Annotated in this window: 49 protein-coding genes and 1 pseudogene (2 of these 50 running past the window's edge); 33 read left to right on the forward strand and 17 right to left on the reverse strand. The window is 60.1% G+C overall.

Annotated features, from left to right (window positions below; genetic code table 11):
• Positions 1 to 1,606: the 3' portion of a primary-amine oxidase gene (gene tynA / locus AC07OP_RS16510; RefSeq protein WP_495101869.1), read on the forward strand. 683 nt of this gene lie to the left of the window's left edge; only the last 1,606 of its 2,289 coding nucleotides appear in the window; its start codon lies off the left edge, out of view; it ends in the stop codon at positions 1,604 to 1,606.
• 106 nt (positions 1,607 to 1,712) lie between these two features.
• Here tynA and feaR read toward each other — a convergent pair whose 3' ends face one another.
• The 3 genes from feaR to paaY form a co-directional block, all read right to left on the reverse strand.
• Positions 1,713 to 2,627 (reverse strand): transcriptional regulator FeaR, encoded by a 915-nt coding sequence (feaR, locus tag AC07OP_RS16515; RefSeq protein WP_493172280.1) that lies wholly within the window; start codon positions 2,625 to 2,627, stop codon positions 1,713 to 1,715.
• Between the two features lie 103 nt (positions 2,628 to 2,730).
• Positions 2,731 to 3,654, reverse strand: coding sequence for a phenylacetic acid degradation operon negative regulatory protein PaaX (paaX, locus tag AC07OP_RS16520; protein WP_495101868.1), 924 nt, complete (start codon positions 3,652 to 3,654; stop codon positions 2,731 to 2,733).
• Between the two features lie 86 nt (positions 3,655 to 3,740).
• Positions 3,741 to 4,337 (reverse strand): phenylacetic acid degradation protein PaaY, encoded by a 597-nt coding sequence (paaY, locus tag AC07OP_RS16525; protein ID WP_495101867.1) that lies wholly within the window; start codon positions 4,335 to 4,337, stop codon positions 3,741 to 3,743.
• A gap of 371 nt (positions 4,338 to 4,708) precedes the next feature.
• Here paaY and paaF point away from each other — a divergent pair, with 371 nt between their 5' ends.
• From paaF to paaZ, 15 genes and pseudogenes are all read left to right on the forward strand, one after another.
• A complete protein-coding gene (paaF, locus tag AC07OP_RS16530; protein WP_495101866.1) occupies positions 4,709 to 5,482 on the forward strand; it encodes a 2,3-dehydroadipyl-CoA hydratase PaaF in 774 nt (257 codons plus the stop codon).
• Between the two features lie 56 nt (positions 5,483 to 5,538).
• A complete protein-coding gene (gene paaG / locus AC07OP_RS16535; protein ID WP_495101948.1) occupies positions 5,539 to 6,330 on the forward strand; it encodes a 2-(1,2-epoxy-1,2-dihydrophenyl)acetyl-CoA isomerase PaaG in 792 nt (263 codons plus the stop codon).
• A 3-nt stretch (positions 6,331 to 6,333) separates the two neighbouring features.
• Complete coding sequence (gene paaH, locus AC07OP_RS16540; protein ID WP_495101865.1) at positions 6,334 to 7,857, forward strand: 3-hydroxyacyl-CoA dehydrogenase PaaH; 1,524 nt, start codon at positions 6,334 to 6,336, stop codon at positions 7,855 to 7,857.
• Positions 7,844 to 8,223: pseudogene (locus AC07OP_RS16545) on the forward strand (hotdog fold thioesterase). Before paaH ends, AC07OP_RS16545 begins: the two are co-directional and overlap by 14 nt.
• Positions 8,216 to 9,427, forward strand: coding sequence for a 3-oxoadipyl-CoA thiolase (pcaF, locus tag AC07OP_RS16550; RefSeq protein ID WP_495101864.1), 1,212 nt, complete (start codon positions 8,216 to 8,218; stop codon positions 9,425 to 9,427). The pseudogene AC07OP_RS16545 and the gene pcaF overlap by 8 nt, the downstream one beginning before the upstream one ends.
• 99 nt (positions 9,428 to 9,526) lie before the next feature.
• A complete protein-coding gene (paaK, locus tag AC07OP_RS16555) occupies positions 9,527 to 10,852 on the forward strand; it encodes a phenylacetate--CoA ligase PaaK (protein WP_495101863.1) in 1,326 nt (441 codons plus the stop codon).
• Between the two features lie 349 nt (positions 10,853 to 11,201).
• On the forward strand, positions 11,202 to 12,191 hold the full coding sequence (gene paaA, locus AC07OP_RS16560; RefSeq protein ID WP_047527409.1) for a 1,2-phenylacetyl-CoA epoxidase subunit PaaA: 990 nt from the start codon (positions 11,202 to 11,204) through the stop codon (positions 12,189 to 12,191).
• Between the two features lie 153 nt (positions 12,192 to 12,344).
• Complete coding sequence (paaB, locus tag AC07OP_RS16565) at positions 12,345 to 12,626, forward strand: 1,2-phenylacetyl-CoA epoxidase subunit PaaB (RefSeq protein ID WP_495101862.1); 282 nt, start codon at positions 12,345 to 12,347, stop codon at positions 12,624 to 12,626.
• Between the two features lie 8 nt (positions 12,627 to 12,634).
• Entirely contained in the window at positions 12,635 to 13,396 is a 762-nt protein-coding gene (gene paaC, locus AC07OP_RS16570) for a 1,2-phenylacetyl-CoA epoxidase subunit PaaC (RefSeq protein ID WP_495101861.1), read from the forward strand.
• A complete protein-coding gene (gene paaD, locus AC07OP_RS16575; protein WP_495101860.1) occupies positions 13,383 to 13,916 on the forward strand; it encodes a 1,2-phenylacetyl-CoA epoxidase subunit PaaD in 534 nt (177 codons plus the stop codon). Before paaC ends, paaD begins: the two co-directional genes overlap by 14 nt.
• A 33-nt stretch (positions 13,917 to 13,949) precedes the next feature.
• The gene (gene paaE / locus AC07OP_RS16580; RefSeq protein WP_495101859.1) at positions 13,950 to 15,026 is read left to right on the forward strand and encodes a 1,2-phenylacetyl-CoA epoxidase subunit PaaE; all 1,077 of its coding nucleotides are present in this window, start codon (positions 13,950 to 13,952) and stop codon (positions 15,024 to 15,026) included.
• 155 nt (positions 15,027 to 15,181) lie between these two features.
• Positions 15,182 to 15,490, forward strand: a complete 309-nt coding sequence (locus AC07OP_RS16585) for a DUF485 domain-containing protein (protein ID WP_495101858.1) — start codon at positions 15,182 to 15,184, stop codon at positions 15,488 to 15,490.
• Complete coding sequence (locus tag AC07OP_RS16590) at positions 15,487 to 17,133, forward strand: cation acetate symporter (RefSeq protein ID WP_495101857.1); 1,647 nt, start codon at positions 15,487 to 15,489, stop codon at positions 17,131 to 17,133. The genes AC07OP_RS16585 and AC07OP_RS16590 overlap by 4 nt, the downstream gene beginning before the upstream one ends.
• A gap of 34 nt (positions 17,134 to 17,167) precedes the next feature.
• Positions 17,168 to 18,421 carry an OprD family porin gene (locus tag AC07OP_RS16595; protein ID WP_495101856.1) on the forward strand — a complete coding sequence of 418 codons (1,254 nt, stop codon included), beginning with the start codon at positions 17,168 to 17,170 and terminating at the stop codon, positions 18,419 to 18,421.
• A gap of 59 nt (positions 18,422 to 18,480) precedes the next feature.
• On the forward strand, positions 18,481 to 20,535 hold the full coding sequence (paaZ, locus tag AC07OP_RS16600; protein ID WP_495101855.1) for a phenylacetic acid degradation bifunctional protein PaaZ: 2,055 nt from the start codon (positions 18,481 to 18,483) through the stop codon (positions 20,533 to 20,535).
• 130 nt (positions 20,536 to 20,665) lie between these two features.
• On the opposite strand, the gene AC07OP_RS16605 is transcribed toward paaZ, so the two are convergent.
• Positions 20,666 to 21,580, reverse strand: a complete 915-nt coding sequence (locus tag AC07OP_RS16605; RefSeq protein WP_495101854.1) for a LysR substrate-binding domain-containing protein — start codon at positions 21,578 to 21,580, stop codon at positions 20,666 to 20,668.
• Between the two features lie 198 nt (positions 21,581 to 21,778).
• Here AC07OP_RS16605 and AC07OP_RS16610 point away from each other — a divergent pair, with 198 nt between their 5' ends.
• The 4 genes from AC07OP_RS16610 (at position 21,779) to AC07OP_RS16625 (ending at position 25,811) form a co-directional block, all read left to right on the forward strand.
• Entirely contained in the window at positions 21,779 to 22,528 is a 750-nt protein-coding gene (locus AC07OP_RS16610; protein WP_495101853.1) for an SDR family NAD(P)-dependent oxidoreductase, read from the forward strand.
• Between the two features lie 98 nt (positions 22,529 to 22,626).
• Complete coding sequence (locus tag AC07OP_RS16615; protein WP_495101852.1) at positions 22,627 to 23,925, forward strand: MFS transporter; 1,299 nt, start codon at positions 22,627 to 22,629, stop codon at positions 23,923 to 23,925.
• A gap of 18 nt (positions 23,926 to 23,943) precedes the next feature.
• On the forward strand, positions 23,944 to 24,792 hold the full coding sequence (locus AC07OP_RS16620; protein ID WP_495101851.1) for a transketolase: 849 nt from the start codon (positions 23,944 to 23,946) through the stop codon (positions 24,790 to 24,792).
• A complete protein-coding gene (locus AC07OP_RS16625) occupies positions 24,789 to 25,811 on the forward strand; it encodes a transketolase family protein (protein WP_495101850.1) in 1,023 nt (340 codons plus the stop codon). Before AC07OP_RS16620 ends, AC07OP_RS16625 begins: the two co-directional genes overlap by 4 nt.
• Before the next feature lie 168 nt (positions 25,812 to 25,979).
• Here the strand turns inward: AC07OP_RS16625 and AC07OP_RS16630 are convergent, their stop codons facing one another.
• A complete protein-coding gene (locus AC07OP_RS16630; RefSeq protein ID WP_495101849.1) occupies positions 25,980 to 26,534 on the reverse strand; it encodes a TetR/AcrR family transcriptional regulator in 555 nt (184 codons plus the stop codon).
• A gap of 178 nt (positions 26,535 to 26,712) precedes the next feature.
• On the opposite strand from AC07OP_RS16630, the gene AC07OP_RS16635 reads away from it, so the two are divergent.
• From AC07OP_RS16635 to AC07OP_RS16650, 4 genes are read left to right on the forward strand one after another with little or no spacing between them, the layout of a single operon-like run.
• Positions 26,713 to 27,867: an efflux RND transporter periplasmic adaptor subunit gene (locus tag AC07OP_RS16635; RefSeq protein WP_495101848.1), complete on the forward strand. Its 1,155-nt coding sequence runs from the start codon at positions 26,713 to 26,715 to the stop codon at positions 27,865 to 27,867.
• A gap of 24 nt (positions 27,868 to 27,891) precedes the next feature.
• Positions 27,892 to 31,038 carry a multidrug efflux RND transporter permease subunit gene (locus AC07OP_RS16640; RefSeq protein ID WP_495101847.1) on the forward strand — a complete coding sequence of 1,049 codons (3,147 nt, stop codon included), beginning with the start codon at positions 27,892 to 27,894 and terminating at the stop codon, positions 31,036 to 31,038.
• A 4-nt stretch (positions 31,039 to 31,042) separates the two neighbouring features.
• Positions 31,043 to 32,482, forward strand: coding sequence for an efflux transporter outer membrane subunit (locus AC07OP_RS16645; protein WP_495101846.1), 1,440 nt, complete (start codon positions 31,043 to 31,045; stop codon positions 32,480 to 32,482).
• A 32-nt stretch (positions 32,483 to 32,514) separates the two neighbouring features.
• Complete coding sequence (locus AC07OP_RS16650; protein WP_495101845.1) at positions 32,515 to 33,213, forward strand: pentapeptide repeat-containing protein; 699 nt, start codon at positions 32,515 to 32,517, stop codon at positions 33,211 to 33,213.
• A gap of 154 nt (positions 33,214 to 33,367) precedes the next feature.
• Here AC07OP_RS16650 and AC07OP_RS16655 read toward each other — a convergent pair whose 3' ends face one another.
• The 3 genes from AC07OP_RS16655 to AC07OP_RS16665 form a co-directional block, all read right to left on the reverse strand.
• Positions 33,368 to 34,294 carry a sugar ABC transporter substrate-binding protein gene (locus AC07OP_RS16655; RefSeq protein WP_495101844.1) on the reverse strand — a complete coding sequence of 309 codons (927 nt, stop codon included), beginning with the start codon at positions 34,292 to 34,294 and terminating at the stop codon, positions 33,368 to 33,370.
• 650 nt (positions 34,295 to 34,944) lie between these two features.
• Complete coding sequence (gene ctpM / locus AC07OP_RS16660) at positions 34,945 to 36,624, reverse strand: methyl-accepting chemotaxis protein CtpM (RefSeq protein WP_495101843.1); 1,680 nt, start codon at positions 36,622 to 36,624, stop codon at positions 34,945 to 34,947.
• 428 nt (positions 36,625 to 37,052) lie between these two features.
• Positions 37,053 to 37,988, reverse strand: coding sequence for a LysR family transcriptional regulator (locus AC07OP_RS16665; protein WP_495101842.1), 936 nt, complete (start codon positions 37,986 to 37,988; stop codon positions 37,053 to 37,055).
• Between the two features lie 165 nt (positions 37,989 to 38,153).
• Between AC07OP_RS16665 and AC07OP_RS16670 the strand changes: the two genes are divergently transcribed.
• From AC07OP_RS16670 to AC07OP_RS16700, 7 genes are read left to right on the forward strand one after another with little or no spacing between them, the layout of a single operon-like run.
• Positions 38,154 to 39,494, forward strand: a complete 1,341-nt coding sequence (locus AC07OP_RS16670) for a cation:dicarboxylate symporter family transporter (RefSeq protein WP_495101841.1) — start codon at positions 38,154 to 38,156, stop codon at positions 39,492 to 39,494.
• A gap of 12 nt (positions 39,495 to 39,506) precedes the next feature.
• A complete protein-coding gene (locus AC07OP_RS16675; protein ID WP_495101840.1) occupies positions 39,507 to 40,067 on the forward strand; it encodes a carboxymuconolactone decarboxylase family protein in 561 nt (186 codons plus the stop codon).
• A gap of 10 nt (positions 40,068 to 40,077) precedes the next feature.
• Positions 40,078 to 40,896, forward strand: a complete 819-nt coding sequence (locus AC07OP_RS16680; protein WP_495101839.1) for an SDR family NAD(P)-dependent oxidoreductase — start codon at positions 40,078 to 40,080, stop codon at positions 40,894 to 40,896.
• Between the two features lie 20 nt (positions 40,897 to 40,916).
• Entirely contained in the window at positions 40,917 to 41,744 is an 828-nt protein-coding gene (locus tag AC07OP_RS16685) for an amidohydrolase family protein (RefSeq protein WP_495101838.1), read from the forward strand.
• Between the two features lie 27 nt (positions 41,745 to 41,771).
• Positions 41,772 to 42,707: an SMP-30/gluconolactonase/LRE family protein gene (locus AC07OP_RS16690; RefSeq protein WP_495101837.1), complete on the forward strand. Its 936-nt coding sequence runs from the start codon at positions 41,772 to 41,774 to the stop codon at positions 42,705 to 42,707.
• A 53-nt stretch (positions 42,708 to 42,760) separates the two neighbouring features.
• On the forward strand, positions 42,761 to 43,546 hold the full coding sequence (locus AC07OP_RS16695) for a molybdate ABC transporter substrate-binding protein (protein WP_495101836.1): 786 nt from the start codon (positions 42,761 to 42,763) through the stop codon (positions 43,544 to 43,546).
• Positions 43,546 to 44,427 carry an alpha/beta fold hydrolase gene (locus tag AC07OP_RS16700; protein WP_495101835.1) on the forward strand — a complete coding sequence of 294 codons (882 nt, stop codon included), beginning with the start codon at positions 43,546 to 43,548 and terminating at the stop codon, positions 44,425 to 44,427. The genes AC07OP_RS16695 and AC07OP_RS16700 overlap by 1 nt, the downstream gene beginning before the upstream one ends.
• Before the next feature lie 83 nt (positions 44,428 to 44,510).
• Here the strand turns inward: AC07OP_RS16700 and AC07OP_RS16705 are convergent, their stop codons facing one another.
• Complete coding sequence (locus AC07OP_RS16705; RefSeq protein WP_495101834.1) at positions 44,511 to 45,389, reverse strand: alpha/beta fold hydrolase; 879 nt, start codon at positions 45,387 to 45,389, stop codon at positions 44,511 to 44,513.
• 345 nt (positions 45,390 to 45,734) lie between these two features.
• On the opposite strand from AC07OP_RS16705, the gene AC07OP_RS16710 reads away from it, so the two are divergent.
• Complete coding sequence (locus tag AC07OP_RS16710) at positions 45,735 to 46,943, forward strand: MFS transporter (protein WP_495101833.1); 1,209 nt, start codon at positions 45,735 to 45,737, stop codon at positions 46,941 to 46,943.
• Between the two features lie 45 nt (positions 46,944 to 46,988).
• On the opposite strand, the gene AC07OP_RS16715 is transcribed toward AC07OP_RS16710, so the two are convergent.
• From AC07OP_RS16715 to AC07OP_RS16745, 7 genes are all read right to left on the reverse strand, one after another.
• Complete coding sequence (locus tag AC07OP_RS16715) at positions 46,989 to 49,055, reverse strand: 3-hydroxyacyl-CoA dehydrogenase NAD-binding domain-containing protein (protein ID WP_495101832.1); 2,067 nt, start codon at positions 49,053 to 49,055, stop codon at positions 46,989 to 46,991.
• A gap of 12 nt (positions 49,056 to 49,067) precedes the next feature.
• Positions 49,068 to 50,315: an OprD family porin gene (locus AC07OP_RS16720; RefSeq protein WP_495101831.1), complete on the reverse strand. Its 1,248-nt coding sequence runs from the start codon at positions 50,313 to 50,315 to the stop codon at positions 49,068 to 49,070.
• An 83-nt stretch (positions 50,316 to 50,398) separates the two neighbouring features.
• Positions 50,399 to 51,394, reverse strand: coding sequence for an ABC transporter substrate-binding protein (locus AC07OP_RS16725; RefSeq protein ID WP_495101830.1), 996 nt, complete (start codon positions 51,392 to 51,394; stop codon positions 50,399 to 50,401).
• 36 nt (positions 51,395 to 51,430) lie between these two features.
• Positions 51,431 to 52,198, reverse strand: a complete 768-nt coding sequence (locus tag AC07OP_RS16730) for an ABC transporter permease (RefSeq protein WP_223014560.1) — start codon at positions 52,196 to 52,198, stop codon at positions 51,431 to 51,433.
• Positions 52,195 to 53,043 (reverse strand): ABC transporter ATP-binding protein, encoded by an 849-nt coding sequence (locus AC07OP_RS16735; protein WP_495101829.1) that lies wholly within the window; start codon positions 53,041 to 53,043, stop codon positions 52,195 to 52,197. Before AC07OP_RS16735 ends, AC07OP_RS16730 begins: the two co-directional genes overlap by 4 nt.
• A gap of 179 nt (positions 53,044 to 53,222) precedes the next feature.
• Positions 53,223 to 55,310: an acetate--CoA ligase family protein gene (locus AC07OP_RS16740; RefSeq protein ID WP_495101828.1), complete on the reverse strand. Its 2,088-nt coding sequence runs from the start codon at positions 55,308 to 55,310 to the stop codon at positions 53,223 to 53,225.
• Between the two features lie 2 nt (positions 55,311 to 55,312).
• The gene (locus AC07OP_RS16745; protein WP_495101827.1) at positions 55,313 to 56,122 is read right to left on the reverse strand and encodes an enoyl-CoA hydratase/isomerase family protein; all 810 of its coding nucleotides are present in this window, start codon (positions 56,120 to 56,122) and stop codon (positions 55,313 to 55,315) included.
• A 120-nt stretch (positions 56,123 to 56,242) separates the two neighbouring features.
• Here AC07OP_RS16745 and AC07OP_RS16750 point away from each other — a divergent pair, with 120 nt between their 5' ends.
• Positions 56,243 to 57,040, forward strand: coding sequence for an IclR family transcriptional regulator (locus AC07OP_RS16750; RefSeq protein ID WP_495101826.1), 798 nt, complete (start codon positions 56,243 to 56,245; stop codon positions 57,038 to 57,040).
• 200 nt (positions 57,041 to 57,240) lie between these two features.
• Here AC07OP_RS16750 and AC07OP_RS16755 read toward each other — a convergent pair whose 3' ends face one another.
• A protein-coding gene (locus AC07OP_RS16755) for a cupin domain-containing protein (RefSeq protein ID WP_495101825.1) crosses the window boundary here: on the reverse strand, positions 57,241 to 57,671 show its 3' portion. Its footprint extends 10 nt past the window's final position; the window shows 431 of its 441 coding nt (coding positions 11-441); the start codon falls outside the window, past its right edge; the stop codon is at positions 57,241 to 57,243.

Here is a 57,671-nt window from a genome sequence, read left to right on the forward strand (position 1 = left end):
CGCCACTGTGCAGTCGGCCATTGAATCGAGCCCGGAATACGCGCAAGCACTGGCCAAGCGCGGCATCACCGACGTCAAAAAAGTCGTGGCCACCCCATTGACCGTCGGTTACTTCGACGGCAAAGACGGCCTGGCACAGGACAAAAGACTGCTGAAAATCGTCAGCTACCTCAATACCGATGACGGCAACTACTGGGCGCACCCGATCGAGGGCCTGGTCGCGATTGTCGACCTGGAGCAAAAAAAACTGATCAAGATCGAAGACGAGGCGATCATACCGGTCCCGATGAAGCCAACACCCTATGACGGGCGTGGCCGCAAAGGCACACAGGTCAAGCCGCTGGAGATCATTGAGCCCGAGGGGAAAAACTACACCATTACCGGCAACAGTATTCATTGGCAGAACTGGGACTTTCACGTTCGCCTCGATTCGCGGGTCGGCCCGATCCTGTCCACGGTCACCTATGACGACAAGGGCAAGAAACGCAAAATCATGTACGAGGGCTCGCTGGGCGGAATGATCGTGCCTTACGGCGATCCCGACGTCGGCTGGTACTTCAAGGCCTACCTGGATTCGGGCGACTACGGCATGGGCACCTTGACCTCACCGATCGCGCGCGGCAAAGACGCCCCGGAAAACGCCGTGCTGCTGGACGCCACCATTGCCGACTATACCGGCGCACCGACCTCGATTCCGCGCGCCATGGCCGTGTTTGAGCGCTACGCCGGCCCGGAATACAAACACCAGGAGATGGGCCAGCCCAACCTCAGCACCGAGCGCCGCGAACTGGTGGTGCGCTGGATCAGCACCGTCGGCAACTATGACTACATCTTCGACTGGGTCTTCCAGCAGAACGGGACCATCGGCATCGATGCCGGCGCCACCGGTATCGAAGCGGTCAAGGGTGTGAAATCGAAAAACATGCATGAGGCTACCGCGAAAGAAGACACACGCTACGGCACCCTTCTGGACCACAACATCGTAGGCACCACCCACCAACACATCTACAACTTCCGTCTGGACATGGATGTGGACGGTGAGAACAACTCACTGGTTGAAGTGAACCCGGTGATTGCTCCGAACGACCGTGGCGGGCCGCGGACCAGTACGATGCAGACCGTGCAGCAAGTGGTCAGCACCGAACAGCAGGCCGCACAGAAATTCGACCCCTCGACCGTTCGCTTGATGACCAACTCCAGCAAGGAAAACAAAGTCGGCAACCCGGTTTCCTACCAGCTGATTCCTTATGCCGGCGGTACTCACCCGGTAGCCAAAGGCGCCAACTTCGGCAAAGACGAATGGCTCTATCACCGCCTGAGCTTCATGGACAAGCAGCTCTGGGTGACTCGTTACAATTCGGATGAAAAGTACCCGGAAGGCAAGTACCCTAATCGCTCGGACAAGGACGCAGGGTTGGGGCAGTTCACGAAGGACAACCAGTCCATCGAAAATGCCGATGATGTTGTCTGGCTGACCACCGGCACCACTCACATCGCCCGGGCCGAAGAGTGGCCAATCATGCCGACTGAGTGGGTTCATGTGCTGTTGAAGCCCTGGAACTTCTTCGATGAAACACCCACGTTGCACTTGAACGCACCGAAATAAACAAAGCACTAAAAAGGAGGCTCCAGCGGAGCCTCCTTTTTTGTACTACGTATTTAAAGCCCATCCCCCGAATGCCACAACAATCGTTCAGCGACCATCACTGCATTCAAGCGTGTTGCTTGCGGTATTCCCCAGGAGAGATCCCGAAGCGGGATTTGAACGCCGTTGAGAAGTAGCTCGAGTCGGAAAAACCCCACGAATAACCCAGTGCCGACAGTTTCTGCTCCGTGCCCGATTGGCGCAGGGATTCAGCGCACAAATCCAGACGGCGATTCTTGATGTATCGCGCGACCACCAGCCCCTTCTTGGCAAACATCCGATAAAGGCCACGCATCGATACGCCGACTTCCCGCGCCAGCAATTCAGGGCAGAGGTCTTCCGAACGGATATGATCGTCAATGTAGTCGAGGGTTTTGCGGAAGATTCGCTCATGCAAATCACTGCAGTCATCGGTATGGCTGATAGCCGGGCGCAGCAGGCTGACAACAGCCTCCAGGGTCGCTTCGCTTTCCTGCTGGCTCAGGTTTTTCTGGCGAGTGGCATCCAGTATCAGGTGGCGAGAAAGCACCGCGATAGGTGAAGTCGCTGCAATCCGATGACCGCACTTGACTTGATTGAAGCGCAGGGTCTGCTCAACCAACGGGTACGGCAGAATCAGCGACAACTGCCGCGAGTTCTCGCTGTAGGTGAAGTCGCTGGGGCGTGAAGCGTCAATCAGCGTGATATCACCGGCTGACAGTGAAACCCGATTGTCGCCCTGGGCCATACCGGCAGTGCCATCGAGCTGGAATACCGCAAAGTATTTCCCCCCTTCACCAGCGGCGACTTCCAGAGGTGTGCGGTACAGCCGAGCCTGGCAGGCATCGACAAAACTGAGCTTCAACGCGCCGCTTTGGTATTCCCGGATCTGGCCGGAAAACTCAGAACCCAAGGTTTGCGCATTGAAGGCGCCGCATATCTGATTAATCTGATGGATCCACTGATCAAACCCATCACGGCGATGTGCAGTTGTAGAAATCATGTCAGGTCTCACGCAGGCTTATTTTTATTATCTACGCCAATCCACGATAAATCGGGACGCTTCGGATCTCCTGAACAGCGATTACTCCCTGAACGATGGCAGGCTATTTAAGCCCGCCAAAACGCCGATAGAAACTTTCACCGACGTCCGGCAGCGGGCCGTCGGCCGTTTCCAGTGCACTGTTCAGCCACTCTTCGGCCTTGGTGTAGATCAACCGGTAAATATTGCGGCACAGCTGCCGTGCCGCACGCCCTTCCCAGTCCCCGGGCAATAGCTCATCGGGTAACTGCGGGTCGCGCAGCAGCAACTTTCGATATTCATGAATAAGCAGGATTCGCGCCAGGAAGCACTCCGAAGGCTGCAGATTCTCTTGCTCGCGAAGCGCTTGCCAGAGCGGGCGAAACAGCTGAATGAACTCACTGTAGTGGGCTGCCAGCTCCTCAATGCTCCAACTCTCGCGCACCTGCATGCGCAGCGCCTTGGTCGCCAACACATCCTGGGCGGTGGTTTCAAAAACGATGGTCTCTTCCTGGGCCCCCAAGTCGAGCAAGGTCGCGTTGACGTCAGCACGGTCGCTGCGTGGGCAAGCCAGTACCACCGGCGAAATTGCACCAAAACCTTGCCACTCCAGTTCTTCACGCACTTGTTTGCGCTTTTCCTGCGTCAACTGAGAGAGCATCACCAGGCACCAGGAACCGTCCCACGCCGGCACTGTGGAGCTGTACACACGCTTGAAGGCCTTGTCGAAGCGGCGCCGACCGGCGCCGGTGAGGCTGTAGTAGCTACGGCGACCGACTTTCTCGGCGGTCAGCCAGCCTTCCTTGGTCAGACGAAAGATCGAGGTACGGATCAGCCGTTCGTTGATACCGATTGGCTCGAGCAACTGGATCAGACTGCCGAGCCAGACTGTCCCGCCGTGGGGTTCGATGGCATCGCCGTACAAGGTGATGATCAGGGAGCTGGCGCGGATCGGTGTCTGTTCCTGGAAGCGGGTGATCAGATGGTTTAACGGTGTCAGGGACGACATGGGCGTACCGAGCTGAAAAAAAAGAAAAGGAATATACCGAAATCCTTGTGGGAGCGGGCTTGCTCGCTCCCACATTAGTTCAGCATTTACAGGGCGTTGACTTTTGGCCGCAAACCGCTGTCGCTGATACGCGGGCGGTCCGGTTCCGGTTCGCTCAGGGGTTCGCAGATTTGCATCTGCTCAAGGCAACGCTTGGCCAGTTGCTGGTACTCGCGGGTGCCCGCCTGCTTCCACGCCACTTCTTCATCGCTGAGAGTGCGTTTGACGCTGGCCGGGGCGCCCATGACCAACGACTGTTTCGCGCATTCGAATCCGGCCTTGACGAAGGCTGCCGCCGAGACGAATGAGCGCGGGCCAATGCGCGCGTTATCCATCACCACGGCATTCATGCCCACCAGCGCATCGGCGCCGATCCGGCAGCCGTGCAGCACGGCGCCATGACCGATATGGCCGTTGCGTTCGACCACGGTGTCGCTGTCCGGGAAACCGTGCATCACGCAGGTGTCCTGCAGATTGGCGCCCTCCTCCAGCACGATCCGGCCAAAGTCCCCGCGCAAACTCGCCAGCGGCCCGACGTAGCAATGGGGGCCGATGATCACGTCGCCGATCAGCACGGCAGACGGATGAACGTAAGCAGTGGGATCGACCACCGGGGTCAAACCATCGAGGCTGTAGCAGGTCATGGGACGTTCCTTTATGCGCAGTGCCGGGCGTTTTCGCAAAGCGATGCCGATATGAGTACATTTTGTATCACATCACTTTTACCAGCACAAAGACAAAAAACCGTATCACTTAATCCTGCATGGTCGAGCGCGCCTGTCGACGCCCCTTAACTCGTCATAAAAACCAATAAAATCGGGACAAAACCGCTAAGCGGCGCCTCCATGAAACCAGACACTCAAAACACACTGCCGATCAATAAGACACATTAAATCAGTTTTACTATTGTTTTTTCGTATCACGTTGCAGGTATACTCAGGCAAAACCGGTCCACCTGGCCGATCCAATAATCAGCTGGCATCACAGCCGAGCGTGCACCGTGAGGGCATCCGCCATGCCTCTAACACTTGCTGTCGAGTTCCTCGAGCCGGGCGTCCGCCTGATTACCCTGCAACGCCCGCAAGCACTGAATGCCCTGACCACCGAATTGCTCGGTGAACTGGCGGATGAATTGAGTGCAGCGCAAACCGATCCCGACACCCGCGCCGTGGTCCTGACTGGCAGCCGCAAAGCCTTCGCGGCCGGCGCCGATATCAAGGAAATGGCCGAGCGCAATCTGGTCGGCATCCTCAACGACCCACGCCAGGCGTCATGGCAGACCATCACCCGCTTCAACAAACCGCTGATCGCTGCGGTCAATGGCTTCGCCCTCGGCGGTGGCTGCGAACTGGCGATGCACGCCGACATCATTATTGCTGGCGAAGACGCCCGTTTCGGCCAGCCGGAAATCAATCTCGGGATCATGCCCGGCGCCGGTGGCACCCAACGCCTGCTGCGCGCCGTCGGTAAATCCATGGCCATGCAGATGGTCCTGACCGGCGAGGCGATCGACGCCCGCCAGGCCCAACGTGCCGGCCTGGTCAGTGAAGTGACCCAACCGGAATTCACCGTCGAACGCGCCCTGCAAATCGCCCGCAGCATTACCGGCAAAGCACCGCTGGCCGTGCGTCTGGCCAAGGAATCATTGCTCAAGGCCATGGACACCGACCTGGCTAGCGGCCTGCGCTTCGAACGCCATGCCTTCACCGTGCTGGCCGGCACCCGCGACCGCGATGAAGGCATCCGGGCCTTTCAGGAAAAGCGCACGCCGACCTTCATCGGGCAATAACCCAGTCAGCCCCTAATAAAAAAGCAGCGAACGACCTCTCAGAGAGCGCCATGACCATGAACTTCGAACACATCCTGTTTTCCATCGAGGCCGGCGTCGCCCTGCTCAGCCTCAATCGGCCGGACCAACTGAACAGCTTCAACGCGCAGATGCACGGCGAAGTGAAGGAAGCGCTGAAACAGGTCCGCCAGAATCCGGACGTGCGCGTCTTGCTGCTGACCGGTGAGGGTCGCGGCTTCTGCGCCGGGCAAGACCTCAGCGACCGCAATGTTGCACCGGGCAGCGCCGTGCCGGATCTGGGTGAGTCCATCGAGAAGTTCTACAACCCGCTGATCCGCCAACTGCGCGACCTGCCGCTGCCGGTAATCTGCGCGGTCAATGGCGTAGCGGCCGGGGCCGGGGCCAATATCCCGCTGGCCTGCGACCTCGTACTGGCGGCGCGTTCGTCGAGTTTCATCCAAGCCTTCTGCAAAATCGGCCTGATCCCCGATTCCGGCGGCACCTGGACCTTGCCGCGCCTGGTCGGCATGGCCCGCGCCAAGGCGCTGGCCTTGCTCGGCAATCGCTTGAGTGCCGAGCAAGCCGAGCAATGGGGGCTGATTTACCGCTGCGTGGATGACTCGGAACTGCGCAGTGAAGCCCTGACGCTTGCCCGTCATTTGGCCACGCAACCGACTTATGGTCTGGCACTGATCAAGCGCAGCCTGAACGCCAGCCTGAGCAACACGTTCGACGAGCAGCTGGAGCTGGAAAAGGACCTGCAACGCCTGGCCGGGCGCAGCGAGGATTACCGTGAGGGCGTCAGCGCTTTCATGGAAAAACGCAGCCCAAGTTTCAAGGGGCTCTGAGCCATGACTGCACTGAACACCAATGCACGCATCGCGGTGATCGGCGCCGGCGCCATGGGCGCCGGCATTGCGCAGGTCGCCGCACAGGCTGGCCATCCGGTGCTGTTGCTGGACAATCGCCCGGGCGCCGCTGCGCAGGCCATCGATGGCATTGACCGGCAACTGGGCAAACGCGTCGAAAACGGCAAGCTCTCGACCGAAGCACGCACTGCAACCATCGCCCGCCTTCAGGCTGTGGAAGCCATCGAAGCGCTGGCCGATTGCGAGCTGATCATCGAAGCCATCGTCGAGAACCTCGAGGTCAAACGCGCCCTCTTCCGTCAGTTGGAAAGCATCTGCGGCGAGCGCTGCATTCTCGCCAGCAACACCTCTTCGCTGTCAATTACCAGCATTGCCGCGCAACTGAATCACCCGCAACGCCTGCTCGGCCTGCACTTCTTCAACCCGGCGCCGGTCATGGCGCTAGTGGAAATCGTCTCGGGACTGGCCAGCGATTCTGCATTGGCCGAGTGTCTGTATGACACCGCCAAGGCCTGGGGCAAAAAACCGGTGCACACCCGCTCCACGCCGGGTTTCATCGTCAACCGCGTGGCCCGGCCGTTTTACGCCGAGAGCCTGCGCCTGCTTCAGGAAGGTGCCGCCGATTGCTCGACCCTCGATGCGTTGATGCGCGATGCCGGTGGTTTTGCCATGGGTGCGTTCGAGTTGACTGATTTGATTGGCCATGACGTTAACTACGCCGTGACCTGTTCAGTGTTCGACGCCTATTACGGTGACACGCGATTCCTGCCGTCACTGATCCAGAAAGAGCTGGTAGACGCCGGGCGGCTGGGACGAAAAAGCGGTCAGGGCTTCTATAGCTATGCCGACGGTGCCGAGCGTGCGCAGCCGACATTCATCAGAAGTGAACAATCCATTGAAACCTGCGTCGTGGAAGGCGATCTGGGCATCGCCCAAAACCTGATTCCCCGCTTGCGCGAACATGGCGTCGAAATAATCCGGCGCGATGGCCAAGGCTTGCTGCGGGTCGGCGACGCCGTGCTGGCGTTGAGCGACGGGCGTATAGCCAGTCAACGGGCCAATGAGGATGGTCTGCGCAATCTGATCCTGCTGGACCTGGCGCTCGACTATGGCAAGGCCAGTCGGATCGCCATCAGCTGCTCGGCAGGCATCGATCCATCCGCGTTCGAACAAGGCGTAGCGTTGCTGCAACGGGCCGGATTCAAAGTCAGCCTGCTCAGCGACAGCCCGGCCCTCGCCGTTTTACGCACCGTCGCCATGCTCGCCAACGAAGCCGCCGACGCCCTGCTGCAAGGCGTTGCCTCGGCCGCCGACATCGATCTGGCGATGCGCGCCGGGGTCAATTACCCCCAAGGCCCACTGGCCTGGGCCGATGTCATCTGCCTTTCGCAGATCCTCACCGTGCTGGAAAACCTGCAAGCCAGTTACGGCGAAGAACGCTATCGACCGTCGCTGCTATTGCGTCGTCGGGTCGCTGAAGGAAGGACATTCCATGACAAACCATGAAGCAATGAATCTGGCCAGCACCTGCGCGCAAGCGATGTTCAAGCGCGACGCCGCCAGCCAGGCAATGGGCATGCGCCTGCTCTCGGCGGCGCCCGGCTGTGCCCGCGTGGGCATGAACGTGCGCGCCGAGATGATTCAGGGTCACGGCACTTGCCACGGCGGCTACCTGTTCGCCCTCGCTGACTCGGCGTTTGCCTGCAACAGCTACAACGAGGCCACGGTGGCCATCGGTTGCAGCATCGACTACATCGCCCCGGCGCGCCTGGGCGACACCTTGACGGCCGATTGCACCTGATCGCCCTGTTCCATGGCAAATCCTACAAAGTGCGCGGCGCTGTGCTGACGCAGGAGAACCCGAATGAATGACGCCTTGATTATCGATGCGGTGCGGACCCCGATCGGCCGTTACGCCGGAGCCTTGAGCAGCGTGCGCGCCGACGACCTCGGCGCGGTGCCGCTGCGCGAACTGCTGCGCCGTCACCCGCAGGTCGACTGGAATGCCGTGGACGACGTGATCTACGGCTGCGCCAACCAGGCCGGCGAAGACAACCGCAACGTCGCGCGCATGTCGGCGCTGCTGGCCGGGTTGCCGGTCAGCGTGCCCGGCACCACGCTCAACCGCTTGTGCGGTTCCGGGCTGGATGCGATCGGCACGGCAGCGCGGGCGATTCGCTGTGGCGAGGCCGGGCTGATGCTGGTCGGCGGCGTCGAATCGATGTCCCGCGCACCGCTAGTGATGGGCAAGGCCGAGCAAGCGTTTTCCCGCGACGCGCAGCTCTACGACACCACGATTGGCTGGCGTTTCGTCAATCCGCTGATGAAAAAAACCTACGGCATCGACTCGATGCCGGAGACTGCCGAGAACGTCGCCGAGCAGTTCAACATCTCCCGCGCCGACCAGGATGCCTTTGCTTTGCGCAGCCAGCGGCGAGCCGCCGCAGCCCAGGACAGTGGACGTTTTGCCAAAGAAATCGTTGCAGTCGAAATCCCCCGGCGCGAAGGCCCGGCCAAAGTCGTCGAGCACGACGAGCACCCACGCGGCGAAACCACGCTGGAACAATTGCAGAAGCTCGGCACACCATTCCGCGAAGGCGGCAGCATCACCGCCGGCAATGCGTCCGGGGTCAATGACGGCGCTTGCGCACTGTTGCTGGCCAGCCCGGAAGTCGCCAAACGCCACGGCCTGAAAGCGCGCGGCCGGGTCGTCGCCATGGCCACCGCCGGGGTTGAACCACGCATCATGGGCATCGGCCCGGTCTCGGCGACGCGCAAGGTGCTGGAACTGGCCAACCTGAGTCTCGCGGACATGGACGTGATCGAACTCAACGAAGCCTTTGCCGCGCAAGGTCTGGCGGTACTGCGCGAACTCGGCCTGAGCGACACCGATGCGCGGGTCAACCCCAACGGTGGCGCAATTGCCCTCGGCCATCCGCTGGGGATGAGTGGCGCACGGCTGGTGACCACCGCCCTGCATGAACTGGAAGAACGTCAGGGTCGCTACGCCTTGTGCACCATGTGCATCGGCGTCGGCCAGGGCATCGCGCTGATCATCGAGCGCCTCTGCGACTAAAGAACCGCGATTCCCGAGGAGCCGAGAGGTATCCTTGGGGCATGCACTCAAAGCCCTTGTGCAAAAGGGCTGAAACACAAAAATAATTCGAGTGAAGTTATGAACATGCCAATTGCCAAAGCCGTGCTTGATCCCGTGCTGGACCCGATGGAAACCGCCAGCATCGACGAACTCCGTCAACACCAGCTGGAACGCCTGCGCTGGAGCCTGAACCACGCCTACAACAACGTGCCGCTGTACCGTCAACGCTTCGATGCGCTGGGCGTGCACCCGGATGACATCAAGTGCCTGGAGGATCTGGCGAAGTTTCCCTTCACCACCAAATCCGACCTGCGCGACAACTACCCCTACGGCATGTTTGCCGTGCCGATGCACGACGTGGTGCGCCTGCACGCGTCCAGCGGCACCACCGGCAAACCGACCGTCGTCGGCTACACCCAGAACGACATCGACACCTGGGCCAACGTGGTCACGCGTTCGATCCGCGCCGCTGGCGGGCGGCGTGGCGACAAAGTGCATATTTCCTATGGCTACGGCCTGTTCACCGGCGGCCTGGGTGCGCACTACGGTGCCGAACGCCTGGGCTGCACGGTGATTCCGATGTCTGGCGGCCAGACTGAAAAACAAGTGCAGCTGATCCGGGATTTCCAGCCGGACATCATCATGGTCACGCCGTCGTACATGCTCAACATCGCCGATGAAATCGAGCGTCAGGGCATTGATCCGCACAAGCTGGCTCTGCGTTTGGGCATCTTTGGCGCCGAGCCGTGGACCGCCGAACTGCGCAGCGCCATCGAGAACCGTTTGGGCATTACTGCGCTGGACATTTATGGTCTCTCGGAAATCATGGGGCCGGGTGTGGCCATGGAATGCGCGGAAACCAAGGACGGGCCGACGATTTGGGAAGATCACTTCTATCCGGAAATCATTGACCCGGTCACCGGTAAAGTGCTGCCGGACGGGCAGATGGGTGAACTGGTGTTCACCTCTCTGAGTAAAGAAGCCTTGCCGATGATCCGCTATCGCACCCGTGACCTGACACGTTTGCTGCCGGGGACTGCGCGGCCGATGCGGCGGATCGACAAGATCACCGGGCGCAGCGATGACATGCTGATCATTCGCGGGGTCAATGTGTTTCCGACGCAGATTGAGGAGCAGGTGCTGAAAATCAAACAGCTTTCAGAGTGTTATGAGATCCATCTGTATCGCAATGGGAATCTGGACAGTGTGGATGTGCATGTGGAGCTCAAGGCTGAGCATCAGCACCTGGGGGATGACCAGCAGAAGGCGGTTTGTGCGGAGTTGAGTCGGCATATCAAGACGTATATCGGGATCAGTTCGCGGATCGTTTTGCAGCCTGTGCATTCGATCAAGCGGTCTGAGGGGAAGGCTTGTCATGTGATGGATAAGCGCCCGAAAGCATGACTGCTGCACCCTTTATGGCCCCGCTTTTGCGGGGCTTTTTTTTGGGGTTTTTTTTAAGTTATCCCGGTTCCGCCATACGACACCGAATTGTAGGAGCTGGCTTGCCAGCGAAAGCGGTGGGACAGTCGACATATTTATCGCCTGAACGGGCCTTTTCGCTGGCAAGCCAGCTCCTACAGGGAAATGCGTCAGCGGCCGTTACCGCAGCAACGGATAAACCCCCAATTCAACCACTCATCCCAAAGCGATACAAAACACATACGACACGATATTTTCTGTTTGATATTAAATTCCGTATCGCTTATAAAGTTCTCCATGCCCTCGATAAGATTCAAGGCGGGAGACCCCCATGTACGCACAGCTTGTAGAAACCGGCGTAAAGCGCATCAAAGACCTGTCGGAGATGTCCGACCAGGAACGCGCCTTCCAGGAAAAAATCGATTCAGAAATCAAGATCGAAGCCAAAAACTGGATGCCTGATGCCTATCGTCAAACCCTGATCCGCCAGATCTCCCAGCACGCCCACTCGGAAATCGTCGGCATGCTGCCCGAAGGCAACTGGGTCACCCGCGCGCCAACGCTCAAACGCAAACTGCAATTGATGGCCAAGATTCAGGACGAAGCCGGCCATGGCCTGTACCTGTACAGCGCCATGGAAACCCTCGGCGCCGACCGCGATGAAGAAATCGCCAAGCTGCACAGCGGCAAGGCCAAGTACTCGAGCATCTTCAATTACCCGACGCTGAACTGGGCCGACATGGGCGCAGTGGGCTGGTTGGTGGATGGTGCGGCGATCGTCAATCAGGTGGTGTTGCAGCGCACCTCTTACGGCCCCTACTCCCGGGCCATGGTGCGGATCTGCAAGGAAGAAAGTTTCCACCAGCGCCAAGGCTACGAAATCCTCCTGACCATGATGCGCCACGGTAATCAGGCGCAAAAAGACATGGTCCAGGACGCGATCAACCGCCTGTGGTGGCCGTCGCTGATGATGTTCGGCCCGAGCGACGAACACTCGCCGAACAGCGCCCAATCCATGGCCTGGAAGATCAAGCGCCAGAGCAACGACGAACTGCGCCAGCGCTTCATCGACCAAACCATCCCGCAGCTTGAATTGCTGGGCTGCACCTGCCCCGATCCGGACCTGAAGTGGAACGCCGAGCGCGGCCATTACGACTTCGGCGAAATCCAGTGGAGCGAATTCTACGAAGTGCTCAAGGGCAACGGTCCGTGCAACCAGGAACGAGTGGCCACCCGCCGCAAAGCCATTGAAGACGGTGCCTGGGTCCGCGAAGCCGCGGTCGCCCACGCTCGCAAAAAACAGAACAAGAACGCCGCCTGATCGGCCCAACAAAACCGTGTAGGAGCTGCCGAAGACTGCGATCTTTTGATCCTGATCTTCAGCGATTCCAGAGCCGCCAAAAGATCGCAGGCTACGCCAGCTCATACAGGAGCCGCCCGCCAGCACTCAACGAACAGATGTGGAGTGAACGTCATGTCCCAATGGACCCTTTTTGAAGTCTTCGTGCGCAGCAAGCACGGCCTCAACCACAAGCATGTCGGCAGCGTGCATGCCGCCGACACCACCATGGCCATCGAAAACGCCCGCGAGCTCTACACCCGCCGCAGCGAAGGCGTGAGCCTGTGGGTGGTGCCTTCGGCGCTGATCACCGCCTCCTCCCCGGATGAAAAAGACCAGCTGTTCGACCCGGCGGACGACAAGGTCTATCGCCACGCCAGCTTCTACGAGCTGCCAGCCGAAGTCGGGCACATGTGAGGTCGACCATGAACAACAAGACTGATCTGATCGAATACCTGCTGCGCCTCGGCGACAGCGCCCTGATCCAGGGCCAGCGCCTGTGCCAATGGTGCGGCAAGGCCCCGGCGCTGGAAGAAGAGCTGGCGCTGATGAACGTCGGCCTCGACCTCGTCGGCCAGGCACGCAACTGGCTGGACTACGCCGCCGAACTGCTGGACGACGGGCGCGACGCCGACGACCTGGCGTTCCGCCGCGATGAGCGCGCCTATCGCAACCTGCTGCTGGTGGAACAACCCAACGGCGATTACGCGGTGACCATCCTCAAGCAATTCCTCTATGACGCCTGGCACCTGCAAGTGCTCAGCGGACTGAGCCAGTCCATTGACGAGCGAATCGCCGGGATTGCCGCCAAGGCAGTGAAGGAAGTCACCTATCACCTGCGTCGCTCCGGCGAGTGGGTTGAGCGCCTGGGTGACGGCACCGAGGAAAGCCACAAACGCATGCTCGCGGCCATCCCCGAGGTGTGGCGTTTCACGGTCGAACTGACCAGCGCCGATGACAGCGAACAACGTCTGTGCGAGGCCGGCATCACCCCGGACACCGCGCAGGTCGCGGCGGCGTGGCAAGCCAAAGTCAGCGAGATTTTCGCCAGCGCCACCCTGCCCGTGCCCGCCGCGCCGAGCTATTTCTACCTGAATGCACGCAAAGGCCTGCACACCGAACACCTGGGCATTTTGCTGGCCGAGATGCAGTTCCTGCCCCGAGCGTACCCCGATGCGACCTGGTGAGCTGATCGCCAGCGACCAGGGCGCACGGCCGGCACAACCGACCGACCTGGCCGCCGCGTGGGCGACCTTGGCGCAGGTCATGGACCCGGAAGTGCCGGTGGTCAGCGTGGTCGACCTCGGCATCGTTCGCGATCTCGATTGGCAGGCTGGGCATCTGCACGTGGTGGTCACACCGACCTACTCCGGCTGCCCCGCCACCGAAGTGATCGAAAGCGATATTCGCGACGCGCTGGAACTCGCCGGGTTCAGCGCTCCACAACTGGAGCGCAAATTGACCCCGGCCTGGACCACCGACTGGATCACCGACATTGGCCGCGAACGCCTGCGCGCCTATGGCATCGCACCGCCCGACGGCAGCACCAGCAAACGCAGCCTGCTCGGCGAAAGCCCGGTGATCGCCTGCCCGCAATGCGGCAGCACGCACACCGAAGTGCTCAGCGAGTTCGGCTCCACCGCCTGCAAGGCGTTGTACCGCTGCTGCGATTGCCGGGAACCGTTCGACTATTTCAAGTGCATCTGAGCGGCGATCGGCCGTCCCAGCTGGAGAATAAAAATGAGTAAATTTCACAGCCTGACCATCAAGGACGTGCACCCCGAGACCCGTGACGCGGTGTCCATCGCCTTCGACATTCCGCAGCACCTGCAAGACAGCTTTCACTTCACCCAGGGCCAGCACCTGGTGATGCGTACGCAGATGGACGGCGAAGAAGTGCGCCGCTCCTATTCAATCTGCACCGGGGTCAATGACGGTGAACTGCGCATCGCCATCAAGCGTGTGGCCGGCGGGCGTTTTTCCGCGTTTGCCAACGAACAGCTGAAAGCCGGGCACAGCCTGGAAGTGATGCCGCCAGCCGGGCACTTCCATGTCGAACTCGACCCGACTCGCCATGGCAACTACCTGGCAGTGGCGGCGGGCAGTGGCATCACGCCGATCCTGTCGATCATCAAGACCACCCTGCAAACCGAACCGCACAGCCGCGTCACGCTGCTGTATGGCAACCGTTCAAGCTCCGGCGCGTTGTTTCGCGAGCAACTTGAAGACTTGAAAAATCGCTATTTGCAGCGCCTGAACCTGATCTTCGTGTTCAGCCGCGAGCAGCAGGATGTGGACCTGTACAACGGCCGGATCAACGCCGAGAAGTGTGAGCAACTGTTCAGCCGCTGGCTCGACGTCAAAGCCCTCGACGCGGCGTTCATCTGCGGCCCGCAGGAGATGACCGAAACCGTTTGCGACAGCCTGAAAGCCAAAGGCATGCCGGCTGAACGCATCCACTTCGAACTGTTTGCCGCTGCCGGCAGCCCGCAAAAACGCCAAGCCCGCGAGGCCGCTCGCCAGGTGGATGCCGCCGTCAGCCAGATCACCGTGATCAGCGACGGTCGCGCCCTGGCCTTCGACCTGCCGCGCAACACGCAAAGCATCCTCGATGCCGGCAACACCCAAGGCGCCGAACTGCCTTATTCGTGCAAGGCCGGCGTGTGCTCGACCTGCAAATGCAAAGTCATCGAAGGCGAAGTGGAAATGGACAGCAACCACGCCCTGGAAGATTACGAAGTGGCCGCCGGCTATGTGCTGTCGTGCCAGGCATTCCCGATCAGTGACAAGGTCGTCCTGGATTTCGACCAACTCTAAAGCACCACACCCCACTGTAGGAGCTGGCTTGCCAGCGAAGAGGTCAGTGAGATCACCGTCGATCTTGAGGCCGCCTTCGCTGGCAAGCCAGCGCCTACAGAGGCGACCGCAATCCAGATTCACCCCACAACAAAAACAACAAACGAGAGCGCGCCATGCCCCCCAAAGACGTAGAACTCATCCGCCAGCACCCCGACTTCATCCAGTTGGTTCGCCGCAAACAGAACCTGTACTGGTCGCTGTCGCTGATCATGTTGGTGATCTATTTCGGCTTCGTCCTGCTGGTGGCGTTCTCCCCCAGCACCCTCGGCCAATCCCTGAGCGGCGGCGTGACCAGCGTCGGCATGCTGGTCGGTGTGGTGATCGTGGTGCTGGCGTTCGCACTGACGGGTTTCTACGTCTATCGCGCCAACAACGTGATCGATCCGCTCAACGAAAAGCTGAAACAGGAGTGCGCCCAATGAGCCGGCTTCTTGGATTATTCCTGCTGCCCCTGGCCTTTGTCGCGGACTTTGCGGCCGCAGCCGACGGCGCATCCCGTCCGCTGAACTGGAATGCGATCGGCATGTTCCTGGTGTTCGTCCTGTTCACTCTCGGCGTCACGCGTTGGGCGGCGTTGCGCACCCGTTCCGCCAGTGATTTCTACACCGCGGGCGGAGGCATGACCGGTTTCCAGAACGGCCTGGCGATTGCCGGCGACATGATCTCCGCAGCGTCCTTCCTCGGCATCTCGGCGATGATGTTCCTCAACGGCTATGACGGTTTGCTCTACGCACTGGGCGTGTTGGCGGGCTGGCCGATCATTCTGTTTTTGATCGCCGAGCGCCTGCGCAACCTCGGCAAATACACCTTCGCCGACGTGGTCTCCTATCGCCTGGAGCAAACTCCGGTACGCCTGACCTCGGCCTTCGGCACCCTGACCGTCGCGTTGATGTACCTGGTGGCGCAGATGGTTGGCGCCGGCAAGCTGATCGAGTTGCTGTTCGGTATCGATTACCTCTACGCGGTGATGCTGGTCGGCGTGTTGATGGTGTTTTACGTGACCTTCGGCGGTATGCTCGCCACTACGTGGGTGCAGATCATCAAAGCTGTGATGCTGCTGTTCGGCACCACGTTCATGGCCTTCATGGTGCTCAAGCATTTCGGTTTCAGCACCGAAGCGATGTTCGCCGGCGCCACCGCCGTGCATGCCAAAGGCAACGCAATCATGGCGCCTGGCGGTTTGCTATCGAACCCGATCGATGCAATCTCGCTGGGGCTGGGCATGATGTTCGGCACCGCCGGCCTGCCGCATATCCTGATGCGTTTCTTCACCGTCAGCGATGCCAAGGAAGCGCGCAAAAGCGTGTTCTACGCCACCGGTTTTATCGGCTACTTCTACTTGCTGCTGATCATCGTCGGCTTCGGCGCAATCGTCATGGTTGGCACCGATCCAGCGTTCCGTGATGCCAGCGGCGCAATCATCGGCGGCGGCAACATGATCGCCGTGCACCTGGCGCAAGCCGTCGGCGGCAACCTGTTCCTCGGCTTCATCTCAGCGGTTGCTTTCGCGACCATTTTGGCGGTGGTCGCCGGGTTGGCGTTGTCCGGCGCGTCGGCGGTATCCCACGACTTGTATGCCTGCGTGATGCGCAAGGGCAAGGCCAGCGAGCAGCAGGAAATACGCGTCTCACGGATTGCCACGCTGTGCATCGGTGTTCTGGCGATCATCCTCGGCCTGTTGTTCGAATCGCAGAACATTGCCTTCCTCTCCGGCCTGGTGCTGGCCATCGCCGCGTCGGTGAATTTCCCGGTGTTGTTCCTTTCGATGTACTGGAAAGGCCTGACTACCCGCGGCGCGGTCACCGGCAGTCTGGCCGGGCTGACCTCGGCGATTGTGCTGCTGGTGCTGAGCCCGGCGGTGTGGGTCAACGTGCTGCATCACGACAAAGCCCTGTTCCCCTACTCCAACCCCGCGCTGTTCTCCATGAGCCTGGCCTTCTTGAGCGCCTGGGTGTTTTCCGTCACCGACACCTCGCCCCGTGCCGCCCTTGAGCGTGGTCGTTATCTGGCGCAGTTCATCCGTTCGATGACGGGCATCGGCGCCTCCGGCGCCAGCAAGCACTAAACAACGACTGATCCGATGGCAGGGAATAAAAACAATGAAGCCCGCACGTACCGCACCTTACGAATCACTGTTTTCGTTAGCCGCCGCATTGAGTCTGCCCATGGTCGCACCCTGCGTCATGGCCGACTTCATCGACGACAGCAAGGCCCGTATTGAAATGCGCAACCACTACATCAATCGCGATTTCCGTCAGGACAACGCGCCACAATCCAAGGCTGAGGAATGGGCGCAGGGCTTCACCGCGCGCATCGAGTCCGGGTTCACCGACGGCACCTTCGGTTTCGGGCTCGACGCGCTTGGGGAGCTTGGATTGAAACTTGATTCCAGCGCGGATCGCCGTGGCACCGGGCTGTTGCCGTTTGGCCCGACCAGCCACGAGCCGGCTGACGAGTTCAGCCAACTGGGGCTGACCGGCAAGCTGCGGGTGTCCAAAAGCGTGTTGAAACTCGGCACCCTGCAACCCTTGCTGCCGGTGGCGACCTACAACGACACTCGCCTGCTGGGTTCGACCTTTGAGGGTAGCTTGCTGACCAGCCAGGAAATCAGTGGCCTGACAGTCAATGCCGGGCGCCTGACCAAGGCCAACCTGCGGGACTCCTCCAGCAACGATGACATCGGCTTCGGCGCCGCCAGCAGCGATCACTTCGACTTCGCCGGCGGCAACTACGCTTTCAGTCCGCAACTGAACCTGAGCTACTACTACGGCAAGCTCGATCAGATCTATCGCCAACAGTTCGTCGGGCTGGTGCACACCCAACCGCTGGGCAACGGTTTCAACCTGCGCAGCGACATTCGTTATTTCGACAGCCGCGGCGATGGCGCCGAGCGTGCCGGGGGCATCGACAACCGCAATTTCAACGGCATGTTCACCGTGTCCCATGGTACTCACAAGGTCAGTGCTACCTATCAGCAGTTGTCCGGCGACAGCGCCTTTCCGTTCCTCAACGGCGGCGATCCGTACGTAGTCAACCTGGTGACCTTCAACACCTACACCCGTGCCGACGAGGACTCCTGGCAGCTGCGTTACGACTATGACTTCGCGGCGCAAGGCATTCCCGGCCTGACCTTCATGACCCGTTACACCGACGGCAACCACGTCAAGGCCGGCAGCGTCGACAACGGCCGCGAGCGGGAACGCGACACCGACATCAGTTACGTGATCCAGAGCGGCGTGTTTAAGGACGTCAGCCTGCGCTGGCGCAACGTGACCTTCCGTTCCGGCAATGGCTTGACCACCGACCTCGACGAGAACCGGCTGATTGTCGGTTACACCCTGGCGCTTTGGTAATTTCTGAATGGCGTGGTGACAGCCACGCCACCTTATTTTCACAACCCGGAGGAATCGTGATGCCTCACGCCCCTACCCTGCAAAGTTTCACCGCCGGTCGCTGGATCGGTCAACACGGTGCTCAGGTGCTGCGCAGCGCCATCGACGGCCATGAGATTGCGCGTACCCACGAAGAACGCCCGGACTTCGCCGAAGCCATCGAGCACGGTCGCCGCCAAGGCGTCAGCGGGCTGATGGCGCTGGACTTCCAGCAACGCGCGCAGCGTCTCAAGGCCCTGGCCTTGTACCTGAGCGAACGCAAGGAACAGCTCTACGCGATCTCCCATCACAGCGGCGCCACCCGCGCCGACAGCTGGATCGACATTGAAGGCGGCAACAGCACGCTGTTCACCTACGCCAGCCTCGGCTCCCGGGAATTGCCCTCGGGCAACATCGTCCACGAAGGCCCGGCGATGCAACTGAGCAAACTCGGCACCTTCGCCGGCACCCACATTCTGGTGCCACGCGGAGGCCTGGCAGTGCACATCAACGCGTTCAACTTCCCGATCTGGGGCATGTTGGAAAAGTTCGCCCCGAGCTTTCTCGCCGGCATGCCGTGCATCGTCAAACCGGCCAGCGCCACCAGCTACCTGACCGAAGCCGTGGTGCGGCTGATGGACGAATCCGGTTTGCTCCCGGCGGGCAGCCTGCAATTGATCATCGGCAGCACCGGTGATTTGCTCGATCGCCTGCAAGGCCAGGACGTGGTGACCTTCACCGGTTCCGCCGACACCGCCGCCAAGCTGCGGGTCAACCCGAACCTGATCCACAATTCGGTGCCGTTCAATGCTGAAGCCGACTCGCTGAACTGCGCAATCCTCGCCCCGGACGTGACCCCGGACGACGAAGAGTTCGAGCTGTTCATCAAAGAAGTCGCGCGCGAGATGACTACCAAGGCCGGGCAGAAATGCACCGCCATCCGCCGCGCGATTGTCCCGGCCAAACACATTGATGCCGTTGCCACTCGCTTGCGCGATCGACTGAAAAAAGTCGTGGTCGGTGACCCGTCGGTGGAAGGCGTGCGCATGGGCCCGTTAGCCTCCCACGATCAACAAACAGACGTCGCCGAGCGCCTGGAAAGCCTGTTGCAGAGCAGCGATCTGTTGTACGGCGCCCGCGACGGTTTCGAACCGCGCGGTGAAAACGTCAGCCAGGGTGCATTCTTCGCGCCGACCCTGTTGCAGGCCCACGACCCACACGCCGAAGGCGGCGCTCACGACATCGAAGCGTTTGGTCCGGTCAGCACCTTGATGGCTTACGACGACCTGGACGAAGCACTGGTTCTGGCCGCTCGCGGCAAGGGCAGCCTGGTGGCCAGTCTGATCACCAAGGACCCACAAATCACCGCCAAGGCCATCCCGGTTGCCGCTGCCTGGCACGGACGCTTGCTGGTGCTGGACCGCGAATCCGCCGCCGAATCCACCGGCCACGGCTCGCCCCTGCCACAACTCAAGCACGGCGGCCCGGGTCGTGCCGGTGGCGGTGAAGAACTCGGCGGCTTGCGCGCGGTGAAACACTACCTGCAACGCGCCGCGGTGCAAGGCTCGCCGACCATGCTCGCCGCCGTCACCGGCGAATACGTGCGTGGCGCCAAGGTCATCGAAACCGAAGTGCACCCGTTCCGCCGCTTCTTCCAGGATTTGCAGATTGGCGAATCGCTGCTCACCCATCGTCGCACCGTGACCGAGGCCGATCTGGTGAACTTCGGTTGCCTGTCCGGCGACCACTTCTACATGCACTTCGACGACATCGCCGCCAAGGAATCGCAATTCGGCAAACGCATCGCCCACGGCTACTTCGTGCTGTCGGCCGCAGCCGGTCTGTTCGTGTCCCCGGCGCCCGGCCCGGTCCTGGCCAACTACGGCCTCGACACCCTGCGCTTCATCAACCCGGTGGGCATCGGCGACACCATCCAGGCGCGACTGACCTGCAAACGCAAAATCGACCAGGGCAAAAAGAGCCCGCAGGGGATTCCACAGGGCGTGGTGGCGTGGGATGTGGAAGTGACCAATCAATTGGGAGAACTGGTGGCCGGCTATGACATTTTGACTTTGGTGGTGAAGCGCGAGGAGTAATCCGACCAAAGCCTTGAATGGCCAAGCCCGCTTTCGCAGCCCCACACACGTTGTGGGGATGCATCTAACTTGAGCAGGCACCTAGCGACGCCCCGTCATTTACGAGTGATTCGTGCACCGCGAATGACAGTCAGTAACTGAAATCATGCCCCAACTCTTTCTGCATCCATTCCAGGAATCGTCTGACCCTGGGAAAGTTTGAGTGGGCTCTGGGAAAGACCAGATGATGAGCGGTAATGGGGGCACTCAGTTCCGGGGCAACCTCGACCAAGTCACCGCGCGCGAGATAATCCTGCGCCAGCAGCGTGCTTTCCAGAGCAAAACCAAGCCCATGGCTGGCAGCCTCGAGCGTCATGTAAGACCGGTCGAAGCTCAGCGAATAGGGTTTTTCAGGACGTGACAAGCCATGTTGTGCAAACAGCTGTGGCCACTTGATCAGCGTGGCCTCCGAAAGGATCAGATTGCTGTCCAGCAGATCCGCGACCATTCGGATCGGGTGCTTTTCCAACAGTTTCGGGGACGCCATCACCGCAATTTTTTCATCACGTATCGTTCGCACTTCGAAACTCGGCCAATTGGGCATCCCATGGCGGATGTCGACATCGATCTTGTCTCGACTGAAGTGCAGTGATTCGTAGGAACACGAGAGGTTGAGCTGAATATCGGGATGACTCTGGCGAAACTGCTCCAGACGCGGCATCAGCCATAACAGGCCAAAACTGGGCGACGAGTGCAATCGCAGACAATCAAGACTGACGTCACTGGCGGCGCGTTCGGTGGCCACAGCAAGACTGTGCAGAATGCCGGAAACCTCAGTGAGGTATTGCTCGCCGATCGGGGTCAGCGTCACGCCTCTGGCCGTTCTGAAAAATAACTGTCGACCGATCATCGCCTCCAGTTTGGCCAACTGGTGGCTGACCGCCGAGGGTGTCAGATCAAGCAGTTCAGCGGCGCGGGCGACGTTGCCGAAGCGTGCCGTCTGTTCAAAGGCCTGAATGGCTTTCAGGGGTGGCAGGATTGAAGGTACATCGCCAGGTGAACTCATGATTATTGTTATTCCGCTGCAAGTGGCTTGGGCCGGGCGTGCAGCTATTCAAACATCGGAACAGGTCGTTGGCGAGTGCTGAATATTTTTCAGCACCCCGTGAAATTCGCGTTATTGCTCAAGGTTTCCCTGGAGAACAAGCTGAGCCATCGATTCGTTTCGGGTCGACCCAATAACAACAATCAGAGGTACCCTCCCATGCTTCTTCAAGGCAAGGTCGCGATCATCACCGGTGCAGCTTCAGCACGTGGCATTGGCCGGGCAACAGCGATCACTTTCGCGCAACAAGGCGCTCGCGTCGTGATACTCGATCTGGATGAATCCGCTGCACGTGATGCCGCTGCTTCCCTGGGCGAAGGTCATCTTGGTCTCGCAGCCAACGTCGCTGACGAATCGCAGGTTCAGCAAGCAGTCGCCAAAATCATCGAGCATTTCGGCCGCATCGATATTCTCGTCAACAACGCCGGCATCACCCAACCGCTCAAGACCCTGGACATCCGCCCTGCCGATTACGACAAGGTGCTGGACGTCAGTCTGCGCGGTACTCTGCTCATGTCGCAGGCAGTGATTCCAACCATGCGTCAACAGTCCTCCGGCAGCATCGTGTGCATGTCGTCCGTTTCCGCCCAACGGGGCGGTGGCATTTTCGGTGGCCCTCATTACAGTGCCGCCAAAGCGGGCGTGCTGGGTCTGGCCAAAGCCATGGCGCGCGAACTCGGGCCGGACAAGGTACGCGTCAACTCGATTGCTCCCGGGTTGATTCACACCGACATCACCGGCGGCCTCATGCAGGACGAGCGCCGGCACGCGATCATCGAAGGCATTCCTCTGGGACGCCTGGGTGAGGCACAGGATGTGGCCAATGCGGCGCTGTTTCTGGCCAGCGACCTGTCCTCCTACCTGACCGGCATCACGCTGGATGTGAACGGCGGAATGCTGATTCACTGATGACACCTGGCGGGCTTCACGGCCCGTGCGGTTCTGGATCGACGATGCAGCCGGGCCTCATGGCCTGGCGGTCAATAAAAACAAGAGATCAGACCATCATGACAACCTTGTCGCTCGAAGCGGTTTCGACCGTGCGCTCCAACGCCTACCGTAAAACCGCGTGGCGGTTGATGCCTTTTCTGATGCTGTGCTACCTGTGCGCCTATCTTGATCGGGTCAATGTCGGTTTTGCCAAGCTGCAAATGATGAACGATCTGGCACTCAGCGAAACGGTCTACGGACTGGGCGCGGGCATGTTCTTCATCGGCTATTTCCTGTGTGAAGTGCCCAGCAACATCATTCTCCACAAGGTCGGTGCGCGTATCTGGATTGCCCGCATCATGATCACCTGGGGCATCATTTCCGCCCTGTTCGCCTTTGTCGAAACTGCCTGGCAATTCTATGCCCTGCGTTTTCTGCTCGGCATCGCCGAAGCCGGCCTGGCACCGGGCCTGTTGCTGTACCTGACCTATTGGTTTCCTTCTTACCGTCGGGCGCGCATGACCGTGCTGTGGTTTATCGCCATTCCGCTGTCGGGAATGGTGGGTGGCCCACTCTCCGGCTGGATCATGAACCACTTCGCCGGTGTGCATGGCTGGGCTGGCTGGCAATGGATGTTCGTGCTGGAGGCGGTGCCCACGGTCGTTGTCGGGTTGCTGGTGCTGAGCTATCTCAAGGACGGCGTGCATCAGGCCAGTTGGCTCGATGATGACGAGAAAGCACTGATCAGTCGCGAACTGGCCGAGGACGACCAGCAGAAAGTCACCCATGCCTCGGTAGGCGAGTTCATCCGCGATCGTCGTCTGTGGTTGCTGGCCGGCATCTACTTCTGCGTGGTGATGGGTCAGTACGCCATCACCTTCTGGCTACCGACCCTGGTGCGTAACGCAGGGGTTTCCGATCCGCTGCACATCGGCTTCCTGACCAGCCTGCCCTACCTCTGTGCGATTGTGGCCATGCTGTATGCCGGACGCAGCGGCGACAAACATCGTGAGCGCCGCTGGCATCTCATTGTACCGATGATCGCGGGTGCTATCGGGCTGAGCCTGGCAGCTCTGATGGGGGGGAATATAACGCTCTCCATTCTCAGCCTTTGCCTGGCCGCTTCCGGAATTCTGTCGGCGACGTCGCTGTTCTGGATGCTACCCACCACGCTGCTGGGTGGCGTGTCCGCCGCCGCAGGCATCGCGGCGGTCAACAGCTTCGCCAACCTCGCCGGCTTCTGCTCGCCTTACCTGATCGGCTGGATCACCACACAGACCGGCTCCAGCGCCATCGGCATGTACCTGATCACCGGCGTACTGCTGTTCGGTGCCACGCTGGTGCTGCGCATCCCCGCCGCCTTGGTCAATCGTTGACTTATTGGAGTTTTCACCATGACTGCTCATCCTGCATTCGCGACATCCACGACTCTGGCGCAACGTGCCCACAACATCCGCCACCACGCATTGCGCATGGGGCAGGTTCAGGGACAAGGCTACGTCGGCCAGGCCCTCGGCGCCGCCGACCTGCTGGCCGTGTCCTACTTCCACGCATTGAACTATCGACCCGAAGACCCGGAATGGGAAGCCCGCGATCGCTTTTACCTGTCGATCGGTCACTACGCGATTGCACTGTATGCGGCCCTGATCGAAGCCGACATCATCCCGCTCGATGAACTGGAAACCTACGGCGCGGACGACAGCCGCCTGCCGATGTCGGGCATGGCCACCTACACCCCGGGGATGGAGATCACGGGGGGCTCACTGGGCCAGGGTTTGGGGATCGCGGTCGGCGCCTGCCTGGGCCTCAAACGCAAAGGCTCACCCTCCTTCGTCTACAACCTGCTGTCGGACGGCGAGCTGAATGAAGGCTCGACTTGGGAAGCGGTGATGTCGGCGTCGCACTGGAAGCTCGACAACCTGATCGCCATCGTCGACGTCAACAACCAGCAAGCTGACGGTTACTCGAGTGAAATCCTCTCGTTCGAGCCTATCGTCGATCGCTGGCAGGCTTTTGGCTGGTTCGCCCAGCGCGTCGATGGCAATGATCTGGAAGCACTGGTCGCCGCATTCGACGCCGCGCGCAACCATCCCGGAACCCAGCCACGGGTGATCATTTGCGATACCAAAATGGGCAAAGGCGTGCCCTTCCTCGAATCCCGTGAAAAAACCCATTTCATCCGAGTGGAAGAACACGAATGGGATCTGGCACTGAGCAACCTTGAAGAAGGAAAAAACCAATGAGCAACGCATCCAACACTCCGTCTTCCACGGTTGAACCGGTCAAAAAACGCCTGACCACCTCGGCGATGATCGCCTCGATTGCCTCAGAAGGTCAGGCCACCAGGTCCGCACCTTTTGGTCATGCGCTGGCCGCGCTTGCAGATCAGCGTCCGGATATCGTCGGCCTGTCCGCCGACTTGTCCAAGTACACTGACCTGCACATTTTCGCCAAGGCGCATCCGGATCGTTTCTATCAGATGGGCATGGCCGAGCAACTGCTGATGAGTGCGGCAGCGGGTATGGCCCGGGAAGGTTTTGTGCCTTTCGCCACCACCTACGCCGTGTTCGCTTCTCGCCGCGCCTATGACTTCATTTGCATGGCGATTGCTGAAGAGAACCTCAACGTCAAGATCGTCTGTGGCTTGCCCGGCCTCACCACCGGTTACGGCCCAAGCCACCAGGCCACAGATGACCTGGCGATCTTCCGCGCCATGCCCAACCTGATGATCGTCGACCCGTGCGATGCGCTTGAAATCGAACAGGCCGTGCCCGCCATCGCAGCGCACCAAGGCCCGGTTTACATGCGCTTGCTACGCGGAAATGTGCCGCTGGTACTGGACGAGTACGGCTACAAATTCGAGATCGGCAAAGCCAAGACCCTGCGTACCGGTAACGATGTTCTGATCATCTCCACCGGTTTGATGACCATGCGCGCACTGGAGGCTGCTAAAGAGCTGCAAGCGGATGGCCTTGATGTCGCCGTGTTGCACGTGCCGACGATCAAGCCACTGGATGAGCAAACCATTCTGGCTGAAGCCCGCAAACCAGGTCGCCTGGTGGTCACCGCAGAAAACAGCTCCATTATTGGTGGACTGGGCGAGGCAGTCGCCGGCGTGTTACTGCGCAATGGCGTGACGCCGACCTTCAGGCAGATTGCATTACCCGATGCATTTCTGGATGCCGGGGCCTTGCCGACGCTGCATGATCGTTACGGCATTTCGACTGAGGCTGTCAGCGCTCAGATCAAAGCCTGGCTTTGACCGCATTCACCGCATGCACCGATAACACTCAGCCCCAATCGAACGGTTTGAAAACCTGAAACTGCACCCAGATAGCGGCCTATGGAGACAGCGGTCGCTATTCATATACGTGCAAGCCCCCTGCGCCGCGAGCATCGACACCGTAGCGTCGGTTCCGAGGCCCAGCCTTCAACGGCTGGTAGCGCCCTGCAGAAAAAACTGCATGACCTGCGTCGCCATGCCGACGCGGGCAACCCGCCCACGCCGTTCCGCATCGACAAATCCGTAAATGATCGAGGCAAACATCTCCGTCAGCACCTGGGCACTGATGTCGATACGAAACACTCCTTCGTGCTGACCACGCAGAAAAAAATCGTCTAGCGCGTCCGAATAAGGCTGCCAGCGACTGCCGCCTGCGCGTTCATCCAGCGAGTCAGGCTTCCACTGGAAGGCCAGGAAAGCCAGAAGTTCACGGTGGGTCAAATGGTTTTCGATCAGGCGCTGGAGGGCCTCAAGCGGCGGTGCCTCCTGCAGGTTCGCGTTCTCCATGACCTGGTTGATCACGACAGAGCCGTAATTGAACAACATCTCAATGAGGTTGTTACGTGTGCCACAGAAGCGATTCAACGTGGCCTTGCTCACCCCTGCGGCTTCGGCGATGTCTTTGAACGTCCCTGCCGGGTGATCGACCATGGCAATGGCCAGGGCCTTCAACAGTTTCTCGTTCGCTGCAGATAAATCCATTAGGCGTTTCTTCGATTATCAGAATGACGTGCGAGCCATTGTGCAGAAATGGCTCATCTTCTCAAGCGCTATGGCGAAGTTGCTCACAAAAGCCTCTTATGAGTCAATATTGACTCATTTGACAAAATAAACAATCATTCGCATCTTTAGCAGCTAATGGGCGTGGCCCAGGTGAAAGATGAGTACGTCGCGCAGATGGCAAGTGGTTCCGGTACTCCCTTTATTGGCCGCATTGAGCCTGGCAGGTTGTGAAAAGCCGCCGCAGGGTTGGGGCGGACCCGGGGGGCCGCGTGAAGTCGAAGCGATGACAGTCAGCAGCGAACCACTGACCCTGATCGCACAACTACCGGGGCGTGTAGAGCCGGTGCGCGTGGCTGAAGTGCGCGCACGGGTAGCGGGCATCGTGCTGGCTCGGCATTTCGAGGAAGGCGCGGATGTCAAAGCCGGCGATCTGCTGTTTCAGATCGACCCGGCGCCGTTCAAGGCTGCGCTCTCGCGGGCTCAGGGCGAACTGGCCAAGACCGATGCGGCGCTGTTCCAGGCCCAGGCGACCGTCAAGCGTTACGAACCATTGGTCAAGATCGAGGCCGTAAGTCAGCAGGACTTCGATACCGCCAAAGCGGCCCTGCAAAGCGCTCTGGCAGCCAAGCGCTCGGCCCAGGCCGATATCGAGACAGCCAGGCTGAACCTCGGCTACTCCACGGTCAAAGCCCCTATCGCCGGGCGCATAGGCCGAGCCCTGGTCACCGAGGGTGCATTGGTCGGTCAAGGCGACGCGACCATGATGGCGCGCATCCAGCAACTGGACCCGATCTACGTCGACTTCACCCAGCCCGCGGCCGATGCATTGCGCATGCGCGCCGCCATCGAACAGGGGCGCCTTACCGGCAACGCTGAAAACCCGCTGACCCTGAGTGTCGAAGGCTCAGAGCACCAGAGCCAGGGCGAACTGTTGTTCTCCGATGTCGCCGTGGACCGCGCCACCGGCCAGATCTCGCTGCGCGGGCGCTTCGCCAACCCGGGAACGGCGCTGCTGCCGGGCATGTACGTGCGCGTCAGTGCGCCACAAGGCCTGGACAAGGCCGCCATTCTGATACCGCAACGCGCCGTGCAGCGCTCTGCCGATGGTCAGGCACGAGTGCTGGTCATCGGCCAGGACCAGACAATCGAAGCCAAACCGGTGAACACCGGCGCCATGCAGGGCTCCCGCTGGCAGATCACCAAGGGACTGGTCGTGGGTGACCAGATCGTCACCGGCGCAATGAACGGCATCAATCCTGGCGACAAAGTCATTGCCAAATCGCTGACTACCCAGCAGGCCAAGGTCCAGTAAGGGCGTAGCGCTCAAGGAAACGACATGTCTCAGTTCTTTATCCGACGCCCGAATTTTGCCTGGGTCGTCGCGTTGTTCATCATGCTCGCCGGTCTGCTGGTCATCCCGTTGCTTCCGGTGGCCCAGTACCCGGTCGTCGCGCCACCGCAGATCACCATTACCGCCAACTACCCGGGCGCCTCGGCGAAAGTCTTGGTGGATTCGGTCACCAGCGTCATCGAGGAAGAACTCAATGGCGCCAAGGGTCTGCTTTATTACGAGTCCACCAGCAACTCCAACGGTACCGGCGAGATCGTCGTAACCTTCGAACCCGGGACCAGCCCACCGCTGGCCCAGGTCGATGTCCAGAACCGGATCAAGAAAGCCGAGGCTCGCCTGCCCAAGGCCGTGCTCGATCTGGGCCTGCAGGTCGAGCAAGCCAGCTCCGGCTTCCTGATGATTTACACCCTGAGCTACAAAGGCGACAGCGCCGGCAAAGACACCGTCGCCCTCGCCGACTTTGCCGCGCGCAACGTCAACAATGAAATCAGTCGCGTCAAAGGTGTCGGTCGGCTGCAGTTTTTCGCGGCTGAAGCCGCCATGCGGGTCTGGATCGATCCGCAGAAGTTGATCGGTTATGGGCTGTCCATCGACGATGTGAATGCGGCAATCCGTACGCAGAACGTCCAGGTACCGGCCGGCAGTTTCGGCAGCACCCCCGGCTCGTCGCAACAGGAGCTGACCGCGACCCTGGCGGTCAAGGGTACGCTGGACAATCCGGAGGAATTCGGCCGGATCGTCCTGAGCGCCAAACAGGACGGCTCGACTGTGCGCTTGGCCGATGTGGCACGTATCGCCGTGGGCAGTCAAAGCTACAACTTCGAGTCGCGCCTCAACGGCAAGCCTGCCGTTGCCGCCGCAGTGCAACTTGCCCCCGGCGCCAATGCCATTGCAACGGTGGCGGCGGTCAAGCAACGCCTGAACGAACTGTCGGTCAACCTGCCAAGCGATGCGGAGTTCTCCGTTCCCTACGACACCTCGCGCTTTGTCGACGTAGCCATCGACAAAGTGATCTACACCCTGATCGAAGCCATGGTCCTGGTGTTCCTGGTGATGTTCCTGTTTCTGCAGAACATCCGCTACACGTTGATTCCTGGCATCGTGGTGCCGGTCTGTCTGCTGGGCACGCTGACCTTCATGTACTTGCTGGGTTTCTCGGTGAACATGATGACCATGTTCGGCATGGTGCTGGCCATCGGCATCCTGGTGGACGACGCCATCGTGGTGGTGGAGAACGTCGAGCGCATCATGGCTGAGGAAGGACTCAGCCCCGCCGCTGCGACGGTCAAGGCGATGGGCCAGGTGTCGGGCGCAATCATCGGCATCACCCTGGTCCTGTCGGCGGTGTTCTTGCCGCTGGCCTTCATGTCCGGCTCGGTAGGCGTGATCTACCAGCAGTTCTCCTTGTCCCTGGCGGTGTCCATTTTGTTTTCGGGTTTCCTGGCCCTCACCTTCACCCCGGCGCTCTGTGCCACCCTGCTCAAACCCGTCCCCGCCGGGCATCACGAAAAACGCGGTTTCTTCGGCGCGTTCAACCGGGGTTTCAACCGCCTCACGCAGCGCTATGAGCGCCTCAATACCCAACTGGTCAAACGGACCGGGCGCTACATGTTGATCTATGCGGGCATCGTCGCCCTACTGGGCTTTTTCTACCTGCGCCTGCCCGAGTCTTTCGTCCCGGTGGAGGACCAGGGCTACCTGATTATCGATGTCCAGCTCCCTCCTGGGGCCACCCGTAACCGCACTGACCAGACGGCCCGAGAACTGGAACGCTACATGATGTCCCGGGACACCACAGCCTCGATGACCATGTTGCTGGGTTTCAGTTTTTCCGGCCAAGGCGAAAACGCCGGCCTCGCCTTCCCGACGTTGAAAGATTGGTCGGAGCGCGGCAAGGGACAGTCGGCTGCGGACGAGGCGGCAGCCTTCAACCAACGGTTTGCCAGCCTGAATGACGGCACCGTCATGGCCGTGAGCCCGCCGCCGATTGAGGGCATGGGCACTTCCGGTGGCTTCGCCCTGCGCCTGCAAGACCGCGCCGGACTCGGCCGAGAAGCCCTGTTGGCAGCGCGTGACCAGTTGCTGGGCAAGGCCAACGGCAATCCGAAGATTCTCTACACGCTGATGGAAGGTCTGGCTGAAGCACCGCAGTTGCGCCTGGATATCGATCGGGAGAAGGCCCGAGCGCTAGGGGTGAGTTTCGATTCGATCAACAACGCTCTGTCAACGGCGTTCGGCTCCACGGTGATCAATGACTTCGCGAATGCCGGCCGCCTGCAACGCGTGGTGGTGCAAGCCGAACAGGCCGCCCGCATGACACCCGAAAGCGTGCTCAAGCTGTATGTCCCCAACGACAGCAACGCCTTGGTGCCGCTGAGCGCGTTTGTTTCTACCCGTTGGGAGGAAGGCGCGGTACAGATCGCCCGCTACAACGGCTACCCGGCCATCAAGATCGCCGGGGATGCGGCGCCCGGGGTCAGCACCGGCGAAGCCATGGCCGAACTGGAACGCCTGGCCGCCGAACTTCCACCTGGCATAGGTTACGAATGGACCGGCCTGTCCTATCAGGAGAAGGTCGCCAGCGGCCAGGCCTTGACGGTCTTTGCCCTGGCCTTCCTGGTGGTGTTTCTGTTGCTGGTCGCGCTCTATGAGAGCTGGGCCATCCCGTTGACGGTGATGCTGATCGTACCGGTAGGTGCTTTGGGGGCCGTGTTGGCGGTTACCGCCGCTGGCATGCCCAACGACGTCTACTTCAAGGTCGGCCTGATCACCATCATCGGCCTGGCGGCGAAAAACGCAATCCTGATCGTCGAGTTCGCCAAAGAACTGTGGGAACAAGGCGTGCCCGTACGCGAGGCGGCTATTCAGGCCGCGCGCCTGCGTTTTCGCCCCATCGTGATGACCTCCATGGCCTTTATCCTCGGCGTCGTTCCTCTGACGCTGGCCACCGGAGCCGGCGCTGCCAGCCAGCGGGCCATCGGCACCGGGGTGATTGGCGGCATGCTCAGCGCCACCTTGCTGGGGGTGATTTTTGTCCCGGTGTTCTTCGTCTGGGTGCTGTCTTGGCTCAAGCGTCAACCTCACCCATCGACCCCTGACGAAACCCAGGCCCCAGCCCGGACCACGGAGTAACCCAATGCCGTCGAATAACTTCCGCTGGTCCACCGTAGCGACACTGAGTGTCGTGCTGGGGGGCTGCTCGCTGGCCCCTGATTACCAACGGCCCGAATCACCGGTTGCGGTGCGATGGAGCGACGCCGCGGCGCAAACACCCGGCACCGCCGCCGTCGATGCCGACGCCCTGAACTGGCAAGCCTTTATCGTCGACCCACAGCTGCGCCGGGCCGTGACGGCCGCCCTGGATAACAATCGCAGCCTGCGCCAGGCGCTGCTGGACATCGACGCGGCGCGCGCCCAGTACCGGATCCAGCGCGCCGACCGAGTACCGTCGCTCAACGCGATCGCCAGCGGCAATCGCCAGCGCCTGCCCGGTGACCTTTCCACCACAGGCAACCCGCAGGTCAACAGCACTTATCAGGTCGGCCTTGGGCTGAGCGAGTTCGAGCTCGATCTGTTCGGTCGAGTACGCAACCTGTCCGACGCGGCGCTGGAACAGTACCTGGCGACCGCAGAAGCAACCCGCGGCACACAGATCGCCCTGGTGGCCGAAGTCGCCCAGGCCTACTTGACCCGTGACGGCGCACAACGGCGCCTGGCACTTACCCGACAGACCCTGGAGACGCGCATGGCCTCGCTGGAACTGGTGACCCAGCGACGCAAGGCCGGTACCGCCACTGCACTGGATTATCAAGAGGCCCTGGGGCTGACCGAACAGGCCCGGGCCGAACTGGAGAGCACCGATCGAGAGCTGCGCCAGGCCGGGCATGCCCTGCAACTGTTGATCGGGACCCAGGATGCAGCAAGTTACCTGCCCGCCAGACCGCAGGATGAGCTGTTGGTGGTGCAGGACATTGAACCCGGCACCTCGTCGACGCTGATCGAACGGCGCCCGGATATCCTCGCCAGCGAACACCAACTCAGGGCGCGCAATGCCGATATCGGTGCCGCCAGGGCGGCGTTCTTCCCGCGCCTGTCACTGACCGGCTCGTTTGGTAGTTCCAGCAAGGAGTTGTCCGGCCTGTTCGACGGCGGCTCGAATGCCTGGACCTTTGCCCCGAGCCTGTCACTGCCGATCTTCGCCGGCGGGCGTAACCGCGCCGGTCTGGACCTGGCCAAGGTGCGCAAGGATTCGGCAGTGGCCAACTACGAAGGCACTATCCAGAACGCTTTCCGCGAGGTCGCCGACAGCCTCGCCGCCACCGACACGCTGCGCCGCGAGGAAGTCGCCCGCCAGGCACTGGCCGATTCCAGCCAAGAGGCGCTGAAACTGGCCAAGGCCCGCTATGAAGGAGGAATGGATACCCATCTGCGCTACCTGGATGCCCAGCGCAGTGCCTTCAGCGATCAATCCACGCTGATTCAGGTCAGCACCGAACGGCAGATTGCACTGACCAACTTGTTCAAAAGTCTGGGCGGTGGATGGCGTGCTGATGGTGCCGAAAATCGCAATGATTGAGCCCAGCCACTTATCGCCCCCCAGGAGGGTCAATGCACTCTGAAAGCAATTATCTGAAGATCGGTCCCGGCGAACTTGATGCAGCTTCTCTAGCGGAGTTGATCCAGGGGCAGTCCTCGCCCCTCTGGTTCACCGGCGTCGACTTCAGCGGACAGGATCTGTCGCGGGTCAATCTGCAAGGCGCACACTTCGAGCGCTGCCTCTTCGCAGGCAGCAATCTGACCGCGGCGAAGCTCGATAGCACCGAGTGGCTGAATTGCCGAGCAGCACACGCGATTTTTCGCTCGGCAACATTGGTCGATGCCAAGTTCGTCAGCTCCGACCTGAACAATACCCAGTGGCAGCACAGCAAGCTGGCTCACGCCTCCTTTGACGGCTGCAAGCTGACGGGCGCCAATTTCATTGACACCTCTACCCTGGGTTTGAGTTTTTCCGACTGCGTGCTGCGCAGCGCCTGCCTGTCCGGCCTTTCATTCTACAAATCGCAGTTGCGTGGCCTCGACTTCGCCGACGCCGACCTGAGTTACTGCGACTTTCGTCATGCCGTCTTTCTCGAGGGGGGAAGTTTGTCGCTGGCCCGGGTCAATAATGCTCGTTTCGACCAGGCTGATTTGCGGGAGGCGAGTCTGCATGGACTGCGCCTTGTCGATGCGAAGATGTTCAAGGGTGCGATTATCTCCAAAAGCCAGGCGGCGATGCTGCTATCAGGGTTAGGCCTGACAGTGTTGTAGCGCGAAGCTGGCGTTTACATTACTCATAGACAGTGTGCCGCTGGCAAGCCACAAGTACATCGGCAACACGCAGGAGCTCACGCTGAACATCCTGCGCGATGCCGAAAACTTGCACTCCAAGACGTTCGAAACCCTATCCGGCAGATGGACAATTTTAGTTATTCGTCAACCGTTGGAACTCCGCAACGTTTTCGGGTGTGATGAGGCGATAAGGAATAAACAAACTCTGTTCAACCATTTTCTTATCAATCATTTTTATGGCAGCCTCCAGAGCACCTTCTGATTGACCTCTAGCATCCTGGAATACGGATACCGTCATAAGGCCTCGTTGAATCGCGGCCAACCCGTCGGAAGTACCATCAACCCCTCCAACAAGAACTTCCTTTACCCCTGATTGACGTAGTGCCATAGCCGCGCCAATCGCCATTTCATCGTTATTGGATAGAATCGCGTCAATTTTTTTACCGGCCAACAACCAGTTATTTGTGATGTCCATACCTTTTTCACGGAGCCAAGAACCACTCTGTTCCTCAACTATATTGATATTCGGATACTTGGCCAGAACCTCCTTGAAACCCGTCGTACGACTGTGCGTCGCATTATTGGCCAAGTCCCCCAACAAAATGGCCACTCGACCTTTGCCCTCCAGCTTCTCAGCCAAGAATTGCGCTTGCATTCTCCCGGACTCCTTATCATCAGAAGTCACAGCTGCTACACCGCCAGGCAACTGAGGCTTATCGGGTCTCCGGTTAAGGTAAACCAGCGGAATTCCTGCTTTGACGGCCGATTCAGTAATAGCATCGGTTGCACCGGTATCCACCGGGTTGACGATGATCGCATCGACTTTCTGGCTAATGTAGCTCTGAACCTGGTTTAACTGTTTGACCACGTCATTGCGTGCATCTTCAAACTGAAGATCAACACCTTCTTTTTCTGCCCGATGGCTTAAATAGTTTCGCAAGGCGGTAAGGTAAGTATCATCAAACGTCGGCATACTGACACCGATCCTAAGTTCAGCCAACACAGTGGAACTCACCAACAACAACATCGAAAAAGCCAACACACGAGATTTGATATGCATGTTTAAAACTCCTTTTTATTGTAGGTATGGGTGCATCATCAAAAACATCAGCGGTCAATAAAGAGTCCGGCTTCGAGCAACGCCTCGTCCCAGCGGTGACTGATCTCCAGGCCATCGGCGTCCGTCACGGCATAAGGCGGTGGCCCCAGCTCACAGGTAAAAGAAAAGCTGGCCGAGGTGTCCGACCGGTTAAGCCAACCCTTGACCCCATAGCGCCACCCACCCAGAAAAGGCGCCAGCCAAGGTCAATGCTGGGCAAATTTCCATTGCATGGGCAGCCTCGAGGCCGGTCCGGCGATAGTCACGGGTGCAGGCCGGGAGGCACGGGCAAAGGTCGCGCTTGGTTCGGGCATCTTTTTATTCTCCGCAAGCAGGGTGATTCCAGGCGTTTGCCTGGACGAGGGATCACATCACCGCTAGAAAATATAGGGCGCAGGGAAGTGCTCCTCAATCCCCCGCACTCATTCCCTATCAAGCTATCATCTGGTTCCTCTAGCGCTTGATGGTTTTCTATCAAGGCGCTCCTGAGGCCCGCCAGCGCATCCACGAACGACGTTCCAGCTACCTGACCAGGCTTTCCACGGCAACCGTGCAACCGCAATCGCTGATCATGACCTCAGAAGCTGATTGGCCTTTTTCGAATGGCTGCATCAAATCCGGAACTGCCCCACCAGCAGGCCCAACCGCTGTCCGAGGCTCGCCAGGCTGCGAGAAGTCTGAGCGCCCAGTTGAGTCTCATCGGCCACGCTGTCTACCGCCACCGCGATTTGCTGCACACTGCGGTTGATCTCCTCAGCCACGGCCGTTTGTTCTTCCGCGGCGCTGGCAATCTGTGCGTTCATCGAATTGATGGTGCCAATCAGTTGCGCCATGGTGTCCAAAGAGACACCGGCCTGATTGGCCTGAGCCGACGTACCGTCACCGGCATCGCTGGAGCGGCGCATGGCTTCCACCGCCTTACGCGTCCCCTGCTGCAAGCGGTCAATCATCCCCTGGATTTCCTGGGTGCTCTGCTGGGTTCGACTAGCCAGCGCCCGAACCTCGTCGGCCACCACCGCAAAACCACGTCCAGCCTCACCGGCCCGGGCGGCTTCGATGGCCGCGTTGAGCGCCAGCAGGTTGGTCTGCTCGGCGATTGAGCGGATCACATCCAGTACGCTGACAATTGATGAAACATCCTCCTGCAAACTGTCCAGTGAGGTACCGCTGCTACGGATATCACTGACCAGGGCATGAATCTGCCGGATGCTGCCGTCTACCACCCGCTTGGCGATCTGCCCCTCTTCGTCGGTCTGCTGGGCAGCCAACGCAGCGCTCTGGGCACTGCGAGCCACTTCCTGTGCCGCCGAGGACATCTCATTGATAGCGGTGGCCACTTGATCGGTCTCATGGCGCTGACGCTCCATGGCCTGATCCGAGCGCTGAGCCTGCTCGGACACCTGAGCCACCAGTCCGGTCAGTTGTGTGGTCATTTCGTTGATCTGACGAACCAGGCCATGGATCTTGTCGACAAAGCGATTGAACGAACCAGCCAGCTCGCCCAGTTCATCCTGGCTGGTGATCACCAGACGGCGGGTCAGATCGCCCTCGCCCGCCGCAATGTCATCCAGATTGGCTTTCATCAGGTTCAATGGCCGCAGCATGTTATTGGCCATCAGCATGCCCACAGCTGCAATCACCACCAGCAGCAAGACCGCGAACCCCAGAATGCTCAGCAGCACGTCCTGCATGCGCTCGTGTACCTCGGCGTCAACCACTGCCACCTGAGCATTGATACCGTCGATATTGATCGACGAGCCAATGATCATGTCCCATTTAGGCAGGTACTCGCTGTAGCCCAACTTCGGTACCCTCACATCACTGCCTGGCTGTGCAGCGTCGTACGCCACATAATGACTATCGTCTTTGGCCGCTCTCACCAGTTCGCGGTTGACGTACACACCGTTGGCGTCGTGGTTGTCCTTGAAGCTTTTGCCCACACCGTCCGGGTTGTTGCCTTTGAACAGGCGAATGGTCTCTGAGTCGAAACCGAAGAAGTAACCATCCTTGCCATAAGTGATGTTTGACAGCAGTTTGACCACCTCGGCGCGAGCGGCCTGGTCACCCGAGGGGGCAGCGTCGTACAGCGGTTTGATCGTGGTAAGAGCGACTTCGACGTAACTCTTCAATGCCAACCTGGCGTCTCCAAGAAGGCGTTGCCGAGTCTCTTCGACCTCTTTTTTCGCCTGCTGCTGGAGCATCAGAACTGTCGTCAGACTGATCACCAGTGCAAACAGCAAAACGGGTAACACCGCGATGGAAAGGACTTTAGTCTTCAGACTTAAGCGCATAGATCACTCACTTTTTATTTTCGTTAGGAGGATAGATCGTTAAAGACAGGTCGGATCAAACGCGATAACTTCCCCTGCCATCGTGGAGTAGTCACGCAGGTCAAAAAGCCAGGTTGCTGGGTATTTCGTACAGGCACCGATGTAGAACATACCTGCGGCAAAGCCCACTTAAGCCCAAATCCTGACTCATCGTCAGCGCGGCAAAACCGATGTCGGTGCGATCCAGAGAGTTGACGAAACAGGCGATGGCTAATAGTGGGATCAATCGTATTGCCGCTTTACGGTAAGCACTCGACGCTCTGAGCGTTCGACACGGCCGAGCATATGCCAGCCCTGTTCCCCTTGACCAAGACCTTTAGATCATACGTATCCATGCCGACCTGGCATGGGGACCTATGTTGAGTCAGCACCTCATCCTGGATTTTTTCTCATGCGCCCTCGCGACCAAGCCAAAGAGTAGCCTCCTTCCACGCGCCAACCGTCACAAGTTCCTCCAAGGTTTCCAGCACAATTTTTTCCCAACTCAATGCCAAACGACTATTCCTGCGGTCTTTGAGTGTCGTCAACGAAACCGTAGAGCGAATGCCCGGTCTTTCAATCGCATGGCCCACCAAAATGCCCTTGGCGATGTCTTCCTGGACCGCGGCATGAGCAAGAATCGAATAGCCCATACCTTCGGCCACTAGGCGCTTGGTCAGGCTGACGCTGTCTACATCGAATATGACATTCAAGTGAAAGCCATTTTGTGCCGCCACCTGTTCAATCAGACGCCGATTGCTGTGGGGCAACCCTGGGAGGATCAACGGAAAATCTGCCAGGCCCATGATGCGCACCGATTTCGGCGCCTCCCCCGGTGGCCCGACCAGCACCATTCGTTCACTGAAAATGGGCCTGACATCGAAAGCCTCAAGCAACGGTTGGTTGTACACCACCGCGACCTGGATCCGGCCATCCAGTAGCCACTCCTGCAACGAAGTGCTCAAGCCTTCCAATGCATGCAATGAGGCCTTCGGCCAGCGCTCGTGAAAACGACGAATCAACTGCGGCCCGACGATGGTGCCGATCGCGGGCGGCAACCCAATTGCCAGATGGCCGCGCTCTTCGATCGCACTGTTGCGGACATGGTCGGCGGTTTCCTCCATGTAACGCAGCATGACATCCGCTCGTTCCAGCAGGCGCGCCCCAGCGGCAGTCAGCTCCACTCCCCGGCCATGACGAATGAACAGTGCCACCTGCAACTGCTCTTCCAGCTTGGCGATCTGCCGACTCAGCGCCGGCTGAGCGATGAAAAGCTCTTTCGCTGCGCGACTGAAGGCGCCGCACTGGGCCACTTTTACAAAGGAGCGAAGTTCTCGAATGTCCATCTTAGCCACCATGCCGTAATGGCATAGCTTTGTATCAAAATAAGGTTTTTGTGCCTAGGGTTAGTTTTTTCTATGCTCAACACAGATAGCTGAAGGCCCAGCTTGCACAGCAAGCGGCGCGTTACCACAAGAACAATGATGCCCACTATCGGGTCAGGAAATGCCATGAATCAGTTAAAGAAGCTCCACGTGCAGGTGCTGATAGCGCTTGTTGCTGCCGTCATACTCGGTTTCGCCGCCCCCCAATGGGCGGTGGCCATGAAACCCCTCGGACAAGCGTTCATTGCCCTGCTGAAAATGATGCTTGCGCCCATCGTCTTCGTGACCCTGGTCCATGGTCTTACCCACGTTCAGGACATGCGCAAACTCGGCCGGCTCGGTGTCAAATCGCTGATCTACTTTGAAGTGGTCAGCACGGTCGCGATGCTGATCGGTTTCATCCTGGTCAACGTGGTGGAGCCGGGCGTAGGCCTGCATGCCACCGGCCTGACCGAATCCAGTGAAGCGATCAAGGCAACCTCTGCGGCCGGTAGTGTGTCCATGATCAACTACCTGCTGGGTCTGATCCCCCACACATTGGTCGATGCATTCGCCAAGGGCGACATCATTCAAGTGTTGATTATCTCGGTACTGGCGGGTATCGCGATCAACCGCGTTTGCGGCCCGGATTCGGTCGCCGTAAAAGCCATTGGTGAAGCGCAAAGCATCCTCTTCAAAATGCTCAGCTTCATCATGAAACTGGCCCCCCTAGGTGCGTTCGGCGCCATGGCCGCGGCCATCGGCAGCTACGGTGGCGACACCCTCCTCTACCTCCTGAAGTTGATCGCGGGTTACTACGCAGCGTCGTTGATCTTCGTGTTCGGCATTCTGGGCTCGATCAGTTGGTCCATCGGCTTGCCGTTCGGCAGTGTGCTGCGCCTGATTCGCGATGAAATCCTGCTGGTGTTCGGCACGGCGTCCGGTGAAGTGGTGTTTCCACGCCTGATCGAAAAACTGCAGCGCAGCGGTTGCGATGAAGTGGTGGTCGGCTTCGTCCTTCCAGCCGGCTACAGCTTCAATCTCGACGGCACCGCGATCTACATGGCCATTGCCATCGGGTTCATCGCCCAAGCCACCGACACGCCGTTCTCCCTGGTGCAGCAACTTGGGTTGCTGGCAATCCTGAGTATCACCTCCAAGGGCGGCACCACCGTTGCGGGGGGGGCCTTCATCAAGCTGGCCGCCACCTTACAGTCGGTACAAACGCTGCCCCTGAGTGGCCTGGGGCTTCTGTTTGGCATCGACCGCATCATGGCCACCGCCACCGCCCTGACCAATATCGTCGGCAACACCATCGCGGTGTTCGCCATTGCACGCTGGGAGGGTGCCTTCAACCCTGAAGATTTCGAGCGCGAAACCGGCCGTAAACCGAGCCGCAGCCTACTGCGCCCGCCGGTGGAAACCCAGTCGGCCGAGTTGCCCATCGAGCCTGCGCACAAACCCCACATTCAGTCACCGCGTCCCTGACAGGAAAGCTCCATGAATCGTCTGCCCCCTATTGACCCGAACAACCTCAGCGATGCGCAGCGCCCAGTTTACGAGCGCATCGCCAACGGCCCGCGCAAAGGTGTGCGAGGCCCTCTGGCCATCTGGCTGCATCGGCCGGAACTGGCGGAGTGTGCCCAAGCGCTGGGCCGTTACTGCCGCTATGACACCTGCCTAGACCCGCGCCTGTCGGAGCTGGCCATCCTGATGATGGGGCGCCACTGGCTCGCCGAATACGAATGGGCCGCACACAAGCCGTTCGCACTGGAGGCTGGCTTGGCTCCGCACATCATCGATGCCATTCGGGATGACCTGGCGCCGGCGTTCGAAAACGCCGATGAAGCGCTGGTCTACCGCTTCATTCGCGAACTGCATGCCCAGCGTGCAATCAGCGACGGCCTGTACGCCGAATTCACCGAGCTGTTGGGCACAGATGCGGCCGTCGACCTGGTCGGCATCGCGGGTTACTACAGCCTGATTTCCATGACCATCAAAGTGTTCGAAGTGCCTGCCCCTGCGGGCTGCACTGCCGAACTGCCGACTACATTGAACTGAGGATATGTGCATGACCGATACTCTTCCAAAAAGCGATCGTCTCCAAGGCAAGGTCGCTATCGTCACCGGTGCGGGTTGCGTCGGCAGCGGCTGGGGCAACGGACGCGCGGTCGCGGTGATATTCGCCATGGCCGGTGCCAAAGTGTTCGCGGTCGATCGTGATCTGGGGGCCATGGAGGAAACTCTGGAGCGCATCCGCGATGCGGGTGGTGAAGTCACGCCTTATGCCTGCGACGTCACCAATACCCAGGCCGTCGCGGCCATGGTTGCCGCCTGCAAAGAGACCTATGGCACCGTCGATATTCTGGTGAACAACGTCGGCGGTTCGGCGGCGGGTGGCGCCGTTGCCTTGGCTGAAGAAAAGTTCGACGCCCAGATTGCCCTGAACCTCAGCAGCGTCTACCTGACCTGCAAGCACGTACTGCCGCTGATGGAAGCCCAAGGCAGCGGCTCGATCATCAACACCGCCTCGACCTCCGGTATTCGATGGACAGGTTCGGCCCAAGTGGCGTACGCCGCGAGCAAAGCCGGGGTGATCCAGCTCTCGCGCGTAACCGCCGTGGAGTACGCGCCCAAAGGCATCCGCGTGAACACCGTGGTACCCGGGCAGTTGCACACGCCGATGGTAGAGGTACGCCTCGCCGGCCAACGCACCGGTGGTGATGTGAGCAAATTGCTCGATACACGCCTGGCACGCATTCCCCTCGGGTTCATGGGCGACGGCCGCGACACGGCTTACGCGGCGCTGTACCTGGCCAGCGATGAGTCGCGCTTCGTCACCGGCACTGAAATTATCGTCGATGGCGGCATGACGGCGCGCTGCGACTGAGCCAGCCGCGAGGAGCAAGCATGTCGACTTCATTCAGCCCTACAGGTGTGTGGGATTGCCACACGCATATTTACGGCCCTTGGGCCCAATTTCCGCTGCCCGCCAATGCTACCTATACACCCGAGCCCGCGCCCTTCACCGAGTTGCTGGGCATGCATCGGCGTCTGAATATCAGTCATGGTGTGCTGGTGCAGGCCGCGCCCTACGGTACTGACCACGCAGCCATACTGCAGGCGATTGCCATCAGCGAAGGACGTTACCGCGGAGTCGGCATCATCGACGAAACCACCACCGACGCGCAGTTACAGGCGCTGCACGACGGAGGCCTGCGCGGTATCCGCTTCAACTTGATGGGCCACCTGCCAGGTGCACGCGACCCGCAAAAACTGCGCGCACTGGCTGAACGCGTCATGCCCTTCGGCTGGCATGTGCTGGTGCATGGGGAGTTGCCGGTCGTGCTGCCATTTCTGCAGGCCTGGCGCGATCTGAAGACCCCTTTGGTCATTGACCATATGGCACGCCCCGACCTGACCGGGCCGGTTGATCCGATGCTGATCGGCGAATTGCGCGCGGAGCTCAGCCATGCAAATCGCTGGATAAAACTGTCCGGTATCGATCGCGCCATGCAAGGCAGGCCCGGCCCATGGCCGCAAGTGCTGGATCAAGTGCGCACGCTGCTCGAATGTGCGCCGCAACGCGCTATCTGGGGCTCGGACTGGCCGCATCCGAACATCAAGGGACCGATCCCGGAGGATGCGCAACTGCTCGACTTCATCGTCCAGGTCTGCGACAGCGCAGCCTTGCGGCAAGCGGTTCTGATCGAAAACCCGGCTCGGCTTTACACCTGACACCTCGCCTATTCAGGAACTCAAACGATGGACGAAATCACATGGTCGCCCAGTTTGCGCGTGCCCGATACCCGGGTGCGCGAGCTGGACCCGCGCTTTGCCCACTACCGCCTGGCGCATGCCAAGGTCGAACGGCTCGGTGGCGGCTTGCGCTGGGCGGAAGGCCCGGCGTGGTTTGCCGACGGGCGCTTTCTGCTGTTCACCGATTTGCCCAACGACCGGATCATGCGTTGGGACGAGGCCACAGGGGTACTGGGTGTATTTCGCCAACCCGCTAATCAGGCAAACGGCATGACCCGTGACCGTCAGGGCCGCTTGCTGGTGTGCGAGCACGGTGGCCGGCGTGTCACCCGTACCGAGTATGACGGCAGCCTCACCGTGCTGGCCGACAGCTTCGCGGGAAAGCCGCTGAATTCGCCGAATGACATTGTGGTGAGATCGGACGACAGCATCTGGTTCACCGACCCGCCTTTCGGCCTGATCAGTGACTATATGGGCCGTCAAGGCACTCCAGAACTGCCGGCCAACCTGTATCGCCTCGATGCGGATGGCACGCTGCACCGTGTGGCAGAAGACCTCGAAGGCCCGAACGGCCTCGCCTTTTCCCCGGATGAAAAAACCCTTTACCTGGTCGAGTCCAGAGCGCGTCCGCGACGAATCGTGGCCTACAGCGTCGACATTCAGGGTCACCTCAGCCAGCGGCGCGAGCTGATCGATGCCGGCAGCGGGTTGCCCGATGGTTTACGCGTGGACGTGGACGGCAATCTCTGGTGCGGCTGGGGCGCACCAGAGCCAGGCATGGATGGCGTCCGCATCTTCGCCCCCGATGGCACCGCCATCGGGCATATCGATTTGCCAGAGCGCTGCGCCAATTTGTGCTTCGGCGGGCCACGCGGCAATCGCTTGCTGATGGCCTCGACCACCGCGCTGTATTCGTTGTTCGTCAACACCCGCGGCGCTTGAAACGAGCGTCTAATCGAGAAGGTAGCACCATGAAAAAAACAAGATCTGCCCCGATGTTAGTGACCACTGGTTTGGTCAGCCTGCTCGGGTTCTCTCAGTTGGGCGAAGCGGCTGAACTGAAGGTGATTGCCAGTGGCGCACTCCGGGGTGCCATGGAACACCTTCAACCGGCGTATGAAAAAGCCAGCGGCAATACCCTGAGTTTCAGTTGGGGACCTTCGATGGGAACCTCGCCTGAATCCATTCCAGAGCGCATCCGGCATAAGGAGCCGATGGACCTCGCGATCATGGCCGACGAAACCCTGGAGCTGCTCTCAGCCACCGGCGCCTTCGACATGACGACGCGCCGCGAAATCGCCGATTCACGCATCGGTGTGGGGGTGCCTCACGGCAAACCGAAGCCGGATGTCTCAAGCGTCGCGGCGTTGAAAGCAGCCCTGCTCAACGCTGACAAAATTGCTTATTCCCAGGGTGCAAGCGGCGTGTACATCCGCACCGAGCTGTTCCAGCGCTTGGGTATCAGCGATCAAGTGAAAAACAAGACCGTCGAAATCGCCGGCAAGGAACTGGTAGGCACAGCCCTGGCCAGGGGCGATGCGGATATCGGCATGCAGCAAATCAGCGAGTTGAAGGTAACCCCCGGTGTCGACTACCTGGGCCCACTGCCCGAAGCCGTGCAGAAAGTCAGCCGGTTCTGCGCCACCGTTGCACACCAAACCCCCAATGCGGTGCCTGCGCGCGAATTCATTGCCTTTCTCAACAGCCCAGCGGCACGCCGTCTGCTTGAAGAGAGCGGCCTTGAGCCGGCGAAAAACGCGATTGCCCAGGAGTACAAATAATGAAAACAGTCTCGCGTTTTCTGCTCGGAGCCACCTTTGGCCTGGCGTCTGCCATCGCCATGGCCGCCGGTGCCCCGCTCAAGCAAGAACTGGTTCGTTATGACAATGTGCAAATCGAGGTCAATGCCCAAGGTACCGGACCGGTGATTGTGATGTTGCCCTCGCTGGGTCGCTCGGGTCGCGATTATGACCAGGTCGCCGATTATCTTCAGGCCGATGGCTTTCGCGTGGTCAGGCCGGAGCCCCGTGGCATAGGGCAAAGCACCGGGCCGATGGAAAACCTGACCGTGCACGATTTTGCCCGCGACGTTGCGGCGGTGGTCGAGCATGAAAACAAAGGCTCTGTCGTGGTTGTCGGTCACGCCTGGGGCAACTTCGCGGCGCGCATGCTCGCGGCGGATCGTCCCGACCTGGTCCGTGGCGTCGTCATGGCCGCTGCGTCTGCTGGCAAGGTTCCGCCAGGGTCCACTGAAAAACCCATCAACGCAGAGATGCGCCAGGCTATCGACGGCGCCGGCGATATGTCGCTGTCCGAAGAACAACGCCTTGTCTATCTGCGCAAGGCATTCTTTGCCCCCGGCAACGACCCCAAGGTCTGGCTGGGCGGCTGGCACCAGGCGACCCACGATGCCGAAGGCCATGCGCGCAATATCACGCCGGTGGACGACTACTTCGCCGCCGGCACTGCGCCGATTCTCGACCTGCAAGGTGATGCGGACACCGTCGCCCCCAAACGCTTCTCAGGTGTGCTGAAAAGCATGCTCGGTGACCGGGTCCAGGTGGTGGTACTGAAAAATGCCGGACACGCCATGGCTCCAGAACAACCCAAAGCAATGGCAGATGCCATCGCCACGTTCGCCAAGGCGCAGTACGCGAAATAGAAGTAACCGCTAAGCGCTTCACAGCTGGGAGGGGGCACTCCCCCCTCTCAGATTAACCTTCAGTGCTTGCTCTCATCACTCGGTCATTTGGCCTCATAGACGCGCTGCGCAAATTCGGCGATGGCATCCGCCATTTCACGCGGCTGTTCGGGCGCCATGGCATGCCCGGCGTTGGCGATGGTCTTGTGTTCGACCCGATCGCCAAGCATCGATTCGAGAATATTCGGGATCACCACGGCGTCATGCTGCCCTTGCAGGTCAAGAATCGGTACGGTGTTGCCGGCTGACCAATACAGCTCCACGGGCGTGCTGTCTCGCGCATGGTCCTGGGCCTGGTGGGTCTTGTCATACCAGCCGGTCAACCAGGCACGCGGGTCATTTCCGGGTGCGAAAAACGCCTCTTTGAGATAGTCGATACGCTTGGCTTCAGGCAGCGAATAATTGCCCGCGCCTTTGATCGCCTCGACCATGCGGCCATAGGGTTTTTCGGATGAGCCTGCGGGCAACTTTCCAATCGATGCGGCCGCCAGCACGATGCCGTTGACCAAGTCCGGGCGGTCCACCGCCAGCACGCGCGCGGGCTGGCTGCCCCAGGCATGCCCGACCACTACCGACGGCCCGGTTTTCGCCTTGTCCATCACCAGTGCCACGTCGGCGGCGAAGTCGTGCAGCGTCGGGGTATCCATCGGCGCCTGGCTGCCCTTGACTCCGCGCGGCTCAGGGCGGATCACGCGGTAGCCGTCAGCGGCCAGGTAGCGTGCAACCTCGTCGTAGTCATTTGCGCCGCGCCCCTTGGAGGGCAGGATCACGATCACATGGCCCTTGCCCTGATCCAGCGCCTCGATATGTACGTTGCCCTTCTCGGCAACCAGTGTGCGTACCGAATCATCGGCATTTCCCGGCAGGCTATAGGCAACGAGGCCAGCGACGATTAAGGATTGCATGACGCGAGTGTAGTGCATTGGATGAGCCTTTTATTATTGTTTGGCACGCCAAACTGATGGGGGTGAACCCTCAGGTTTATGCACTTGGAAGAAAATAACCAATACTGATATCTCATGGTTTTCGATGCTCGTCGGGCATGGCCGGGAACTTGTATTACACGCACTCGAAGTCCCATGCCCTGCGGTTATGGACTCCTATGGTTTAAAGGTGTTGGCGCGCGCAAGAACGCCGCCCATATGCTTCCAGGCTCCTGATTACAACAATAATGGAGCCCCATGAATACACTTACAGCCTCTCAAGTTACGCCCCAAGAGGCGCTGGAATCCAGCGCCTGTCGCAAAGCCGCGATCCGGTTGATTCCCTTGCTCGCCATTGCGTATTTCTTCAATTACCTGGACAGAACCAACGTCGGATTCGCCTCACTGACCATGAACGACGACCTGGGTCTTACGGCCTCGCAGTTCGGGCTTGCGGCGGGCATTTTCTATGTCGGATATTGCCTGTTCGAGGTGCCCAGCAACCTCGCGCTCTACCGCTTCGGCGCGCGCCGATGGCTGGCGAGGATCATGATCACGTGGGGGCTGTTCTCCGCCTCCACAGCGTTGGCTCAAGGGCCTGTCAGTTATTCGGTCATCCGCCTGCTGGCCGGCATTGCAGAAGCGGGTTTTTTCCCGGGGGTCATTTTCTTCCTGTCGCTGTGGTTTCCCATCCAATACCGGACGCGGGTCATGGCCTGGTTTCTGTTCGCCATACCGGTGTCGTCCGTTCTGGGAGGGCCGCTTTCTGCCGCCATGCTGGCGATGGATGGCATCTGGGGCTACCGCGGCTGGCAGTGGTTGCTGGTGCTGCAAGGCTTACCAGCCTGCGTTCTGGGCGTGATGTGCCTGAAACTGCTGTCCGACAAACCCGCCGACGCGAAATGGCTGACCATGGACGAGCGCCAGGCACTGCAATCGGCCCTGGACGCCGAGCATGAATCAAAGGGCTCCCACAGCTTTCGCGAGTCGATCAAGGACGTCCGGGTGTGGCTGCTCGCCGCCATTCTGTTCAGCTATATCATCGGCATTCTCGGCATCGGTGTCTGGCTGCCACAGATCCTCAAAACCCATGCACTGACCACCACCCAAATTGGCTGGGTATCGGCGATCCCCTATCTGATTGCCAGTCTCGCCATGCTGCTGTGGGCGAAGGTGCTCGCACGCAAGCGACGTTATGTCCTGCACTTGGCGATTACCTGCGCCACGGGGGCGGCCGGTTTTATCTTTTCGGTGGTCTACAGTGAGCTCATTCCAGCGCTGATTGGCCTCACGGTTGCCTTGATCGGCTTGAGTTCGGTGCGCACCTGCTTCTACAGCATTCCGGCGACGTTCCTGAGTAAACAGGCTGCGGCCGGCGGCATTGCGTTCATCAATGCCGTGGGCAGTCTTGGCGGGTTGGTGGGGCCGTATGCTGTCGGCTGGCTCAAGGACGTCACACACTCATTCAACGCCGGGCTCATTGCGATGGCGGCGATGCTGTGTCTTGCCACGGTGTTGACCTTGATCCTGCGGTATGTGGTGAAAGAAGCCTGACCTGACAAGGCCCCGGCGCGCGCGGTCAGCCGCCGGGGCTTTCTGTCAGTACGTGTGGAAGGTTTTCTGGCGAGCCATGAACGTCGAGAGTTCCTTACCCTCGCGGTTGTAGCGCTTGAGGGCCTTTGCCACAGTGCCTAGCCCTACCTGGTCGGCATAGTAGGTCAACCCGCCTTTGTAACGCGGGAAGCCATAGCCATGAATCCACACCAGATCGATATCAGCAGGGTGCGCCACGATATCGTGCTCGATCAACCAGGCGGCCTCGTTGATCATCGCAAACAAACAGCGCTCTTCGATTTCCTGATCGGTGATGCTGCGAGGTGTGATGCTCCAGTGTTGTCGATGATCCGCCAACAACTCGGCCAGCCAAGGGTCCGGCAAGGCCTGGCGGCTGCCCGGCGCGTAGCGATAGAACCCGAGGCCAGCCTTTTGCCCGAGCCGACCTGCGGCATACAACTTATCGACCCAATCGCAGCGTTTCTCACGCTCGCTCAACTGCGACAAACGCCCCTGACGGTTACGCCAGGCGACGTCCACGCCAGCCATGTCGCGCAATTCAAAAGGGCCAATGGGAAAGCCAAATGCACGCATCACCCGGTCGACGGCCTCGGGAGACGCGCCCTCCTCCAGCAGGAACATGGCTTCGCGCTCCCGCGCCGCCAAGAGCCGATTACCTACAAAGCCGTCGCACACCCCCACGGTGACCGCCACTTTGCCCAGTTGCTGGGCCAAGGCAAGTACCGCAGCCAGCACCGATCGGTCGGTCTGGGTGGTGCGTACCACCTCCAGGAGTTTCATGACCGGCGCAGGGCTGAAGAAATGCAGGCCCACCACCTGCTGTGGGCGACGTGTGCAATCGGCGATGGCCTCGACATCCAGATACGAGGTGTTGGTCGCCAGAATGGCGTCCGGCTTACACAGCGTATCCAGCTGGCGAAACACCTCGCGCTTGACCTCCATGTCTTCGAAAACGGCTTCGATGACCAGGTCGGCGTCCGCCACAGCGTCCATTGACGTCGATGGCAAGATCAATGCCCGGCGTTCCTGACAGGTGTGCTCATCCATACGGCCCTTGAGCAACGCGTCGTGGTAATAGTCATCAATGTGTTTTACGCCGCGTTGCAGCGCGGCGTCCTGTACATCGATCAGGCTCACAGCAACACCGGCATTGGCCACACAGATAGCAATCCCACTGCCCATCGTGCCTGAACCGATCACCGCGACCTTTTGAATCGCACGTGCATGGCCGTTGGCGGCCAGCTTGCGCGTGCGACTCGCCAGCGCGCGCTCGGCGAAAAACAGGTGCCGCAAGGCCTTGGCCTGGGCCGATTGCCGCCGTTCGACAAACAGCGCGCGCTCCAACGCCATGCCGGCGTCAAACGACTCGGTCAGCGCCGCGTTGATGGCCTTGAGGGCGGCCCGGGGTGCTTGTTGTCCCGCCAGTTTCTTCATCACCGCAGTCACTTTCGCCTCAAATTCAGCGGCGTTATGGGTGGGCATCAACCGATCCCGCGTGCGTCCCCAAAATGGATGGGTATGGATAAAACGCCTGGCGTGTTCGATGGCTGCGCCCTGCAGGTCGTCGGCCATACAGTGGTCGACCATCCCGACGGCCTGAGCCTGCATCGCCGTCAGGCGCTGCCCGCCAATCACGACATCCACGGCAACCAGCGGCCCGCACAGGCGAACCAGCCGCTGCGTGCCTCCCGCGCCAGGTATCAAACCCAGGCTGACCTCCGGCAAGCCCAACACCGTATGCTCATCAGCAATACGCAAATGACACGCCAGCGCCAACTCAAGGCCGCCACCGAGCACCGAACCATGCAAGGCCGCGATCACCGGTTTCTGGCTGTTTTCGATGGCACTCAGAACGTCCGGCAGATGGGGCTCCATCAGGGGCTGGTCGAATTCCTTGAGATCGGCGCCGGCCACAAACGTCTTGCCCTGGCAGGTGATGACAATGGCCTGCACCGTAGGGTCGGACCCGGCCAGCGCGAGACACGCCGAGAGCTGTTGCCGGACACCCTGGGACAAGGCGTTCACAGGCGGGTTGTTGATGGCGATGACAGCAAGGCCGTCATCTGTTTTCAGGCTTACCAAAGCATCCATGAGGGTTACCAGTCAGAGGAAGGAAATGGGATAGCTGAGGATCACCCGCGTGTCGTTGGCATTGCGGGAGAAGTCCGAGTGATACGCGGCGTTGCGCAGCCGTATGTCCAGGGCCTTGAGCGGTCCGCTCTGTACCCGATACTGCAATTCGATATCCAGCTCGCACTCGCGGCCTGAATCGGTAGTCAACACCTGTGCATCAGTGCCTTTGATATAGCGGGTCATGAAGGTCAGCCCAGGCAGCCCCCATGACGCCAAGTCACGGGCATAACGCAGTTGCCAGGAGCGCTCACCCTTCTCGGCAAAATCGCCCACCTGCACGAAGTTGACCAGATACGGGTCGGTGCCCTCGACGTAGGGAAACGCCGAATCCCCGCTCATCGCCTGGTAACCCAGGCTGAATGCGTTGCCACGCCATTCGTAGGTCGCCATCCCACTGAATGCGCGATTGTCGATCTGCCCGGCGCGTGCCTGTCCTTGATCATCACTGATGAACAGCCGCAGGTCTGACTTGAACTTGCCCTCGCCGACGTCGTTGGCGCTGCTGAACCCCAGGTAATGCTGTTGGTAGACATCCTCCAGACGACCGACCTGGTAAGTCAGCTGCACCGTCTTCCAACGATAGGCAGCGCCTGCCAACTCAAAGGCACCTCCATCCAACTGGCCGCTGAATCGCCGGTTCTTATTATTGATGGCCAACCCTTGCGCGCCGGTGACATCGCGATCAGTGACTTGGTCAAGGTGCCCGCCTATCAGCTCCAAGCCACCCCACTCTCGGGACTCAAGCATGCCGCCGCGGAAGGTCTGCGGCAGTAAGCGGCCGAAGTTCGATTGCAAGGTGGGCAGCTTGGGTATCAGGGTGCCCACCTTCAGCTCGGTTTTGGACACGCGCATTTTTGCGGTCAGCCCGGCTTTGGAATACTCATCGGGTGCCCTGCCGTCATCGTGAACCGGCATCAAGCCAGTGCCGGTACGGTCCGGGCTGGAGTCGAGTTTCAGGCCGACCATGGCGATAGCGTCCAAGCCAAAGCCAACGAGTCCGGGGGTGTAGCCCGACTGTGCGCGAAGAATGAAGCCCTGGGCCCATTCATCGCGCTTTGATTGGCCGCGGCCATCGCGAAAATCGCGGTTCATGTAGAAGTTGCGCAGCTCCAGGTCGACGTTGGCATCACCCAGGAAATCCGCGGCCTGTGCACTGGCAAACCATGGCCCGGCGGCGACGATCACGCCCCAGGATGCAGCTGTTTTCTTATTATTCATGAGCAGTTCCGGGCCGTACTCAGCCACACCGAACTCGGTTGAGCTCGGTGGGATCGGTACGTGCATCAGTGTTGAGAGGGGTATCAGCGTACTGAGGTCATGTAGTCGCTGGCCTTGCCAGGAATCGATTGGCCCTGGATCTTGCCGAGAAACGCGATGGCGCGGGCTACGTCTTCTTCGCTCAGATAAGGCGTTTGCGGGAACGAGTGCTGGTTGGACTTCCACGCTGCGGCGTAGACATTGTCCGGCGTGCCTTCAAAACGGGCACGCACGAATTTCATCGCTTGCTCAGGGTCTTCGTTGATCAGTTTGGTCGCTTGCGCGAGGCCGTCGAGGAACTGCTTGACGGTGTGCGGGTTTTCATCAGCCCACTGTTTGCGCGCGCTCAAGGCAATCGAAGGGTAGCCATCAAGTTCCTTGACCTGCCCGTAGGCCATGTCCAACAGCGTGAACCCTTTGTGCTCGATAATCGCGCTGTCCGAGGTGGGCGAGGACAGGGCAAAGCCATCGATCCGTCCTTGGGAAAACGCGGTCAGGATGGCACTGGCGCTGTTGAGGTAAAGCAGGGTGAAATCTTTCTCTGCCGAAAGGCCACCCTTTTCACCGAGGAAACGCACCAGGAAATCGGCGCTGCCACCCGCACCGCTGACGGCAATCTTCAAGCCCTTCATCGCCTTCAAACGCTCTTCGATGGGCGTTTGTGCGGTCAGGCCGAGCTGGTCGGCTTTCTTCTGGCTGATGACCACGTTGCTCGCGTACTGCCCTACCAGTCGCCCCAGCAAGGTCAGGTCGGCGCCCTTCAATTTCGCATTGATCGAATTCTGGATCGCGCACGAACAGAACTCCACGGTTCGACTGGCCAGGCCCGATGTCGCGGCGCCGCCGCCCTTGAACTTGATCAATTCAACATTCATACCCTGCTTCTTGAAATAGCCGCCATCCACCGCGACGAACAGCGGCATGTGCACGAAGCCGTCGGTGCCCAGGGCCACCTTGATGTCCTGCGCATGTGCGCCGGCGCCTGCGGCCAGCAGCGAAGCGACCAGGCCCATCTTTGCAATCAGCGTTTTAATAGACATATCTACACCTGTATTTTCTTGTGCGTTATGAACAGGTCAAACCGAAGCTTCACGATCACCCAGGTCTTTTTTCCACGGCATGAGACGGGTTTCCACCATCCTTACAACCGCTTGCAGCAGCAGTGCCAGGGCGATAATCGCGACCAGTGCGGCGAATACGCCGGCGGTGTCCAGCTGCCCGGCTGCATCTTGCAGCAGGTAACCGAGCCCGCGATTGGAGGCCATGATTTCACCGACGATGGCGCCGATCAGGGCATAGGGCACCGAGAGCTTAAGGCCGGTGAACACCCATTGGATCGCCGAGGGGAACACCACTTTGGTGATCAGGTGGTGTTCGCGGGCGCCCATCAGGCGCAGGATCTCCAACTGCTCGCGGTCAACCGCACGCACGCCGCTGTAGGTGTTGAGGAACACCAGGAAGAACACGATGGTGGCGGTCAGGATGATCTTCATCTCGATGCCGATGCCGAACCACATGATGAACAACGGCGCCAGGGCCACTTTCGGCAGGCTGTAGATCGAGATCAGGATCGGGTCGAGCAGCTTGGCCAGCAGCTCGTTACGGCCCAACAGCAACCCCACCGCAATCCCGACGGTCGCCCCCAGTACGAAGCCGGCGAGGGTTTCCACCACCGTGATCCCGCCATGGGAAAACAGCCTGCCACTGATGACCAACTCGTAGAACTTGCCGGCGATCTCGCTGGGTGAACTGACGAAGAAGGGGTCGATCAATGGCCCCGATGACAGTTGCCAGGTGCCGAAAAGCACGATGAAAATCGCCAGGCGTCCAAGGAAAATGTTCATGCGTGGTTATCCTTTGCTGCATCGTTCAAAGACGGGGTCATGAAGTCCCACAAGTCGCCGCAGAGCTGGTGATAGCGAGGGTCCTTGCGCAACTGCAGAATGTTGCGTTCCTCGCCCAGGGGAATCTGCACGTCCTTGACGATGGTGCCGGGACGGCCGGCGAAGATCAGGCAGCGATCGCCGAGCGCCACGGCCTCATCCAAATCGTGGGTGACAAAGATGACGGTCTTGTTCAACCGGCGACTGAGCCGGATCAGCTCGGTCTGCATGCGCATGCGCAGTTGCGCATCGAGTGCCGCGAACGGCTCGTCCATCAGTAGGGTTTCAGGGTCATAGGCCAGCAGGCGGGCCAGCGCCGCACGTTTACGCATGCCGCCGGAGAGCTGGCTGGGGTAGGACTTCTCGAAACCTTCAAGGCCCACCAGTTGAACCAGCTCCTGGATGCGCACGCGGCGTTCGGCCTTGGCCATGCCCTGGATTTCCAACGGCACGGCAATGTTGCCGACCACGTCACGCCAAGGCAGCAAGTGGTCACTCTGGGTCATGTAGCCGGTACGGCCATTGACCCCGCAAACGGCCTTGCCGTTGTAGACCACCTGCCCTTCGGTGGGTGCGAACAGCCCCGCGACCATGTTCAGCAGGGTGGACTTGCCGCAGCCCGACGGCCCGACCACGGTGACCACTTCGCCCTTCTTGATCGACAGGTTGATGCTATGGGAGGCCTGTTTGGCAACGCCCTTGACGGTGAAGGATTTGGACACGCCGACGAACTGAATGAGCGATGAAGCCTGCTCGTCGCGTTCGGCGCCTTTGGGCTGGGTGATGGCTTTCAATGCGACAGGCATGATGGGCCCCCGCTGTGAAAATGGACGTTACCCAGAGGGAGCGGTTGATTCGATGTGCAATTAAGTACGTTCATAGCGACCTACTTGTTTTTATGAGTCGTTGATGAAGCTGTCTTGATTATGAAACCGGGGGTTGGGGGGTCAATCCACCTATTCCACACAGTGGAACAGGTGGTGCTTCAGGCCAGCAGTGTGAGGCCATCCACCGCCCTCACGCCCTGCCCTTCGGCCAGCACGCGCAAGGGGTTGATCTCGGCCTCTTGCAGCTTTGTTCCGAGGGTGGTGACCATGTCGGCGAAGGCGAGGATGCAGTCGACCAACGCATTGACATCGGCCTTGGGCGCGCCGCGATACCCGTCGAGCAGCGCAAAGGTCTTCAGCTCCCGGAGCATGGTGTCCGCGTCGTTGCGCGTGATCGGCAGCAATCGCATGCTGGTATCGCGCAGCAGTTCGGCGCTGACACCGCCCATACCCAGCAGCAACGCGGGTCCCAGTTGCGGGTCGCGGTGGAAGCCCAGGATCAGTTCGTGACCGCCGCTGACCATCTCCTGGACAAGGAAACGCTCGGGCGCGAACCCCGCCTTCTGCGTGACAACGCGGCGCATGTCGTCCAATGCCTGACCAATACTGTGTTCGGTCAGGCTGAGCGCGACACCACCGACTTCGGTCTTGTGAGGGATGCGCTCGGAGAGCACCTTGAGCACCACGTTCGGGCCGAGCGCCCGGGCGGCCTCGATGGCCTCGCCGGCATCCGCGACCGCCTGCTCGCGGGTGACGGGCACGCCGAAACAAGTAAACAGGGCTTTGCTCTGCTGTTCATCAAGGGTGCCGCCGGGCAACTGCTCAACGTCCTCGGCGCTCAGGTACTGGCGGCTTGATTGCGCTTGCGGTGTGTCCTGAACAACGCAGGCTTTGGCCTTGAGCGCCAGCAATGCACTCGCGCAGGCCTCCGGCGCAGTAAAGGCGACGCCCTGGTTGCTGTTGATACGCAGCAAGGCTTGCGGTGCGTACGGGCTGACATAAGCGAGTACAGGCTTGTTGCTCTCGCGCTGGCTGTCACGGATGGCGTCGGCCATCAGCGTCGGGCGCGCGACACCGGATGAGCCCACCACACTGATGACCGCGTCGTAGTCCGCGCTTTCCAGCAGGATGCGCATGGCCTCTTGCATGATCTGCGGCTGCAGGCCTGCCAGCGTCAGATCGATAGGGTTGCGGTCGAGCACCGCCTGGTCGCCAAGGTCCAGATCACGTAAACGCGCAGCGGTGGACTCCCCTGGCGGTGGCGTGTCGAAACCATTGGCGCCCAGGGCATCGGCGATCAGCGTGCCCGCGCCGCCAGTCGAGGTCAGAATCGCCACGCGGTTACCCACCATCGTGCGCCGGCTGGCCAACGCGAACGGCAGGTCGAGCAGATCGGCAAACGTCTGCGCCCGCACGATGCCCAGTTGTTTGAAGTACACGTCGTAGAGTGCGTCAGCTCCGGCCAGAGCACCGGTATGGGACGCCGCCGAACGGGCTCCGGCTTCGGAGCGCCCGACCTTGAACACCACGATGGGCTTGCCGGCCGCGCGCGCCTTGAGTGCAGCGCGGCTGAATTTCTCGGTATCGCGCAGCCCTTCGAGGTAAAGGGCAATGACTTCGGTGGCGTCGTCATCCACCAGGTAATCGACGAAATCGGCGACGTCCAGATCGACCTCGTTGCTGGTCGCCACCAGCTTGGAAAAGCCGATGCCGGCGGCGGCACCGCGGGACAGGAGCGAGCCCAGGATCCCGCCACTCTGGGAAATGACCGCGATGTTACCCGCTCTCAATGCGTCCTGATCCAGCGCACCGCTGGCCGACAAGGTGATGCCCTGGGTAAGGTTGATCAGACCGATGGTGTTCGGGCCCAAGATGCGCATGTTGCCTCGCGCCTTTTGCAAGGCCTGCTGGCGCGCGATACCCGCTTCGCCAGCCTCGCCATAGCCACCGGCAAGCACGATAGCCGCCGGCGTGCCCATGGCCGCCAGTTCGGCAACGGCCTGGTTGGCACGCTCAGGCCCCAGCAGGATGATCGCGGCGTCTGGCACCTCTGGTAGCGCAGCGATAGAGGGATAGCAGGTCAACCCATCGATCTCGGTGTAACGCGGGTTGACCGGATACAAGCGGCCTTCGAAGCCATGTTTGCGCAGAAACGCGATGGGCCGCCCGGACGTTTTTTGTGCATCGCCGGAGGCGCCGATCACCGCAACACTGCGCGGGTTCATCAGGCGGGAAATGTTATCCATGCTCATCCCCTCTTCGCCTTGGTAGCCAGAAAAGCTGCGACCGATGCCTGATGCTCAGCCGAGGTGTAGCAGATGCCTTGCGCCTGACTGCCCATGGCCAATACCTGGGCCTGGGTCAGTTCGAAGCTGTTGTTGAGGATGGATTTGCTCAATGCCAGTGCGGTCGCCGAGCCGGCAGAGAGTTCCAAAGCCCAGCGCCGGGTTTCGTCCAGCAGATCGTCATGTTCGACCACTCGGTCCACCAGGCCGATCTCCAGCCCTTCGTCGGGCTCTACGCGGCGACCGGTGTAGATCAGTTCCTTGGCTTTAGGCAATCCGACCCGACGCGGCAACAGGTACAAGCCGCCGCCGTCGGGGATCAGGCCCCGTGCGATGTAACTCATGGCGTAGCTGGCTTGTCGGGAGGACACCACGAAATCGCAGCTCAAGGCCAGGTCGCAGCCCAGTCCTGTGGCGGCGCCATTGACGGCGGCCAGGGTCGGCTTGGGCAGGTTGAGCAACAACGACACTGCATGATGCACACGCTGTTGGCGCTTCCAGCCGTTATAGGCCACCTCGCCTGCCGGCGCGCTCATGCGCTTTTCCATGCCTTTGATGTCGCCGCCCGCGCAGAATCCTTTGCCGGTACCGGTAATGATGAGCGCGCGAATCTGACTGTTTGCGGCCACTTCTTCCAGCAACTCGATCATGTGACTGCGCATCTCGTCGCTGATGGCGTTGCGCGCTTCGGGTCGATTAAGGGTTAGCACCGCGATACCATCGTCATCGACGGCCATGTGGATGGGCGAGGTAACACTTTGCAACATCGTCATGGGAAATCTCTCTCTTGTTGTTGGCATGGCAGCAGCCCAGACTGAAGGGCATTGCGCTGACCCCGAGTCTATGGAGCTCTCCATGATTAACAATCCGACAATTCCACTGGTTGGAACACAATGAAAGAGTGTGGCGGGTTTGATACGCCGGGCGCAGGCAAGGCGCCGATAAACCGTTCGCTCGAACGCGGCCTTGAAATCTTGCGGGCATTTCGCGCGGGCACCGAGTACCTGGGCAATGGCGAAATCAGCGAACGCACTGGTCTGTCCAAATCCACCACCAGTCGTTTGACCCAGACGCTGATCCATAGCGGCATGCTGGTGTATGACGGCCAGCACAGCGCCTATCGTCTCGCACCCGCCACCCTGTGTTTCGCCAATGCCATGTACAGCAGCAATTCGCTGGTGCAGCTCGCCGCGCCGCTCATGCGCGAAGCGGCTCATGAGCTGAAAGTGAATGTCGGTCTGGCCGCTGCCGACCGCGACGAAATGATTTACTTGGAGTCGATCCGACTGAGTCGCAAAAACACGCCGCGCACCGTACAAACCGGCCAGCGAGTGCCCATGGAATTCACCTCCCTGGGCCGCGCTTACCTGGCAACGATCGGCGCGCAGGAGCGACAGGTGCTGATGGAGCACTTCAAGTCCAGGCGCTGCGATACCAGGTGGAAGGTATTGGAAGCGGAGATTGTCGAGGCCTGCGAAAGCATGCGCCTTAGAGGGTATTGCGCAGCGTCCTGGCAGGCCGAAGTGGTCGCCATTTCAACCCCACTCGGTATCCGTAATTACCAGGACCACATTTTGAATATCAGCTTATCCACCCCTCAGCCGATAGAGGCAATTGTCGCGCAATACGCCGGGCCGCTGTTGGCGCTGGCCGACAAGATCCGCGCCACGCAGCTACAACAGCCACTCTGATGAGAAGCCAGCGTGTCATGACATCGAGATTGTGCAGTGGTTGGGGCGCTACCTCGACCAGAGCGCTACTCGCCAGAGAGTCCTGGGCAAGCAGCGTGCTTTCCAAGGACGATCCAAGGCCGAGGCCGGATGGCGCGTTTTCGATCAGCTTCGGGGGGGCAAGGAGGCCATGGAGCCTCCTTGTTTACGCGAGCACAGGTTCATTCAGGCAGATCTATCTCAAGAAAGACCGCAGGTTCAGAACCTTTATTGAGCAAGGCATGACCGTTTACACCAGACGTAGCATAAGCCTCGCCAACAGTGAAAACCCGCATTCCGGCCTTGCCCTCCACATACTCGGTCAACGCCCCCTTGAGCACGTAAGATACGGAAGGCCGGTTGGCATGGCTGTGCATAGGCAGAACGCCTCCGGGAGCAATCGTTACTTGCCTCATTCTCAAAAAGCGACCTTTGGAGATATCGAAATCCGGTGAGATATTGATCGAGGACAGCTCTTTGCCAACGACACCCACGCGCTCAGTTGAGATGTTTTGCGCAGAGGCAGAGTTAATACTGCCCCACATCAGAGCTGCGCCAACCGTTTTCATGCAACCACGACGCAGGGACTGTGCATTGAAGCGGTTTGTCTTTG

It is taken from the genome of Pseudomonas sp. GW821-FHT09D08 (genome assembly GCF_059416305.1).

What these genes read in the sequence shown, in the direction of transcription:
- feaR (WP_493172280.1), bottom strand. Translation starts at nt 2,627, where the DNA reads ATGATTTCTACAACTGCACATCGCCGTGATGGGTTTGATCAGTGGATC.
- paaX (WP_495101868.1), bottom strand. Translation starts at nt 3,654, where the DNA reads ATGTCGTCCCTGACACCGTTAAACCATCTGATCACCCGCTTCCAGGAA.
- paaY (WP_495101867.1), bottom strand. Translation starts at nt 4,337, where the DNA reads ATGACCTGCTACAGCCTCGATGGTTTGACCCCGGTGGTCGATCCCACT.
- paaF (WP_495101866.1), top strand. Translation starts at nt 4,709, where the DNA reads ATGCCTCTAACACTTGCTGTCGAGTTCCTCGAGCCGGGCGTCCGCCTG.
- paaG (WP_495101948.1), top strand. Translation starts at nt 5,539, where the DNA reads ATGAACTTCGAACACATCCTGTTTTCCATCGAGGCCGGCGTCGCCCTG.
- paaH (WP_495101865.1), top strand. Translation starts at nt 6,334, where the DNA reads ATGACTGCACTGAACACCAATGCACGCATCGCGGTGATCGGCGCCGGC.
- pcaF (WP_495101864.1), top strand. Translation starts at nt 8,216, where the DNA reads ATGAATGACGCCTTGATTATCGATGCGGTGCGGACCCCGATCGGCCGT.
- paaK (WP_495101863.1), top strand. Translation starts at nt 9,527, where the DNA reads ATGAACATGCCAATTGCCAAAGCCGTGCTTGATCCCGTGCTGGACCCG.
- paaA (WP_047527409.1), top strand. Translation starts at nt 11,202, where the DNA reads ATGTACGCACAGCTTGTAGAAACCGGCGTAAAGCGCATCAAAGACCTG.
- paaB (WP_495101862.1), top strand. Translation starts at nt 12,345, where the DNA reads ATGTCCCAATGGACCCTTTTTGAAGTCTTCGTGCGCAGCAAGCACGGC.
- paaC (WP_495101861.1), top strand. Translation starts at nt 12,635, where the DNA reads ATGAACAACAAGACTGATCTGATCGAATACCTGCTGCGCCTCGGCGAC.
- paaD (WP_495101860.1), top strand. Translation starts at nt 13,383, where the DNA reads ATGCGACCTGGTGAGCTGATCGCCAGCGACCAGGGCGCACGGCCGGCA.
- paaE (WP_495101859.1), top strand. Translation starts at nt 13,950, where the DNA reads ATGAGTAAATTTCACAGCCTGACCATCAAGGACGTGCACCCCGAGACC.
- AC07OP_RS16585 (WP_495101858.1), top strand. Translation starts at nt 15,182, where the DNA reads ATGCCCCCCAAAGACGTAGAACTCATCCGCCAGCACCCCGACTTCATC.
- AC07OP_RS16590 (WP_495101857.1), top strand. Translation starts at nt 15,487, where the DNA reads ATGAGCCGGCTTCTTGGATTATTCCTGCTGCCCCTGGCCTTTGTCGCG.
- AC07OP_RS16595 (WP_495101856.1), top strand. Translation starts at nt 17,168, where the DNA reads ATGAAGCCCGCACGTACCGCACCTTACGAATCACTGTTTTCGTTAGCC.
- paaZ (WP_495101855.1), top strand. Translation starts at nt 18,481, where the DNA reads ATGCCTCACGCCCCTACCCTGCAAAGTTTCACCGCCGGTCGCTGGATC.
- AC07OP_RS16605 (WP_495101854.1), bottom strand. Translation starts at nt 21,580, where the DNA reads ATGAGTTCACCTGGCGATGTACCTTCAATCCTGCCACCCCTGAAAGCC.
- AC07OP_RS16610 (WP_495101853.1), top strand. Translation starts at nt 21,779, where the DNA reads ATGCTTCTTCAAGGCAAGGTCGCGATCATCACCGGTGCAGCTTCAGCA.
- AC07OP_RS16615 (WP_495101852.1), top strand. Translation starts at nt 22,627, where the DNA reads ATGACAACCTTGTCGCTCGAAGCGGTTTCGACCGTGCGCTCCAACGCC.
- AC07OP_RS16620 (WP_495101851.1), top strand. Translation starts at nt 23,944, where the DNA reads ATGACTGCTCATCCTGCATTCGCGACATCCACGACTCTGGCGCAACGT.
- AC07OP_RS16625 (WP_495101850.1), top strand. Translation starts at nt 24,789, where the DNA reads ATGAGCAACGCATCCAACACTCCGTCTTCCACGGTTGAACCGGTCAAA.
- AC07OP_RS16630 (WP_495101849.1), bottom strand. Translation starts at nt 26,534, where the DNA reads ATGGATTTATCTGCAGCGAACGAGAAACTGTTGAAGGCCCTGGCCATT.
- AC07OP_RS16635 (WP_495101848.1), top strand. Translation starts at nt 26,713, where the DNA reads ATGAGTACGTCGCGCAGATGGCAAGTGGTTCCGGTACTCCCTTTATTG.
- AC07OP_RS16640 (WP_495101847.1), top strand. Translation starts at nt 27,892, where the DNA reads ATGTCTCAGTTCTTTATCCGACGCCCGAATTTTGCCTGGGTCGTCGCG.
- AC07OP_RS16645 (WP_495101846.1), top strand. Translation starts at nt 31,043, where the DNA reads ATGCCGTCGAATAACTTCCGCTGGTCCACCGTAGCGACACTGAGTGTC.
- AC07OP_RS16650 (WP_495101845.1), top strand. Translation starts at nt 32,515, where the DNA reads ATGCACTCTGAAAGCAATTATCTGAAGATCGGTCCCGGCGAACTTGAT.
- AC07OP_RS16655 (WP_495101844.1), bottom strand. Translation starts at nt 34,294, where the DNA reads ATGCATATCAAATCTCGTGTGTTGGCTTTTTCGATGTTGTTGTTGGTG.
- ctpM (WP_495101843.1), bottom strand. Translation starts at nt 36,624, where the DNA reads ATGCGCTTAAGTCTGAAGACTAAAGTCCTTTCCATCGCGGTGTTACCC.
- AC07OP_RS16665 (WP_495101842.1), bottom strand. Translation starts at nt 37,988, where the DNA reads ATGGACATTCGAGAACTTCGCTCCTTTGTAAAAGTGGCCCAGTGCGGC.
- AC07OP_RS16670 (WP_495101841.1), top strand. Translation starts at nt 38,154, where the DNA reads ATGAATCAGTTAAAGAAGCTCCACGTGCAGGTGCTGATAGCGCTTGTT.
- AC07OP_RS16675 (WP_495101840.1), top strand. Translation starts at nt 39,507, where the DNA reads ATGAATCGTCTGCCCCCTATTGACCCGAACAACCTCAGCGATGCGCAG.
- AC07OP_RS16680 (WP_495101839.1), top strand. Translation starts at nt 40,078, where the DNA reads ATGACCGATACTCTTCCAAAAAGCGATCGTCTCCAAGGCAAGGTCGCT.
- AC07OP_RS16685 (WP_495101838.1), top strand. Translation starts at nt 40,917, where the DNA reads ATGTCGACTTCATTCAGCCCTACAGGTGTGTGGGATTGCCACACGCAT.
- AC07OP_RS16690 (WP_495101837.1), top strand. Translation starts at nt 41,772, where the DNA reads ATGGACGAAATCACATGGTCGCCCAGTTTGCGCGTGCCCGATACCCGG.
- AC07OP_RS16695 (WP_495101836.1), top strand. Translation starts at nt 42,761, where the DNA reads ATGTTAGTGACCACTGGTTTGGTCAGCCTGCTCGGGTTCTCTCAGTTG.
- AC07OP_RS16700 (WP_495101835.1), top strand. Translation starts at nt 43,546, where the DNA reads ATGAAAACAGTCTCGCGTTTTCTGCTCGGAGCCACCTTTGGCCTGGCG.
- AC07OP_RS16705 (WP_495101834.1), bottom strand. Translation starts at nt 45,389, where the DNA reads ATGCACTACACTCGCGTCATGCAATCCTTAATCGTCGCTGGCCTCGTT.
- AC07OP_RS16715 (WP_495101832.1), bottom strand. Translation starts at nt 49,055, where the DNA reads ATGGATGCTTTGGTAAGCCTGAAAACAGATGACGGCCTTGCTGTCATC.
- AC07OP_RS16720 (WP_495101831.1), bottom strand. Translation starts at nt 50,315, where the DNA reads ATGAATAATAAGAAAACAGCTGCATCCTGGGGCGTGATCGTCGCCGCC.
- AC07OP_RS16725 (WP_495101830.1), bottom strand. Translation starts at nt 51,394, where the DNA reads ATGTCTATTAAAACGCTGATTGCAAAGATGGGCCTGGTCGCTTCGCTG.
- AC07OP_RS16730 (WP_223014560.1), bottom strand. Translation starts at nt 52,198, where the DNA reads ATGAACATTTTCCTTGGACGCCTGGCGATTTTCATCGTGCTTTTCGGC.
- AC07OP_RS16735 (WP_495101829.1), bottom strand. Translation starts at nt 53,043, where the DNA reads ATGCCTGTCGCATTGAAAGCCATCACCCAGCCCAAAGGCGCCGAACGC.
- AC07OP_RS16740 (WP_495101828.1), bottom strand. Translation starts at nt 55,310, where the DNA reads ATGGATAACATTTCCCGCCTGATGAACCCGCGCAGTGTTGCGGTGATC.
- AC07OP_RS16745 (WP_495101827.1), bottom strand. Translation starts at nt 56,122, where the DNA reads ATGACGATGTTGCAAAGTGTTACCTCGCCCATCCACATGGCCGTCGAT.
- AC07OP_RS16750 (WP_495101826.1), top strand. Translation starts at nt 56,243, where the DNA reads ATGAAAGAGTGTGGCGGGTTTGATACGCCGGGCGCAGGCAAGGCGCCG.